The sequence below is a fragment of the Bradyrhizobium sp. LB13.1 genome, assembly GCF_054056815.1.
The window spans coordinates 796,808-854,478 of the sequence record NZ_JBSRYQ010000001.1; the positions used below are offsets into that span (position 1 = coordinate 796,808).

Genomic DNA, 57,671 nt, shown 5'->3' on the forward strand with positions numbered 1-57,671 from the left:
CGCTACGCTCGACGGCGTAGGTGTGTGGGCGACGCTCGATGGCTACGTCCATGACGCCGTGAAATCCGGCGCGCTGGTCAGCCTGCTCCAGGATTGGTGCGAACCGTTTCCCGGACCGTTTCTCTATTATCCAAGCCGGCGCCAAACGCCCGCCGGCGCTGCGCGCCTTCATCGATTTCACAGCAGACTGGCGCAAGCGCGAAACGCGCTGAGACACTGAACCCTCAGAGCATGCTCGGCAGCACGCGATCCGGCGGCTTGTGGGCGTCGAGGAAGGTGCGGATGTTGATGATCACCTTCTCGCCCATCTCGACGCGGCCTTCGATGGTGGCCGAACCCATATGCGGCAGCAGCGTCACCTTGCCGGCCTTGGCGAGCCGCACCAGCTTCGGGTTGACCGCGGGCTCGTGCTCGTAGACGTCGAGGCCCGCGCCGCCGATCTCGCCGCCTTCGATCAGCTTGATCAGCGTGTCCTCGTCGGTGACCCCGCCGCGCGCGGTGTTGACGATGTACGCGTCCTTGCGGATCAGCTTCAGCCGGCGCGCCGAGAGCAGATGGTAGGTCGCCGGCGTGTGCGGACAGTTCACCGAGATGATGTCCATCCGCGCCAGCATCTGGTCGAGGCTTTCCCAATAGGTCGCGCCCAGCTCTTCGGCGATCTTCGGCGCCACGGGCCGGCGGTTGTGATAGTGGATCTGCAAGCCGAAAGCGCGGGCGCGGCGCGCGACCGCCTGGCCGATGCGGCCCATGCCGATGATGCCGAGGCGCTTTCCCCCGATGCGATGACCGAGCATCCAGGTCGGCGACCAGCCGGGCCAGGGTTTTCCTTCCGTGAGGATCGAGGCGCCTTCGATCATCCGCCGCGGCACGGCGAGGATCAGCGCCATGGTCATGTCGGCGGTGTCTTCGGTCAGGACTTTTGGTGTGTTGGTGACGGTGATGCCGCGGGCGTGCGCGGCCTCGACGTCGATGTTGTCGACGCCGTTGCCGAAATTCGCGATCAGTTTCAGCTTGCAGTCGGGCTGATTGACGATGTCGGCAGAGATGTGATCGGTAACGGTCGGAACCAGCACGTCGGCGGTGCGCGCGGCTTCCGCGATCTGGTCGGCCGACATCGGCGCGTCGTCGAGATTGATCCGCGCGTCGAACAGTTCGCGCATCCGGGTCTCGATCGAGTCCGGAAGCTTGCGCGTCACCACGACGAGGGGCTTTTTCTTCACAGACATGTTCTGCCCTCATGAGGCGTCGCGGGCCACCTCTGTCACCAAAGGCCGGCCGTTGAGGCCTCATTAACCCGGTTGTTCGACACTGCCTTTGCCGTGTCGTCCCCGGCGTTTCCTTCAAGCTCTCCCGACATTTCCGGCCGGAAAATCGGGGCAAACTGGTTGTTCAGACGTCCGTCCTCTCTAGCAGAAGGCCGGGCCAAGACAAGAACCACGGGCAAAGGGCTCGGGAACACCCGCGTGGGGCGGGTCGGGGCTGGTGCGGCACGGTATTGGAATTGTGGGTGAGGGCCCGGCTCGGCCGGACCTTCGACAGGAGACGGGTTGATGGCGTTGGGGCGTTTTTGTTCGGTGATGGCGCTCGTTTGCACCTGGTTGAGCGCTTCGGTCAGCCCCGGGCATTCGGCGAAGGACAACACACCCCAGACAGCCTCGGGCCTCCCGGTGCCGCGCTACGTCAGCCTCAAATCGGATCACGTCAACGTCCGCGCCGGTCCCACCAAGGACAATGACGTCGCCTGGGTCTATACCCGCTCCGGCCTGCCGGTCGAAATCACCGCGGAGTTCGAGAACTGGCGCCGGGTGCGCGATTCCGAGGGTGCCGAGGGCTGGGTCTATCACTCGCTGCTGTCGGGCCGCCGCACCGCTGTCGTCACCATGAAGCACAAGGACGACCTCGCGCCGATCTACGATCGCGCCGATCCCGACAGTGCGGTTGCAGCCAAGCTTCAGGTTGGTGTCGTCACACAGGTCAAGAGGTGCAGCGCAAACTGGTGCCACGTCCTCGGCAACGGTTTTGACGGCTGGATCCAGCAGGAGCGCCTCTGGGGCGTCTACTCGGACGAGCAGGTGAACTGAGGCTTAGGGGCAATCCCTTGCCTCCAATCCCTTGCCTCGTGGCATCAACGGACTTTGCATCTGGCCCAAAAAACGTGGATGGCCGGGACAAGCCCGGCCACGACGACTAAATCAGCAGTTTAGGATTGATCTCAGCGCTTCTTGCGCAACCGCACGACCATATCGATGCGGGCGATCTCGTAACCCGCGGGCACCTCCGGCATCTTGGACAGCGCCAGATGCGGATCCTCGATGTCGACCAGCTCATGGCTGTTCTCGAGGTAGTAGTGATGGTGGGTCGTGACGTTGGTGTCGAAATAGGTCTTGGTGCCGTCGACGCTGACCTGACGGAGCAGACCGGCATCGGTGAGCTGGTTCAGCGTGTTGTAGACGGTCGCCAGCGAGACCGGCACCTTGGCCAGCGTCGCTTCCTCGTAAAGCATTTCAGCCGTGAGGTGGCGTGCACCCTTGCCGAACAGGAGCCAGCCCAGCGCCATGCGCTGGCGCGTCGGACGAAGCCCGGCGGATTGGAGCATTTCGTTGACGTCGTGCCACGGGCAGCCGGTCAAAGCCGGCTGGCGGCCGGACATAAGAGCCGCCGCATGGGCCTCTTCGTCGTGATGGGGCGCGTTATTTTCGCTCATTTCCAGCTTCGGGCACGCGTGAACACTATCTTCCTCAACATATATGGAGAGATAGATGCAGATGCAAGTTTCTCGCAACTAGAGTGGTTCTAATCAGCCAAGGAACCGGGCCGAGCCCCGGTCATTTTACCTTCATGAGAGCGCTTTGCCACCCGAAATGGCCTGTGTTAGAGAGCCCGCGGTTCCGCTTAACCGATTTTGGCGCAGCCCAGGCATTGAGGGCCGCTCGCAATCCATCCGGTCCTTCGTATTCTCGTTTGACGATGGCAACGGACGTTGCTTTTCGAGCAGGACTGGGCCCATTTTTGCCGGAAACGCCGCTCAATCGGGTTAGAACACAGAGGCTTCCGCATGCTGAACAGGCGCAACGGCTACGAATATGAAGATCTGCTGGCATGTGCCCGCGGCGAGATGTTCGGCCCGGGCAATGCCCAACTGCCGCTGCCCGCCGATGCTCATGTTCGACCGTATTACGGACATCAGCGAGACCGGCGGCGAATTCGGCAAGGGGGTGGTGCGTGCCGAGCTCGACGTGAAGCCCGATCTCTGGTTTTTCGGGTGCCACTTCAAGAACGATCCGGTGATGCCCGGCTGCCTCGGCCTCGACGCGCTGTGGCAACTGGTCGGCTTTTATCTGGGGTGGAGTGGTGGTGAAGGTCGCGGCCGCGCGCTCGGCCTGAACGAGCTGAAGTTCAGCGGCCAGGTGCTGCCGGACGCCCGCAAGGTTGTGTACAACATCGATATCAAGCGCGTGATGCGTTCAAAGCTGGTGCTGGGTATCGCCGACGGATGGCTTTCGGTCGATGACCAGATTATCTATCGCGCGAAGGATTTGAAGGTCGGCCTGTTCAAGCAGGGCACGAGCCTGGGCTGAGCGCATCACCACGAAGACAACGATTGAAGCGAGGCTGTCATGAGGCGGGTTGTGGTCACCGGGATGGGCATTGTCTCCTCCATCGGAAACAACACCCAGGAAGTGCTTGCAAGCCTTCACGAGGCGAAGTCGGGCATTTCGCGGGCTGAGAAATACGCGGAGCTCGGCTTCCGTTCGCAGGTGCAAGGTGCGCCGACGCTCGATCCTTCGACGGTGGTCGACCGCCGCGCCATGCGTTTCCTCGGTCAGGGCGCGGCGTGGAATCACGTCGCGATGGAGCAGGCGATCCAGGATTCCGGCCTGTCGCCTGACGAAGTGTCCAACATCCGCACTGGCATCATCATGGGCTCCGGCGGTCCGTCCGCTCGCACCATCGTCGAGGCCGCCGACACCACCCGCACCAAGGGGCCGAAGCGCGTCGGACCGTTTGCAGTACCGAAGGCGATGTCCTCCACCGCCTCCGCGACGCTTGCGACCTGGTTCAAGATCAAGGGCGTGAACTATTCGATCTCGTCGGCCTGCGCCACGTCGAACCATTGCGTCGGCAACGCCTATGAGACGATCCAGATCGGCAAGCAGGACGTCATCTTCGCCGGCGGCTGCGAGGAGCTGGACTGGTCGCTGTCGGTGCTGTTCGACGCCATGGGCGCGATGTCCTCGAAGTACAACGACACGCCCGCCACGGCCTCACGTCCCTACGACATCAACCGCGACGGCTTCGTGATTGCCGGCGGCGCCGGCGTGCTGGTGCTGGAAGAGCTCGAGCATGCCAAGGCGCGCGGCGCGCGCATCTACGGCGAGATCGTCGGCTACGGCGCGACGTCTGATGGCTACGACATGGTCGCACCGTCAGGTGAAGGCGCCGAGCGCTGCATGCGCATGGCGATGTCGACCGTGAAGACCAAGATCGACTATATCAATCCGCACGCGACCTCGACGCCGGCCGGCGATCCGCCGGAGATCGACGCGCTCCGCAGGGTGTTCGGAAGTGGCGAGAAGTGTCCGCCGATCTCGGCGACCAAGGCACTGACCGGCCACTCCTTGGGCGCAACCGGCGTACAGGAGGCGATCTAATTCGCTGCTGATGATGAACAACGGCTTCATTTGCGAGAGCGCGCACATTGTGGAGCTCGATCCCGCATTCGCCGACATGCCGATCGTGCGCAAGCGTATCGACAACGTCAAGATCGGTACGGTGCTGTCGAACTCCTTCGGCTTCGGCGGCACCAACGCCACGCTGGTGTTCAGCCGGCTGGATGCGTGAGGTCCTTGCGGACGCCCTGGTAATTTTCTCGTCATGGCCGGGCTTGTCCCGGCCATCCACGTCTTGGCCGCCGGCTTCGAAGGGCGTGGATGCCCGGGACGAGCCCGGGCATGACGAAAGTGGAAAGCGATCGAAACGATGCAGGAATTGATGAAAGGCAAGCGCGGTCTGATCATGGGCATTGCCAATGATCATTCGATCGCCTGGGGCATGGCGAAGACGCTGCATGCCCACGGCGCCGAGCTTGCCTTCACCTTCCAGGGCGAGGCCCTGGGCAAGCGTGTCAAGCCGCTGGCGGAGCAGCTTGGCGTCGACATGGTGCTGCCCTGCGACGTCGAGGACCTTGCCAGCGTCGACGCCACATTCACGGCCTTGCGCGAAAAGTGGGGCCGGCTGGATTTCGTGATCCACGCGATCGGATTCGCCGACAAGAACGAGCTCAAGGGCCGCTACGCCGATACCAGCCGCGAGAATTTTTCGCGCACCATGGTGATCTCCTGCTTCTCGTTTACGGAGATTGCAAAACGCGCCGCCGAGCTGATGACTGAGGGCGGCAGCATGATCACGCTGACCTTCGGGGCCTCGATGCGCGCGATGCCGAACTACAATGTGATGGGCGTGGCCAAGGCGGCGCTGGAAGCCTCGGTGCGCTATCTCGCCTCCGACTTCGGGCCGCGCGGCATCCGCGTCAACGCGATTTCCGCAGGCCCCATCCGCACGCTTGCCGGCTCGGGCATCGGCGAGGCGCGCGCGATGTTCGCCTTCATGCAAAAACATTCGCCGCTTCGCCGCGGCGTGACGCTCGACGAGCTCGGTGGCTCGGCGCTGTATCTGTTGTCGGATCTCTCCGGCGGCGTGACCGGCGAGATCCACTATGTCGATTCCGGCTACAACATCGTCCTGATGCCGAAGCCGGACGACCTTTCAATGCCTGATTAACCCGCCGCGATCGTCTCCGCGCGCTGGAACGCCGGCCGCGCCATGCGGCGCGCGAGACACGCGTCGAAGGCCGGGCGCGACGGCACTGTCTTGAACAGGCGCACCGCAAAGTTCAAGCCCGATCCGATCGTGATGTCGGCGGCCGAAAATTCATCGAGAATCCACGGCCCGTTGGCGAGCGCGGCTTCCAGCACGTCGAAGACCTGCGTCGCGCTGCCCGCAAGCTGCACCCAGAGCTCGCTGTCTATCCAGCGGGCCGCTGCCGCCGCCACCGATAATACTTCATCATGAACCCGTTCGACGGCTCGATCTCTTGCTTCTCGAACACAAAGCCTTCGCGTTCGTACCAGCGCCAGGCTTTTTCGTTTTCGGCGGACGCAGCGCAGATACATCTCGTCCGGCATTTGCGTGCGCGTGAAGGCGAGCAATTGGCGGCCGAGCGATTGGCCCTGATAGGCGGGCGCGACGAACAGCATGTCGAGATAGAGTTTTGGCAGATGCAGCGCCAGCATCGCGGCGATCGTGCCGTTGTCGTCGGCGGCGAACAGGCTCCAGCCACCCTCGATCTCGCGCCGGATGCGCGCACGCAGGTTCGCGAGCAGGAAGTTGCTCGTCTCGCCGAGTCCGGTCGAGACCCAGCTCTCCATCCAGACGCGGCCGATCTCGTCGTATTCGTCCGCGCGGGCCGGGCGGATGATGGGGTGGGACATCGGGGACTCAGGCCGGCTGGCTGCGCGCGGATGGCCGTGCGCGCACCTTGCCGGCCGACAGGCACACCACCTCGGAGATCTGAAGCAGTTGGCGCGCGAGCGGGCTGGTCTTGCGCCAGACCATGCCGATGGTGCGCGACGGCTGCGGGTCGCGGAAGCGCGTGAGCGAGACCGACGCCGATCGCGTCTCCACCGACACCGCCATCTCCGGGATCAAGGTGACGCCGATGCCGGCGCTGACCATCTGGACCAGCGTCGACAGCGAATTGGCATCCAGCATCTCGCGCGGCGGCGCCGATTGCATGTTGCAGAACGACAGCGCCTGATCGCGGAAGCAGTGCCCCTCTTCGAGCAGCAACAGCCGCATCTCGCGCATCATCTCCCGCGATGGTGCCGGCGTCCCCTCATCCGCTCCCGGCCGCACCAGCAGGAATTTCTCCGCGAACAGGGCGACCTCGGTGAGCGAGGGCTCGGACACCGGCAGCGCGACGATGGCGGTGTCGAGTCGGCCTTCCACCAGTTCCTGGATCAGCCGCGGCGTCATCGTCTCGCGCACGCGGATGTCGAGCTCCGGATGCATGCGCGTGAGATTCTTGGTGATCGTGGGCAGCAGATAAGGCGCGATCGTCGGGATCATGCCGATGCGCAGCCGTCCCGAGAACCGGTCCTGCGAGGCGCGGGCGAAATCGCCGAGTTCGTCGACTGAGCGCAAAATGTCGCGGACGCGCTGCGCGAGTTCCTCGCCAAACCGGGTCAGCGCCACCTGTCGCGCGCTGCGCTCCAGCAGCAGGCCGCCGAGCGCCTCCTCCATCTCCTTGATCTGCATCGACAAGGCCGGTTGCGAGATGGAACACGATTCAGCCGCGCGGCCGAAATGGCCGTGGCGCGCCAGCGCATCGAAATATCGGAGCTGCCGCATCGTCAAGTTGATCATCAGAAAATCTTATCGCAGTGATCATTAAAGTCAACTTCCCCTGATCGAACGCGAAGCTTAGAGTGGTTCTACGTGGTCAAGGGCGCGAGTTCGACGCCACCAGAGGAGGTATTCATGGACGACACTTCGAAGTGCCCGTTTTCGGGTGGAAAACGCGTGCCAACGAACCGCGATTGGTGGCCAACTCAGCTCAGCATCGAGATGCTGCACAAGAATTCCGGCCTGTCCGATCCGATGGGCAAGGAATTCGACTACGCCAAGGAATTCAAGACGCTCGACCTGAACGCGGTCATCAAGGATCTGACCGCTTTGATGACGGAATCGCAGGAATGGTGGCCCGCCGACTTCGGTCACTATGGCGGTCTCATGATCCGCATGGCCTGGCACAGCGCGGGCACCTACCGCACCACGGACGGCCGCGGTGGCGCCGGCGCCGGTCAGCAGCGTTTCGCGCCGCTCAACAGCTGGCCCGACAACGCCAACCTCGACAAGGCGCGCCGTCTGCTCTGGCCGATCAAGCAGAAATACGGCCGCAAGATTTCCTGGGCCGATTTGATGGTGCTGGCCGGCAACGTCGCGCTGGAATCGATGGGCTTCAAGACCTTCGGTTTCGCCGGTGGCCGCGCCGACGTGTGGGAGCCGGAGGAGCTCTATTGGGGTCCCGAAGGCACCTGGCTGGGCGATGAGCGCTACAGCGGCGAACGCCAGCTCGCCGAGCCGCTCGGCGCCGGTGCAGATGGGCCTCATCTACGTCAATCCGGAAGGCCCGAACGGCAAGCCGGATCCGATCGCCGCGGCCAAGGACATCCGCGAGACCTTCTTCCGCATGGCGATGAATGACGAGGAAACCGTCGCACTGATCGCCGGCGGCCATACCTTCGGCAAGACCCATGGTGCTGGCGATCCGTCTCTGGTGGGACCGGAGCCGGAAGCGGGCGCGCTCGAGGATCAGGGCCTCGGCTGGAAGAGCAAGCACGCTTCGGGCATCGGCGGTGATTCCATCACCAGCGGTCTCGAGGTGACATGGACGACGACGCCGACGAAGTGGAGCAACAACTTCTTCGAGAACCTGTTCAAGTACGAATGGGAGCTGACGAAGAGCCCGGCGGGTGCGCAGCAGTGGACGGCCAAGGGCGCGGAGGCGATCATTCCGGACGCTTTCGACAAGTCCAAGAAGCATCGGCCGACCATGCTGACCACCGATCTCTCGCTGCGTCTCGATCCCGCCTATGAGAAAATCTCGCGGCGCTTCCTGGAGAATCCCGATCAGTTCGCCGACGCCTTCGCCCGCGCCTGGTTCAAGCTCACCCATCGCGACATGGGTCCGGTCGTGCGCTATCTCGGCCCGCTGGTGCCGAAGGAGACGCTGATCTGGCAGGATCCGATCCCGGCCGTGAATCACGAGCTGGCCAGCGAGCAGGATATCGCCTCGCTGAAGACGAAGATCCTGGCCTCGGGTCTGTCGGTGCCGGAGCTGGTCTCGACGGCCTGGGCGTCGGCCTCGACGTTCCGCGGCTCGGACAAACGCGGCGGCGCCAACGGCGCACGCATCCGCCTCGCCCCGCAGAAGGACTGGGAGGTGAACGAGCCGGCTCAGCTCTCGAAGGTCCTGGGCAAGCTCGAAGCGATCCAGAAGGACTTCAATGCGTCATCCGGTGCGAAGAAGGTCTCGCTGGCGGACCTCATCGTGCTCGGCGGCACCGCCGCGGTCGAGAAGGCCGCGAAGGATGCCGGCGTCGGCATCAAGGTCGGCTTCACGCCGGGCCGCATGGATGCCTCGCAGGAGCAGACCGACGCTGCCTCCTTCGCTCCGCTGGAGCCGCGGGCCGATGGCTTCCGCAACTACACCGGCAAGCGGCAGCAGTTCATGATGCCCGAGGAGGCTCTGGTCGATCGTGCGCAGCTGCTCCGGCTTACCGGCCCGGAGATGACGGCGCTCGTCGGCGGTCTGCGCGTGCTCGGTGCCAATGCGAACGGTTCGAAGAACGGCGTCCTCACCTCGAAGGTGGGAACGCTGAGCAACGACTTCTTCGTCAACCTGCTCGACATGAGCACGCAGTGGACGCCGACCGGCACTGACGGCAGCTATGAGGCCCGCGATCGCAAGACCAACGCGGTGAAGTGGACAGGCACGCGCGTCGATCTGATCTTCGGCGCACACTCGCAGCTCCGCGCCTACGCCGAGGTCTATGCCACGTCGGACTCCAAGGAACAGTTCGTCAAGGACTTCGCCAAGGCCTGGACCAAGGTGATGAACCTCGACCGGTTCGACCTCGCGGCTTGAGGTGTTTGACCTCTCCCGCAAGCGGGAGAGGGGCGCATTTCGACCGGAGCAGGCACAACAGCACAAACAAAAAGGGCGGCCGAAAGGCCGCCCTTCATGTTTCTGATGCAGCGGAGCGATTACTCGCCGGCCGCTTCGCGCGGAGCCTTTTCGCCCTCGCCCTTGCCTTCGAGGTCTTCGCCGGTCTCCTGGTCGACCACCTTCATCGACAGGCGGGTCTTGCCGCGGTCGTCGAAGCCGAGCAGCTTGACCTTGACCTTATCGCCTTCCTTGACGACGTCGGAGGTCTTCTGCACGCGCGCCGAGGCGAGCTGGCTGATGTGGACGAGACCGTCCTTGGAACCAAAGAAGTTCACGAAGGCGCCGAACTCCATCACCTTGACGACGGTGCCATCATAGATCTGGCCGACTTCCGGATCGGACGCGATCGACTTGATCCACTTGATCGCGGCCTTCATCGCCTCGCCGTCGCTGGAGGCGACCTTCACGGTGCCGTCGTCCTCGATGTTGACCTTGGCGCCGGTCTTCTCGACGATCTCGCGGATCACCTTGCCGCCGGTACCGATCACTTCACGGATCTTGTCGGTGGCAATCTTGAAGGTCTCGATGCGCGGCGCATATTCGCCGAGCTCGGCACGGGCATTGGTAAGCGCCTTGGACATCTCGCCGAGGATGTGGATACGACCATCCTTGGCCTGACCGAGCGCGACCTTCATGATCTCTTCGGTGATGCCTTCGATCTTGATGTCCATCTGGAGCGAGGTGATGCCCTGCTCGGTGCCGGCGACCTTGAAGTCCATGTCGCCGAGATGGTCCTCGTCACCGAGGATGTCGGAGAGAACCGCGTAGCGCTTGTCTTCGAGGATCAGGCCCATCGCGATGCCCGCGGTCGGCCGCTTCAGCGGCACGCCTGCGTCCATCAGCGCGAGCGAGGCGCCGCAGACCGAAGCCATCGACGACGAGCCGTTGGATTCGGTGATCTCCGACACCACGCGCGTGGTGTAGGGGAACTCGTGGTGCGGCGGCAGCACGGGGTGGATCGCGCGCCAGGCAAGCTTGCCGTGGCCGATCTCGCGGCGCTTGGTGCCGCCGAGGCGACCGGTTTCACCGACCGAGTAGGGAGGGAAGTTGTAGTGCAGCAGGAACGTCTCTTTGTACGTTCCTGACAGTGCGTCGATGTACTGCTCGTCCTCGCCGGTGCCGAGCGTGGTCACGACCAGCGCTTGGGTCTCGCCGCGGGTGAACAGCGCCGAGCCGTGGGCGCGGGGCAGCACGCCGACTTCGGCGATGATGTTGCGCACGGTCTTGGAGTCCCGGCCGTCGATGCGCTTGCCGGTGTCGAGGATGTTCCAGCGAACGATCTTGGCTTCGAGCTTCTTGAACACGCCGCCGATGCGCAGCTTGTCGTATTTCGGCTCCTGCCCTTCGGGGAAGTAGTGGGCGATCACCTTTTCCTTGACCTTGCCGACCGCGGCGTAGCGATCCTGCTTGATCGGAATGGCGTAGGCGGCGCGCAATTCCTGCTCGACCATGCCGAGCATTTCCTTTTCGAGCGCCGAATTGTCGATCGCGGTGACCTCGCGCGGCTCCTTCGCGGCCTTCTCGGCGAGCTCGATGATCGCGTTGATCACCGGCTGGATGTGGCGGTGACCGAACATCACGGCGCCGAGCATGATGTCTTCGTTCAGTTCCTTGGCTTCCGATTCCACCATCAGCACGGCGTCGGCAGTGCCGGCGACGACAAGGTCGAGCTGGGTGTCGACCATCTCGTCGAGGGTCGGGTTGAGGATGAACTCGTCATTGGCGAAACCGACGCGCGCGGCGCCGATCGGGCCCTTGAACGGAGCGCCCGACAGGGTCAGCGCGGCCGACGATGCCACCAGCGCCACGATGTCGGGATCGTTCTCCATGTCGTGCGAGAGCACGGTGACGATCACCTGGGTCTCGTTGCGCCAGCCGTCGACGAACAGCGGACGGATCGGACGGTCGATCAGGCGGGAGACCAGCGTCTCCTTCTCGGTCGGACGGCCCTCGCGCTTGAAATAGCCGCCGGGAATGCGGCCGGCTGCGTAGGTCTTCTCCTGATAGTCGACGGTCAGCGGCAGGAAGTCGACACCTTCGCGCGGGGTCTTTGCCGCGACGACGGTGGCGAGCACCACGGTCTCGCCGTAGGTCGCGACGACGGCGCCGTCGGCCTGGCGGGCGATCTTGCCGGTTTCAAGCTTGAGAGGGCGTCCGCCCCAGTCGATCTCGACCGAATGCTTATTGAACATAGATGTCTTCTTTCATGGGTTCTCGAAAGAAGGACGGCTCGAAAAACAAAAACCATGCGCAAGATTGCGGGACGTTGATCGAAGCGGGCGATCAGCGTCCTGCGATCCTGCCATGGTTTTTGGATTTCGGATGGCGTCCATCCTTTCGGGTCATACGGGCGCCTTGCCCGTTGTGCCCAGCCGCCGGATTGCTGCTGGACTGTCAGTCGGCACGAACGCGAACACCAAACCTTGGGTCTTCGCCCATCATGCCCCGGATGCGAACCGTCAACGGCCCGTACCCGACGCGCACGCAGCCTCGATCAAAAACCTTTAAACAAGCGCTTTCGTTCGAAACCACGCGCGAAAACGCGCGCCGTTGGGCGCGCGCAAGAACTCTTAACGACGAATGTTGTGCTTCTCGAGCAGCGCCTTGTAGCGGGCCTCGTCCTTCTTCTTCACATAGTCGAGGAGCGAGCGGCGGGTCGACACCAGCTTCAAGAGGCCGCGACGCGAATGGTTGTCCTTCACGTGGGTCTTGAAATGGCTCGTGAGGTTGGCGATGCGTTCCGAAAGGATCGCGACCTGAACCTCTGGCGAGCCGGTATCGCCGGCTTTGTTGGCATTCGTCTTGATGACTTCCGCTTTGCGTTCTGCGGCAATCGACATCGTCAATTTCTCTCGTTGCGAACGGCGCTGGCAGTCAGGCCGGTCAGGTTGAACACACGCTTGGGGATGATTTCGCCATTGCCAACTTCGGCAAGCGCGAGAAGCCGGCCTGCCACCGTGACATAGACTGTGCCGCTCGAAGTGGGCGCATCCCGTCCGCGCAACAAAACGGCCTGGCCCCGATGGAGCCTTGCCGCATCAGCCCGAGTGACGGCCAGTGCCGGGATGTCGTCCAGCGCGGTCTCAACGGGCATAAGCGCGTCGGCGAGGCTCCCCTCGCCGGACGCGGCTCTATCGCACAAAGCCTCCAACTGATCCAGCGGAATCATGTCGTTCTCGCCAAATGGGCCGACCAGGGTCCGCCGCAGCGCGCAGATATGGCCGTAAGTGCCGAGAATCCGGCCCATATCGCGGGCCAGCGCGCGGACATAGGTGCCCTTGCCGCACTCGGCCTCGAACACGGCGTGGTCACTACCTGGTTGATTTACAAGGCTTAAACGGTGAATCTCGACTGGACGCGGGGCCAGTTCCACGATCTCGCCGTCGCGGGCGAGGTCGTAGGCACGCTCGCCCTTGATCTTGATCGCGGAATAGCGCGGCGGGATCTGCTCGATCACCCCTGTGAAACGGGGCAGCAGGGCCTCGATGGCCTCCCGGGTCGGGCGCTGGTCGGAGGTTGCGGTAGCCCGGCCCTCGATATCGTCGGTATCGCGCTCCTCGCCCCAGCACACGGTGAACTGGTAGCGCTTGCGGCCGTCCATGACGAAGGGGACGGTCTTGGTGGCCTCGCCGAGCGCGATCGGCAGGCCGCCGGAGGCGAGCGGATCCAGCGTGCCGGCATGACCGGCGCGTTTGGCGTTGAACAGGCGCTTGAGCACGGCAACGGCCTGCGTCGAGGTCATGCCGATCGGCTTGTCGAGCACGACCCAGCCGTGGACGTCGCGGCGGTCACGGCGCGGCTGGTTGCCTTTCTGCTTGTTGGCGCGCGGATCGTTGTTGACGCGGCGCGGCTCCTGATGCGGCTGGGAATTGCCGTCCACGTCCGCAAAATTATTTTTCTGCACGTCGCGCTGATCGGGCTCTTCGCCGCCGATCGTGCCGTGAGCCGGGTCCATCGTCATTGCTCTTCTTCCCGATCCGATTTCGGATCCTGTTCCAGGTCCTTCTGCACCGCAGGTGTTCGCAAAAGTTTCTCGATCCGTTCCGCTTCGTCGAATCGTTCATCGACGCGGAAGCGAAGGTCAGGTGCAAATTTCAGGTTAACGCGCCGCGCGACTTCGCCGCGCAGGAACTTCTTGTTGCGCTCGAGCGCAGCGATAATGACCTCGGTGTCGCGACCACCGAGCGGCATCACATAGACTGTTGCAAGCTTCAGGTCGGGCGACATCCGTACCTCCGGCACGGTGATGATGTGACCTTCGAGGTCTTCATCATGCACATTGCCTTGCGCCAAAATCTCGGCCACCGCATGGCGAACCTGCTCCCCGACACGCAACTGGCGCTGCGAGCCGCCGGGTGCGGAACTTTTTTTCTGATGATGGCTGGGCATGGTCGAAAATTACCTCGTCATGCGCGTGTATGGGACACGAGCATTGTCATTTGTTCTGTTGAAACGAATGCGGTGAGATGGCCGGAATAAATCCGGCCATCTCACTCCCGCAATTTCAGCTCAGAAAGATCCAGGCGCTTCGGTAAGATTTGGACTTACAGGGAGCGCTGGATCGTCTCCACGCGGTAACACTCGATCACGTCACCGGCGCGCATGTCGTGATAGTTCTCGAAGGCCATGCCGCATTCCTGACCGGACTGGACTTCCTTCACTTCGTCCTTGAAGCGCTTCAGCGTCGACAGCTTGCCTTCGTGCACGACGACGTTGTCGCGGATCAGGCGCACGTTGGCGCCGCGTTCCACGGTGCCGTCGGTAACGCGGCAGCCGGCGACCTTGCCGATCTTGGAGATGTTGAAGATCTCCAGGATCGCGGCATTGCCGAGCATGGTTTCGCGCAAGGTCGGCGCGAGCAGGGGCCGCTCATGGCCTTCTTCACGTCGTCCACGAGGTCGTAGATGATGTTGTAGTAGCGGATCTCGATGCCGTTGCGCTTGGCGGCCGCAGCGGCCTCCTTGTTCGCTCGAACCGAGAAGCCGATGATCGCGGCGTTAAAACCTTCCGCGAGCGTCACGTCCGATTCCGAGATGCCGCCGACACCGGCATGCAGGATACGCGCGGCGACTTCGTCGGTGCCCAGCTTCTCCAGCGAGCCGAGGATCGCTTCCAGCGAGCCCTGCACGTCGGCCTTGATGATCAGCGGGAATTCCTTGCGGCCCGCCGTCTTCAACTGCGACATCATCTGCTCGAGCGAGCCGCGCATGCCGGAGATCGAGGCAGCCGCGTTCTCGCGCTTCTGGTGCGCGCGGTAGCTCGTGACCTGACGGGCGCGGGCTTCGTTCTCGACCACGGCGAGACGATCGCCGGCTTCCGGCGGACCGTTGAAGCCGAGCACTTCGACCGGTACCGAGGGACCGGCTTCCTGAACCGTCTCACCCTGATCGGAGATCAGCGCACGGACGCGGCCCATCTCGGCGCCGGCGACGATGATGTCACCGACACGGAGCGTGCCGCGCTGGACCAGCACGGTCGCGACCGGACCACGGCCGCGATCGAGCTTGGCTTCGATCACGGTGCCTTCGGCCGGGCGCTCCGGATTGGTCTTCAGGTCGAGGATGTCGGCCTGGAGCGCAATCATCTCGAGCAGCTTGTCGAGATTGGTCTTGTTCTTCGCGGACACTTCGACGTCGACGACTTCGCCGCCGAAAGATTCCACCTGCACCTCGTGCTGCAGCAGCTCGGTGCGCACGCGCTCGGGCTTGGCGTCGGGCTTGTCGATCTTGTTGATGGCAACGATGATCGGTACCCGCGCCGCCTTGGCGTGGTTGATGGCTTCGATCGTCTGCGGCATCACGCCGTCATCGGCCGCAACCACCAGCACGACGATGTCGGTGACCTTGGCGCCGCGGGCGCGCATCGCGGTGAACGCGGCGTGGCCGGGCGTGTCGATGAAGGTGATCTTCTTGCCGCTCTCGGGCGACACCACCTGATAGGCGCCGATATGCTGGGTGATGCCGCCGGCTTCGCCGGAGACAACGTTGGCATGACGGAGCGCATCGAGCAGCGAGGTCTTGCCGTGGTCGACGTGGCCCATCACGGTCACCACCGGCGAGCGCGGCTCGGTATCGGTGGGATCGTCGATGGCGTCGAACAGGCCTTCTTCAACGTCGGACGCGGCAACGCGCTTGACGGTGTGACCGAGCTCTTCGGCGATCAGCTGCGCGGTGTCGGCGTCGATCACGTCGGTGATCTTGTGCATCGCGCCCTGCTTCATCAGCATGCGGATGACGTCGACCGCGCGCTCGGCCATGCGGTTGGCGAGCTCCTGGATCGTGATCGCTTCCGGAATGATCACCTCGCGGATGAGCTTTTCCTTCGGCTCGTTCGCGGCATGGCCCTTCAGGCGCTGGGTGCGGCGGCGGAACGAGGCGATCGAGCGCTCGCGCACATCGTCGGCATTGAAGGCGGTGACGACCGTCAGGCGGCCGCGCTCCTTCTGCGGGCCGGGCTTCTGGGTGGGCTTGGGGGCTACCACAGGCCGCGCAGCGCCGCCGGGACCGCGACGGATCTGGCGCGGACCCTCGTCCTCGTCCGGTCCGGCTGCGACAGCGGGGGCGCGACCCACCGGGCCTCCCGGCCGCGTGGTCGTCCCAGGCCGCGCGGTCGTTGTTCCCGGGCGTGCCGTGGTGCTCGTTCCGGGGCGCGCCGTGGGCGCTCCGGACCGCGGTGCAGTAGCGGCAGAGGTCGCGGTTGCAGGGCGCGCCGCAGATTGCGGCTGCTCGCCTTCGCCAAAACGCTTCTTGGCCTCGGTTTCGGCCTTCCGCTTGGCTTCCTCTTCGTGGCGGTGACGCTCGTCCTCGGCCTTGCGGCGGGCTTCAGCGGCCTCGCGGTCGGCGCGTTCGGCGGTTTCGCGGACAGCGCGGCGCTGAGCCTCTTCCTCGGCACTACGACGCTCTTCGACTTCGCGCACCTTGGCATCGGCCAGCGCGCTGGCGCGGGCGGAACGTTCGTCCTCGGTCAGCGTGCGCAGCACCACGCCGGAGCCGGTGTTGCGCGGCGGAGCCGCGCGTGCGGGAGCAGGCGCCGGCGCGGCCGGCGCGGGCTTCGCCACTTCGGCCACCTGCGGCTCGGGGGTGCCGTCGACACGGCGCTTGCCGCGCTTCTCGACCACGACCTGCTTGCTACGGCCATGGCTGAAGCTCTGGCGCACGGTGCCCGTTTCGACGCGCGGCTTGAGCGATAGCGTCTTGCTCGGAACGCTCAGCTTCTTGTCGCCAGGGGTCTTGGTATCAACCATTAAGCAGTCCTAATCCTGATCTTGTTGTCGTTGTGCGTTGCCGCACCGTGCTATCGGGTGGTCGTTGTCTCTCAGAAATCCTGGCCGGGCATTTCGGCAGTCTTGTCAACGTGCGCCAGCCGGTATCGGACCAGCATCTGGCTACGTGACAGGAATGACTTGCTCGCCGGGCCCGCGAGCAGGGCAGCATGTATCACATTTGACCGGGTAAGTGCCAAATCCAATTCTATTGATTTCAGCGCGGTGACGACGGGAATCTGCGGCTTGGAGCCGCGATTTCCGTCATTTTGACGCGCCAGCATGTCCAATTTGCGGATTCCGTCCGCGGCCCCGTCGCTGGCATGGATCAGGACCTCGGCCGTACCTCCCCGAAGCGCGCTTTCGACCTTGCCGAAGCCGGCCACAATCTGGCCCGCCTTGGCGGCAATCCCGAGGGCTTCGGTCACGCCCCGAACCAGAAGCGCCTCGATGTCGGCGGGAAGCGTCTGAGGGATGCGCAGCTGGCGCTTGAAGGCTTTGGTAAAGTGGTGACGCCGCACGGCTTCCGCAACCACCTCGCGCGAGGCGGTGACCCACATGCCGCGTCCGGGCAGCTTGCGCTTGAGATCGGGAACTATGTCCCCTTGGGGCGAGACGACGAAGCGGATCAGCTCGTCGATCGGCCGGACCTCGCGGCTGACCGCGCACATCCGCATGGTTGCGGACTTCTCAGTCCGCGGTCCATGGTCGAGTTCGGGGTCAGTATCGGCGAGCATCCGGGTGACATCCTCCTTCGCCCTAAGCCGGCTGATCTTCGGCCGCCTCGGCCTCCTCAGCCGGCTTGGCGAGATCGGCCTCGGTGATCCAGCCGGCCTTGACGCGGGCCTGCATGATCATCGCTTCGGCATCGTCACGGGAGATCTCGAGGCCGTCGAGCGCGCCCGGATATTTGGTCTGCTCGCCGCCTTCCTTGCGCTCGGTCCAGCCGACCAGATCGTCAGTGGCGCAGCCGGCGAGGTCGTCGACCGTCTTGATGTCGTTCTCGCCGAATTTCACCAGCATCTTCGAGGTGACGCCGGGCACGTCCTTGACGGCGTCCTCGACGCCGAGCTCCTTGCGCCTGGCCTCGATCTCGGCTTCCAGCTGTTCGAGATATTCACGAGCGCGGTTCTGGAGTTCCTGCGCGGTCTCCTCGTCGAAGCCCTCGATGCCGGCGAGCTCCTTGAGGTCCACCATCGCGAGTTCCTCGACCGAGGTGAAGCCTTCGGACGCCAGCAACTGACCGACCACTTCGTCGACATTGAGCGATTCCATGAAGACGCGGGTGGAATTCTCGAAGTCGGCCTGGCGGCGCTCCGATTCCTCCTGCTCGGTCAGGATGTCGATGTCCCAGCCGGTGAGCTGCGAGGCCAGACGCACGTTCTGGCCGCGGCGACCGATCGCCAGCGAGAGCTGGTTGTTGGTGTCGGGCACGACGACCTCGATGCGCTCGCGGTCTTCGTCGATGACGACCTTGGAGACTTCGGCCGGCGCCAGCGCGTTGACCACGAAGGTCGCGATGTCGGGCGACCATGGGATGATGTCGATCTTCTCGCCCTGCAATTCGTTCACCACCGCCTGCACGCGCGAACCGCGCATACCGACGCAGGCGCCGACCGGATCGACCGAGGAATCGCGGGAAATCACGCCGATTTTCGCGCGCGAGCCGGGATCTCGGGCAACCGCCTTGATCTCGACGATGCCGTCATAGATCTCGGGTACTTCCTGCGCGAACAGTTTTGCCATGAACTGCGGATGGGTGCGGGAGAGGAAAATCTGCGGGCCGCGGGTCTCGCGGCGGACGTCGAAGATGTAGGCGCGGACGCGGTCACCGTTGCGGAACACTTCGCGCGGCAGCATCTCGTCGCGGCGGATGATGGCCTCGCCGCGGCCGAGATCGACGATCACGCTGCCATATTCGACGCGCTTGACGACGCCGTTGACGATGTCGCCGATGCGGTCCTTGAATTCCTGATATTGCCGGTCGCGCTCGGCTTCGCGCACCTTCTGCACGATCACCTGCTTGGCCGACTGCGCGGCGATGCGGCCATATTCCAGCGGCGGCAGGGTGTCTGCGATGGTGTCGCCGACCTGGGCACCGGGATTGGCGCGCTGCGCATCCACCAGCGAGATCTGGTTGGAATGGTTTTCGACCGTCTCGACCACCAGCATGTGGCGCGACAGCCGCAGCTCGCCCTTCTTCGGGTCGATCTCGGCGTGAACATCAGTCTCGCTGCCGTAACGTGCCCGTGCCGCCTTGGCGATGGCGTCCTCCATCGCCGCGATCACGATGCCGCGGTCGATCGATTTCTCGCGTGCAACGGCGTCGGCGATCTGGAGCAATTCAAGTCGATTGGCGCTGACTGCCATGGCTAGTCTCCTTCGTCAGGATCGATCTCGCCCCGTCGCGCGCGTTCGGCGGCCAGGCGATGTTTCTTGGTATTGGTCGGGGCCGGCTTCTTTGTAGTGGTCGGCGCCGGCTTCTTTGTCGGCTTCGTGTTCTTGGTCGTTTTTTCGCTGATGCCGGCGTGCGGTGCAGCCGGCGGCTCCAGGCCCAGATTGCGGCGCATCTCGCGTGCCTGGGCCTTGCCGCGGCGCATGGATTCCGCGATCAGCTCGTCGGTCAGCACCAGCCGTGCCTCGGCGATATCCTCCATCGTCAGGAGAACGTCGGCAGCCTCATCCGCCTTGACGTCGTCGCGATGCAGATGCACGCGATCGCCTTCGACGGGACCGATCGTGCCGCGGAACCGCTTCCGCCCCTCATGGGCGACCGCCATCTCGATCTTCACCAGATGCCCGGCATAACGCTCGAAGTCGGAGCGGCGAACCAGCGGGCGGTCGATCCCCGGGGAAGAGATTTCCAGACGATAGGCGCGATCGACGAGGTCGGCGACGTCGAGCACGGGCGACAGCGCCCGCGAGATCGCCTCGCAATCCTCGATCTGCATCGAGCCGTCAGGCCGCTCGGCCATGACCTGCACGGTGCAGCCGGATTCCCCGGAAATGCGGATCCGCACCAGGCGGTAGCCCATGCCTTCGAGCACCGGCCCCGCGACCGCGGACACCCGTGCCGCCACACCCGGCTCGACCACGAGCCTCGGCTCGGCCAGCAGTTCGGCATCCGTGGAACCAGGGTTCGGCTCGGTCATGTCAGGGGTCAAGGCGCTCGATATGGTTAAGGCTTGGTTTAAGATTTCAAAGCCCGTTCGGAACTCTCCCGACAGATCGCCGGGCCGCACACCTTCCGCCAAGCCGCGTTCAGGTAATAAAAAAGAGCGGGTCCTTTCGGGCCCACTCTCATTACGCGGATCGTATGAGAAGATGAATTGGCGCTGATATAGCCCTTTCCGTCTTCCCGGACAAGGCCCATCGCAGGGCAGGCGAGGCTTTTTGCGACCGGGCTGCGGCCCCCCGCGCAACGCTTCCTTCATCTAGGAGGCCTAAATTCCCTGATTGTGGGGCGGCTTGGGCCAAGGGCGCGCCCGCGGCGTGCCCTAGCGGCGTGCCCTATACGAGTTGCGTTTTCATGACCGTTGCCACGTCTCTTATTCCCGGACTGGACGATATCGTCAAACGCGGCGACCCGCGGCGTCGCGGCGAGATCGCGCGCGCCATCTCCCAATTGTTCTTTCAGGATGCTGAGAATCTCCGTCCCGATGTAGTCGATCTCTTCGACAATCTGCTGATCGATCTCGTCCCGCACGCCGAACTCGCCTCGCGCGTCGATCTCGCCGAACGCTTCTCGCTGCTGACCAATGCGCCACGGCATCTGGTGAGCCAGCTCGCGCGCGAAAACGAGATCACGGTGGCGGGCCCGGTGTTGCGCCGTTCGCCCGTGCTCGACGAAGCCGCCCTCGTCGAGATCGCGCGGCTGAAGGGCCAGGGCCATCTGCTGGCGATGACCGAGCGCCCCACACTGTCGGCTGTCGTCACCGACGTGCTGGTCGAGCGCGGCGATCGCGATGTGGTGCGCCGCGCCGCGGGCAATGCCGGCGCGGTGTTCTCGCCCGGCAGCTATTCCGAGCTGATCAAGCGTGCCGCGCAGGACGGCGTGCTGACGCTCAAGATCGGCCAGCGCAGCGATCTTTCAGGCGAGAACCTGAAACAGCTTCTCGACGGCACGCTCGACGTCATCCGCCGCCGCCTCTCGAGCGTGGTCAATCCCGTGCGTCAGGTCGAGATCAAGCGCGCCATGGCGGCGATCGAGGAGGCCACGCTGCCGCCGGGCCCGCGTCGCGATTTCTCGGGGGCACAGCGCACGGTGCTGGCCTTGCATCGCGAGGGCCATCTTGGCGAGAGCGCGCTGCTTGGCTTCGCCAAGGCTCACAAATATGAGGAGTCGATCGCCTCGCTTTCGGCGCTGTCCGGCGTTCGCCTCTCGATCCTCGAGCGCTTGGTCGCGGGTGATCGGTACGATCCAATTCTGGTGCTGGGACGCGTGCTGAATCTCGGCTGGCCGACTGTGCGCGCGCTCATCCTGCTGTGGTACGGACCGCACCGCACGCCGGCGGATGCCGACCTCGAGGCGGCGCGCGCGAATTTCACGCGCTTGATGCCGACGACCGCCGAGCGCGTCGTCAATTTCTGGCGCAATCGGCAGACGATCTAAACTCGCCTGAATCGCAGATACGCCGCCTTGCGGCCTTCGCGCGTCGCCTTTCGGCCATAGCGCGTCATCGTGTAGCCGTCCCACGGCAGGCGAAAATCATCGGCGCGCTCCGCGAGCCAGACAAAGTCCTGCGAGCGCGCCAGATGCGACAGCGTCCAGGCGCAGTAATCGTCGATGTCGCAGACAAAACGGAATTCGCCGCCGGCCTTCAGCACGCGCGCCATCGCCGCGATGGTCCGGTCCTGGACGAAGCGCCGCTTCCAGTGCCGCCGTTTCGGCCAGGGATCGGGATGGATCAGGTCGATCCGCGACAGCGAAGCCTTCGGCAGCCAGGCCAGGAGCTCGGCGGCATCGCCTGCGAACAGACGGATGTTGCCGATGCTGGCTGCCTCGATCTGCGCGAGGATCTTCGCCATGCCGTTGACATAGGGCTCGCAGCCGATGAAGCCGGTTGTGACGAAGTTTTGCGCTTCCGCCGCAAGATGCTCGCCGCCGCCGAAGCCGATCTCGAGCCGCACGTCGTCGGCCGCGGGGGTGAATATCTCGCGGGCATCCGCCGGTGCTTCACTGTCGATGGCGAGCGCAAGACGCGGCAGCAGATGACCGATCAGCTCGGCCTGGTGCTGCCTGAGCTTGTGGCCCTTGCGGCGTCCGAAGAACGCACGCTCGCTGTCATCGCGATCGGGATCTGATTTGCGTTCGCTCATCGCAGCGTCTGGTACAGGCGATGGAGCAGCCGCGCGCGCGGTTCGAGTGATGAGACATAGAGCTGCTCATAATGGGTGTGCGCGCCCCTGCCGTCGACGCCGAGCCCGTCGAGCGTCGCGGTGTGGGCGGCGGTGAAATTGCCGTCCGAGCCGCCGCCGGTGTGAGCGTCGACCAGCTCGAAGCCGATCTCCGTGGCGACAGTCTTCGCATGTTCGTACAGCAATGCGCCTGCATTGCTCTTCTCGTAAGGCGGACGATTGAGCCCGCCCGTGACCTTGACGGTGACGCCATCCGTCTTCGATGTCAGGGCGAGGATCTTGCCGACGAATTCGTCCGCGTCCTTGAAGCTCAGCACGCGCAGATCGATTTCGGCATGGGCTTCTTCCGGCGTCACGTTGGGCCGCGTGCCGCCGCGCACCACGCCGACATTGACGGTGACGCCGCGCGCCAGATCGTTCATCGCTTCCAGCGCCAGGATGACGTTGGCAAGCTCGCGGATCGCGCTGCGGCCGTCCTGGGGCCGCGTGCCGGCATGTGCGGGCACACCCTTGATAAAGACTTCGAATCGCCCGACGCCCTTGCGGCCGGTGACGATCTTGCCGCCGTCGCGCGCCGGCTCCGTCACCAGCACGTATTTGGCCTTGCGCCCTTCCCTCTCGATCAGTGCACGAGAGGTGGGGCTGCCGATCTCCTCGTCGGAAGTGAACATGTGGGTGATGCCGAGCGGCGAGCGATCGGCCGTGGCGCAAAGCGCGCGAAAGGCCTGATGGGCAATGTAGGCGCCGCCCTTCATGTCGTAGATGCCGGGACCGAACGCGCTGTCGCCTTCGACCTTGAACGGCAGGCGCTCGATGAACCCCATGGGGTGAACGGTATCGAGGTGGCTCAGCACCAGGATGCCCGGCCGGTTCTGGCCCCAGGTCGAGCGCGCCACGAGATGATCACCGCAGCCATCGACGCCCGCGACGCGCTCGAGCGTAACAGGCAGATCGCGGTATTGCTCCGCGACCATGGAGATCAGCTTGTTGACCTGTTCAGGCGCTTCCGTTGGCGTCTCGACCTCCACCCAGCGGCGGATGCCATCGAGAATAGTTTGGGAATCGAACCAATTGGAGCTGGTCATGGGCGCATCTGTGCCTTTGAATCACATCATCGGGAAGGACGCACATCAAAGCGCGGCCGCAAATGACGACATAGGCCAGATTTGACGCAGTCTCAAATCCGATTGAGACGGCGCGTCAGCGCTTGTCAGCGCTTGTCAGGGCCTTCGCGGGCCGCGATCTGCTCGACGAGATCGACGATCGAGCGGCGCATTTTCGAATCGGTGATTCGCGTGAACGCCTTGGTCAAAGCGAGTCCTTCGGAAGTCGCGAGGAAGTCCGAGACGTAAGACGGCGATGCGCCTTCGCTGAAGCCATCCGGACCCGGCACGCCGCTCGGACCGCCCTCGAACAGGAACGACACCGGCACCTGGAGAATCTCGGCAATTTGCTGGATGCGGCTCGCGCCGACCCGGTTGGTGCCCTTCTCGTATTTCTGGACCTGCTGGAAAGTCAGCCCCAAAGCTTCACCGAGCTTTTCCTGGCTCATGCCCAACATGATGCGGCGCATCCGCACGCGACTGCCGACATATTTGTCAACAGGGTTGGGCGCTTTCGACATTTCCTCAGCCCTCCAAACATCACCTTCGGCGCAATCAGGAATGCCTCAGGTGTCAGCACCGTCAAAATCAAACCCTGTTATTGAGAAACATTGCGGAGAAATTTAGCAATGCCCACTGTCCTTTTGCAGATGGTGCAGAATGAGGAGGCCGCGTGCAGTCTGTCAACCGTGGGACTACGGTTGTCAAAAGTTTCCGGCCGCGACGGCGTGATCAAGGGTGCCGTTTGGCAACACGTCGGCGGACCGCCAGAAATATGGCCAGCGCGACGAGCATGGCCGCGGGCACATCGCCCACCCGCGCATAGACCGTCGGCGGGATCGCGGCGGGCAGGTTTGCGTCCAATATGCCCTCGATTCCGAGACCGAGACTGGCGACGGTGCGTCCCACCGGATCGACTACCGCGGAGACGCCGGTATTCGCGGAGCGGACCAGCGGCAATCCGAGCTCGATCGCGCGCATCCGCGCCTGCTCCAGGTGTTGATAGGGGCCGGTCGAGATACCGAACCAGCCGTCATTGGTGAGATTCACGATCCAGCCCGGACGCTCATTGCGTCCAGCCACCTCGCCGGGAAAGATTGCTTCGTAGCAGATCAGCGGCAGCGCGGGCGGCGCGCCGGGGACCGGCAGCGCATGGCGCACGGTGCCTGGAATGAAGCCGCCGCGCACACGCGTGAGTTGCTCAAAGCCGAGCTTCTCCATCAGGCCTTGGTACGGAAGAAATTCGCCAAACGGCACCAGATGCAGCTTGTCGTACACCGCGAGCACGCTGGCGTCGTGGTCGATCACGTAGATCGAATTATAGGCGCGGGTGATCGGCGTGCCTCGCGGCAGGTCGGGCGCGCGGACCGAGCCCGTGATCAGTACCGTGCCCCTGGGCAGAAGCTCGGCAATTTGCGCCATCGCATCGGCTTCGCGGGTCAGGAAGAACGGAAACGCAGATTCCGGCCAGATCAGGATGGTGGCATCGCGTACGCCGGTCGATTGCGGTCCGGAGGCGCGGTCCGACAAGGCCAGATATTTCTTCATCACCTCCGCCTTGGCGGCGTAGTTGAATTTCGCGTCTTGCTGGAGATCCGGCTGCATCAGGCGGAGCTTGATGCCCGCGACCATCGTGGTCGGATACAGCGACAAGCGAATCGCGCCGAAGATGCTCATGACAAGCAGGAGCGCCACGGCCGCGGCCGGCACGCGCCACGCCAGCCGGCGATCGGGCGTGCGGTCGATCAGCGTTGCAGGGCTCGCGAAGATCGCAACCGCCAGGAACGTCATGCCCCACAGGCCGATCAGCGAGGCCGTTTGTGCCAGCGGCAGCGGCTCGGACAGCGCGTAGCCGAACGCGTTCCAGGGAAAGCCGGTCAGCGCGTGACCGCGTAGCCATTCGGTGATGGTGAGGCTTGCCGCAAGCGCAAGCACGCGCGTGGCGTTCTTGGTCCAGAGCAGGCGGGCGAGCGCAAAGCCCATCGCCGTGAAGATGGAAAGATAGGCCGGCAGGCCCAGCACGGCGAACGGCGTCAGCCAGGCGAACACATCGGCGTCGACGAAGAAGGCGTAGCCGATCCAATAAAGGCCGGGGACGAAATAGCCCAGTCCGAACCAATAGCCGGTCAGCGCCGCGGCGGGGACGCCGCCATATCGTCCGGCGCCGGCACCGTCGATCAGCCAGACCAGCACCGGGAACGTGATGAACAGCACCGGGAAGGCGTTGAACGGCGCCAGCGCCAGCACCGAGAGCGCCCCGGCCGCCATCGCGACGAGCGCGCGCTTCCATCCCCAGGTGAGGATAATGGCAAGCGCGATCTGGCGAAGTCGCTGGAACGGGCTCACTGCGGACCGGTCCCGTCGCTTGGCGGCGGGGTGGGCGTGTCGCTGGCCGTCGGCTGGCTGCCATCCGGCGCAGTCTCGCGGCGCCGGCTCTCGCGCTGGGTCCGCGGCGCGGGACGCTCCTTCCGCGTCGAAATCCGCAATCGCTTGACGCGGCGCGGGTCGGCGTCGAGCACCTCGATCTCGTAATGGCCGGGGCCCGAGATCACCTCGCCGCGCACCGGCAGGCGCCCGACGAAGCTGACGAGATAGCCGCCCAGCGTCTCCACTTCCTCGCCGGCCTCCCCGGTGACGAAGTCCTGGCCGATCACGGTGCGGACGTCGTCGAGGCTGGCGCGGGCATCGGCGATGAAGGCGTTGTCGGGCAGCCGCACGATCGAGGGCGGTTCGTCGCTGTCATGCTCGTCGTCGATCTCGCCGACGATCTGCTCGACGATGTCCTCGAGCGAGACCAGCCCGTCGCTACCGCCATATTCGTCGACCACCAGCGCCAGATGGATGCGGGTGGCCTGCATCTGCGCGAGCAGATCGATCGCCCGCATCGACGGCGGGACGTAGAGCAGCTTGCGGATGATGCGCGCTTCTTCGAGCGGCAGCGCGAGATCGACCGTACGCAGATCGAGCCCGGCCGGCAGCGGTTTCTTGCGCTTGGTTTTGGTGACCCCCGACACGCGCGCGCGCGCGGTCATGAAGGCGAGCAAATCGCGGATGTGGACGATGCCGACGGGATCGTCGAGCGTCTCGTTGTAGACCACGAGGCGCGAATGGCCGGCGCTCTCGAAGCGGTCCATCAACTCGCCGAGCGGGATGTCGCGCTTCACCGCGATGATGTCGGCGCGATGCACCATGACGTCGGCGATGCGGCGCTCGTGCAGGCCGAGGATGTTGCGCAGCATGGTGCGCTCGACGGTCGAGAAGCCGGTGTCGTCGGGCGTCGTGGCGTCGAGCACGACCTGAAGATCGTCGCGCACCGAACCCGCCTTCCAGCCGAACAAGGTCCGGATGGCGCGCAGCAGCCAGCCCTCTGCGCTCGGGCGCATCACCTCGCCTGATGTCACCACGGCCGGCAAATTGGCCGTGTTGCGCGGATTGTCGTGAATTGGGTCGGAATCCGGCATCTCAATGCGTCCCCGGGCGGTCTGCGTAGGGGTCGGGAATGCCGAGATGAGCCAGGATCTCCCGCTCCAGCGCTTCCATTTCTTCCGCGTCGTCTTCGTTTTCGTGGTCGTAGCCGACCAGGTGCAGGAAACCATGCACGGCGAGATGGCTTAAATGATGATCGAACGGTTTCTGTTCCTCGTCCGCCTCATGCCGCATAGTCTCGTAGGCGATTGCGATGTCGCCGAGCATGCGCGGCGCATCGCCCGGTTTCCATTCGCCTTCCGGCTGAAGCGCGGGAAACGACAGCACGTTGGTCGGCTTGTCGATGCCGCGCCAGTTGCTGTTCAGCGTGCGGATGCCGACATCATCGGTCAGCATCACCGCCACTTCCGCCTCCGCAACGTCTTCGTCGACATTCTCGGCGGCGGCCGCCACGGCGCGCTGGATCACGGCTTCGGAGTCGGGCTCGCTCTGCCAGCAATCGGCGACGACGAGGACCTCGGTATTGGGAAGGTTGGGGTGTGACATTGTCTTTGTTCGGAACGAAGGGGCGCCGTGTCTGTGCCCGCTATGGTCCGGCTGTTGTCCCGTCAGGATTTGTTGCCGGCGGCCGGCCGCTGCGGCAAGCCTTCGTAGGCAGAAACGATCCGCGCCACGAGCTCGTGGCGGATCACGTCCTCGGCCTTGAAATGAACTTGCGCAATGCCTTCGACGCCGCTCAGCAAGCGCGTCGCCTCGGCGAGGCCCGAGGTCTGGCCATTCGGCAGATCGATCTGCGAGGGATCGCCCGTTACGATCATGCGGCTGTTCTCGCCGAGACGCGTCAAAAACATCTTCATCTGCATCGACGTGGTGTTCTGCGCCTCGTCCAGGATGATGGCCGCGTTGGTCAGCGTGCGGCCGCGCATGAAGGCGAGCGGCGCGATCTCGATTTCGCCGGTCTGCAGCGCGCGCTCGACGATGCGCGCATCCATGAGGTCGTAGAGCGCATCGTAGATCGGGCGCAGATAAGGATCGACCTTCTCGCGGAGATCGCCGGGCAAGAAGCCGAGCCGCTCGCCGGCTTCCACCGCCGGGCGTGACAGGATGATCTTGTCGACCTCCTTGCGCTCGAACAGTTGCGCGGCATGCGCGACCGCGAGCCAGGTCTTGCCGGTGCCGGCGGGGCCGATGCCGAACACCAGCTCGTGGCGCTTCAGCGCGCGGATGTAGGAATCCTGTGCCGCCGTGCGCGCGCGCACCGGGCGCTTGCGCAAATTGATGCTGTCGAAGGTGGATTTGGCCGACTTGGCGTCGAACTCGAACAGCGAACCCTGTGCGATCACGGCGCGGATCGCGCCCTCGACCTCGCCCTGGTCGAGATCCTGTCCCTTCACGGCCTGTGCGTAGAGCGTCTCCAGCACGCGGCGCGCGGCATCGCAGCCGTCGCGTGAGCCGCCGATGGTGATGTGGTTACCCTTGGAATCGACGACGACGCCGAGCCGCCGCTCGATCTGCGCCAGATGCTGGCCGTAGGGGCCGACCAGCGCGGATGCGGCGCGATTGTCGTCGAAGTCGATGACGACCTGGGTCTCGGGTGGAACCTGCATGTCGCGGTCAAATTTGCGGCTGGGAGCGATAGAAGAAGACGAATCCGATGCGCTTTTGGGCAAGGGTTCAGGCTCCACTGGCTTGCGATAAAGCGAGCTCGCGCGCGTTGCGCGGCGTCACGAGCTCGCCGAGAAAGCTGTAGCGTTCGAGACTGTCGATCCGGACCGGCAGGATTTGTCCGATGATGTCGGGCGAGGCCATCACGTGCGCGGGCTGGAGGAACGCGGTGCGGCCGACGATCTGGCCATCCTTGCGGGCCGGGCGTTCGAACAGCACGTCGACCGTTGAGCCAATCGCAGCCTTGTTGAAGGCCGATTGCTGGCTGTCGATCAGTTCCTGGAGCCGCTCCAATCGCTGGTCCATCTCGGCTGGGGACACCGTCTCCTGCATGTCCGCGGCCGGCGTTCCCGGCCGGGCGGAGTATTTGAACGAATACGCCGCAGCGTAGCCGATTTGCGCGACAAGCGCGAGTGTCGCGAGAAAATCTTGCTCGCTCTCGCCGGGGAAGCCGACGATAAAATCCGATGAAAAAGCAATGTCTTGGCGCGCGGACCGGAAACGGTCGACAACACGCCGATAATCATCGGCGGTATGTTTCCGGTTCATGGGCCGCCAAAATCCGGTCCGAGCCCGACTGGACCGGCAGGTGCACGAACGGCATCAGCTCGCCGAGATCGCGATGGGCTGCAATCAAACTGTCATCGACATCGCGGGGATGGCTGGTCGAATAGCGCAGCCGCGCGACGCCCGGCAGCGCCGCGAGGTGCTCCAGCAGTCTGCCGAGCGGCCAGCTTTTTCCGTCCGGCCCCTCGCCATGATAGGCGTTGACGTTCTGGCCGATCAGCGTGAGCTCGCGCACGCCGTTGTCGGCGAGCCGCTTCACGTCGTCGACGATCTTTGCCACCGGCCGCGAGACTTCCGAACCTCGCGTGTACGGCACGACGCAGAAGGTGCAGAACTTGTCGCAGCCTTCCTGGACCGTGACGAAGGCGGAAATGCCGCGGGCGCGGATCGCGTCGGGCTTGGGCTGGGCGAGGAGGCCGAACTTGTCCGCGGCCGGAAATTCGGTCTCGATCGCACGGCCTTCATTGCCGGCGCGCTTCAACAGCTGCGGCAAATGATGATAGCTCTGCGGGCCGACCACGACGTCGACCGCGGGTGCACGGCGCACGATCTCCTCGCCCTCGGCCTGCGCCACGCAGCCCGCGACCGCGATCTGCATGGTGCGGCCCGCGCGCGCAGCCTCGTCCTTGGCGATGCGCAGCCGGCCGAGCTCCGAGTAGACCTTCTCCGAGGCCTTCTCGCGGATATGGCAGGTGTTGAGGATGACGAGGTCGGCGTCATCAGCGCTGGCCGTCTCCACGAATCCTTCCGGGGCCAGCGTGTCCACCATGCGCTGGGCATCGTAGACGTTCATCTGGCAGCCATATGATTTGATGTGCAGCTTGCGCGGCGGCGTCATGGAACCCGGAGTTGAGGTGGAGGACAGCCCTCAAATATAGGCTGGAGCGGCGAAAATCCAGCGAATGGGCCCATCAAAGGCATTTCGGGACGCCGCAAGCCAAGCAAGCCCCGAATCTCCACCTAAAACCTCCGGATTCCCGGTTCACGCGCTGGACGCGTCCCTCGGACTGACGCCAGATGGCCGAAATCAACCCGCCAAGGCGTCCGCTGCGACCCGCCGGACCAGCTCCGGCAGCTGATGCATGTCGGCAAAGAGCAGGTCGGCGCCGGCCCGATGCAATGTTTCTGCATGGCCCTCGCGGCAATGGCTCCCGCCGTGAAAGCCGAACACCGTCATCCCGGCCGCCCGCGCGCCGGTAATTCCGGCCAGGCTGTCCTCGATCACGACGCAGCGCTCGGGCGGCACGCCCATCTCGTTCGCTGCGAACAGGAACAGGTCCGGTGCCGGCTTGCCGTTCTTCACCTGGGAAGCCGAGAAGATATTTGGCGCGAGGCGCTCGTAGAGGCCCGTGCTTCCCAGGCTCACGCGCATGCGCTGATGCGAGCCGCTCGAGGCGACGCAGACGCGCTGGTTGATGACGTCAAGCACGTCGCGAATGCCGCGGATCGCCTCAAGGTCGGCTTCGAACGCGCGGAACAGCTCGTCCTGCAGGTCGCCGTGATAGGCTTCGGGCAGCTTGCGGCCGAGCTCGGTCTCGATCTCGAGATTGGCTTGCCGCGTCGAGCGGCCGAGAAAGCGCTCGAATACCTGATCCGAGGTAATTGGATAACCGTGCCTGGACAGCACATCCGCATGCGCGCGACAGGAGATCACCTCGCTGTCCACGAGCACGCCGTCGCAATCGAAGATGACGAGATCGATCGGCACTTAACTTGTGGGTTTGTCGTCGTCGAGCGGTACGCAATAGAGTTCGAGCCGATGATCGACCAGCTTGTAACCGAGCTTGCGGGCGATCTCCGCCTGGAGCTTCTCGATTTCCTCGGAGGTGAACTCGATCACCTTGCCGTCGCGCAGGTTGATGAGGTGGTCGTGATGGCTGTCGCGCATCTGCTCGTAACGCGCGCGGCCTTCGCGGAAATCATGGCGCTCGATGATGCCCGCATCCTCGAACAATTTGACGGTGCGATACACGGTCGAGATCGAGATCTTGTCGTCGACCGCGACACAGCGACGGTATAATTCCTCGACGTCGGGATGATCGACCGCCTCCGCGAGCACGCGGGCGATGACACGGCGCTGCTCGGTCATGCGCATGCCCGTTGCGGCACAGCGCGCCTCGATGCCGGACGCCTTTGATTCGGAAGAAGGTTTCAGTACGGTCATAGATTTGTCTGCCTAGCGGGGCGCTTTCTGCCACCAATGTTACGACAAGTCACGTCGCATCAGAAGTGCGTTCAATTGTTCCCCGTTCGGCTGCTTATAGTAGCGTTCGCGGCGTCCGACCACCATGAATCCGGTTCGGTCATAGAGCCGCCGCGCCGGCTGGTTATTTTCCTCGACCTCGAGAAATATCGTGCGCACGCCACGTCCGGCCAGGTGGCCGAGATGGGTCATCAGCAGTGTGCGGGAGAGGCCGCGGCCGCGATGGGCCTGGTCGACCGCGATCGAGAGGATTTCCGCTTCGTCCGCGCCGATCCGCGACACCGCAAAGCCGATCGTGTTGCGGCCGAGGCGCAACCGGTGCACCAGCGTGTTGCGCTCACTGAGCATGCTCTCGAACTCGCCTTCGCCCCAGCCGCGCGCGAAGGAGGCGCCGTGAAGCTGCGCGAGCCGTGCGACGTCGCGCGCGACAGCCGGCTCGACAACGGCCGTGCCGCCGCGCCACCATTCCGACAACCATCTCATCATGAGCTTGCAGCTTGTGCTGCAAGCGGCAGGTGTGCGGCCGGCTTTGCATCGGGCGCGCGCAGATAGAACGGCCGCGCCGGATTTGTCTCGGGATCGGCCGCGGCGCCAAGCCACGCGACCCAGCCGATGTCAGGCGCGGGCTGCGCGTCGACCGCGACCGGCTGCGGGATATCTTTCGGCCAGCGCTCCGCGAGGATCTTTGCGGCATTGCCGACCAGATGCGGTGCGCCGAATTGCGAGGCGGCGATCACCTCGTCGACGGACGCGACGCCCGGCCGTACCAGCTGGCTGCCATCGCCAGCCACGATCTGGAAGTAGACGTGATCGTGCCGGGCATCGATCGCCGAGATCACCGGCGCCGTTCCGCTCTGGCCGACCACGGTGGCGGCATAGGCCGACAAGGTAGTCAGGCCTACGGCGGGACGCTTCGCCGCAAGCGCGAGGCCGCGGGCCGCCGAGATGCCGACGCGTAGCCCGGTGAAACTTCCGGGGCCCATGGTGACCGCGATGCGATCGAGCGAGGTGAAGGCGAGATTGGCTGATAGCATCACGCGCGCGATCATCGGCATCAGCGCTTCGGCGTGGCCGCGCTTCATCAGAAGCTGCTCCTGCGCAAGGAGCTGGCCGGCGTCGGTGTCGAGCACGGCGGCCGCGCACGCTTCCAGCGCGGTATCGATGGCAAGGATCAGCATCAGGCGATCATAGCATTGGCAATCGCATGATGCCCGATGTTCTTGCCGTCATGGCCGGCTTGTCCCGGCCATCCACGCCTTTGCGCTCCAAGAACGTGAATGCCGCGTGCCCGGTCAGACCTCGCAGGGTGGGCAAAGGCGCACTTGCGCCGTGCCCGCCATCGCGCCTACATCGGCCGGACTTCGACCACGTCGGGCACGAAATGCTTGAGCAGGTTCTGGATGCCGTGCTGGAGCGTCGCGGTCGATGACGGGCAGCCGGCGCAGGAGCCCTTCATGTTGAGATAGACGATACCGTCCTTGAAGCCGCGGAAAGTGATGTCGCCGCCGTCATTGGCGACCGCCGGCCGCACGCGGGTCTCGATCAGATCCTTGATCACGTCGACCGTCTCGGCATCGGCCTCGTCGAAGAATTCGTCCTCGCCATCGATATCGACTTTGCTTGCGGCCGCACCGTCGGCGAGCAGCGGCGCGCCGGACATGTAGTGCTCCATGATGGCGCCGAGGATCGCGGGCTTGAGCTGCTGCCATTCACCGTTCGCCTTGGTCACGGTGATGAAGTCCGATCCATAGAACACACCGGTGATGCCGGGCACGTCGAACAGCTTTTCGGCGAGCGGCGAGCGTGCGGCGGATTCGCGGTTCGCAAATTCCATCGGACCGCCGTCGACCACGACGCGGCCGGGAATGAACTTCAGCGTGGCGGGATTGGGGGTGGCTTCGGTTTGAATGAACATGGTTTTCTCCAGACGTCGCCGGTTCAAGGCCGGCGCGTGCTCTATCCACTAGCAGATGGCGACGGCGAACGCACGGTCAAGGGGTGAGCTGGCCGTTTACCTGTCATATCAGCGGGTTAGGGCGCCCGCTTCTCCCTCCCAAGGCAAGCGATGCGAGGTGAAGAGCAGCAGCCTACGACAGCGAATCCACGCTTTGGTCGCTCAGCGCGCCCGAGATGACCGTCACCGGCACCGGGAACGTGCCCAGCGCATGCGCGAGCAGCGCGACCAACGGCCCCGGTCCCTCCGCGCCCGGGTTCGCGGCGAGCACCAGCATGGCGATGTCGGGGTCCTCGTCGAGCACCGCCATCAGCTGCTCCATCGCGGCGCCTTCGCGGATCACCCGTTCCGGCGTGATTGCGGCGATGCCGTTGGCACGGCCGGCGGCACGGTCGAGGGCGGCTTCCGCTGCCTCATGCGCTTCGGCGCGCATGATATCGGCGACCCCCAGCCATTCCTGGCTCTGCTGGTCGGGCTCGATGATGCGCAGCATCACCACGCCGCCGCCGGCGCGGATCGCCCAGCGGCTGGCATAATAAACCGCACGATCCCACTCGGCGGTGTCGTCGACGATGACGAGGCATTTGGGCTTGTGACCCGGCTCGAAGCAAAGTCGCTTGCTGGTCATGCATGTCCCGGAATGTGCACAGTCGACATGCTGCCACACTCCGTCCCGCTTGGGGAGAGGAGAAGCGGCCGGCGCTGGGCGTCGGCCGCGTTCCGCGAACTTATTATCAACGCCGGCGGATGAAGCCGACGATGTCCTTCGAGAGCTTCATGGTCTCATCGGCGATCGCGCGCGCCCGGTCCGCGCCGTCGTTCAGGATCGCATCGATATGGCCGGGGTCGGCGACGAGGCGCTTCATCTCGCCGGCGATCGGCGCGAGTTTCGTGACGCACAAATCCACCAGCGCGTTCTTGAAGCTGGAGAACTGGCCGCCGCCGAAATCCCTGAGCACCTCGGCCTTGGAACGGCCGGAGAGGGCGGCGAAGATACCGACGAGATTGTCGGCCTCGGGGCGCGCTTCCAGTCCCTTCTCCTCGGTCGGCAGCGGCTCCGGGTCGGTCTTGGCCTTGCGCACCTTCTGCGCGATGGTGTCGGCGTCGTCGGTCAAATTGATGCGCGAATTATCGGACGCGTCCGATTTCGACATCTTCTTGGTGCCGTCGCGCAAGCTCATCACGCGCGTCGCCGGGCCCGTGATCAAGGGTTCCGGCAGCGGGAAGAACAGGCCGTCATTGGCGCCCTGGCTGCGGATCGAGTCGGCGAAGTCGTTGTTGAATTTTTGCGCGATGTCCCGCGACAGCTCAAGATGCTGCTTCTGGTTCCTCGCCGACCGGAACATGGGTGGCGCGGTAGAGCAGAATGTCGGCCGCCATCAGCACGGGATAGTCGAACAGCCCGACGGACGCATTCTCGCGATCCTTACCGGCTTTTTCCTTGAACTGGGTCATGCGGCCCAGCCAGCCCATGCGCGCGACGCAGTTGAAGATCCAGGCGAGCTCGGCATGGCCCGAGACCTGGCTCTGGTTGAACACGATGTGCTTGCTCGGATCGATACCGCTGGCGATGAACGCCGCGGTCACCTCGCGGGTGTTGCGCGCGAGCTCGACCGGTCCACCCCAGACGTCCACGCCCTGCGTGATCGCGTGCATGTCGACGACGCAATAGATGCAGTTGTGGGTTTCCTGCATCTTCACGAAGTTGACGATCGCGCCGAGATAATTGCCGAGGTGCAGATTGCCCGTCGGCTGGACGCCCGAAAAAACCCGTTCAACGAATGGCATGGTTAGTCTTCCTGGCAAGCCTTCCTGAAGGTCATTGGCCGTCGTTTCCAACAGCGGCGGAGCGTCGTCAAGTGTAATTCGAGAGCCTACGCGCCAGGAGCCTGCGCGTCAGGAGCATGGCGCGTCAGGAGCCTTGGGGGCAGGCTTCCTCAGGGCGTTAACCGCCTCGCGCCAGGAAGCGACGCCGAGGACTTGCAGGAGCATGCCATAGACGGTGATCCCCGCCGCGATCTGCAGGCCCAGCACAATGAAGCGGATCAGGCGATGGGCTTCGGCAGGCACAAGACCCACAGTCAGCCAGAGCAGGGCGCCCATGGCGGCTGCGGCGAGCACGGTCCGGGGCAGCCGCTTGCGAGCGGCGGCATCGACCGAGAAGCCGAATTCGCCCGTGCCTTTCCGGAGCAGGGAGATCGCGCTGCTCCAGGCGCCGGCCGCAATGCTCGCGGCGATTCCCGTCGCACCGGAGAAGTGCCCGAGCACGACGGCAAGCGCGATCGCGACCACAAAGCCTTTGGCCGTTGCCAGCAGCGGCGTCGTCCGTGTCGCCGCGGGCATAGAACGCCGGCGACAGCGCCTTGATCAGCACGTGCGCCGGCAGGCCTAGCGCCAGCCACATCAGTGCGCGCGCCGTGGCCGCGCTGTCCTCCGCACCGAAGGCGCCGTGTTCGAACAGCATCCGCACGATCGGCTTGGCCAGCACGATCAGGCCCAGCGTGGCCGGCAGCGCCAGCCCGGTCGCGAGTTCGAGCGCGCGCGATTCCGCGTGCGCGACCGCATCACGGTCGCCGCTGCTCACTGCGCGCGTCAGCTCCGGCACCAGCACCGTGCCCATGGCGACCCCGACAATACCGAGCGGCAGCTCGATCAGGCGGTTGGCGAAATAGAGCCAGGAGACCGCGGCGGGCGTGGCCGAAGCGATGATCGCGCCGGCAACCATCAGCCATTGCGGCCCCGAGCCTGCGATCATGCCGGGAATGGCCTTGGCGAAGAAGCCACGCATTTCCTGATCGAAGCTCGCACGCAGCGGTGTCGCCAGGCGTGCACTTCGCTGCGACAGCAGCATCAGGAGTTGTAGCAGGCCGGCGATGCCGACGATGGCCGCCAGCATCCGTGCGGCGAAGGTCGCGTCGGCGTGCCACAGCAGGAGTGCGGCGATCGCGGCGATCAGCGCAATGTTGAACAGCAGCGGCGAGAACGCGGTGAGGGCAAACCGCCCCTGCGCGTTGAGCAGACCCATCAGCACCGTGACGGGTCCCGCGAAGGCGAGATAAGGCAGCATCAGCCGCGCGTTCTGGACGGCGAGATCGAGCGTCGCGCTGCCGACGAAGCCCGGCGCGATGATCATGATGATCAGCGGCATGAGAACCGCGATCGCGATCGATATCGCGATCAGTCCCGCGCTGACCGTTCCGAGTACGCGTCCCGCAAACGCCGCCGCAGCGGCCTCGCCATCGCGGTCACGAACGCGCAGCCATGCCGGGATCAGCGCCGCATTCAGGGCCCCCTCGCTGAGCAGGCGCCGCACCACGTTGACGAGCTGGAACGCCGCCAGAAACGCGTCCGCCACCGCGCCGGTGCCGAGCAGCGCCGCGATCAGGGAATCGCGGGCGAAGCCGAGCAGTCGCGAGGCCAGCGTTCCCGTCGAGACAGTCAGGATGGAGCGGATCATCGGAGTTGTTATAATACCGTTGCTTGCTCGCGCGGGCCCGGTCGTGATAGGCCGCGAGCCAGATTTCAGACCGACAGGAAGCGGATTTCCGCAGGTATCGCAATCCGCCAAACAGGATCAAGGTGAATGGCTGACGTGAAATATGACGTTCTCGGCATCGGCAACGCGCTGTTCGACGTGCTGGTCAAGACCGATGAAGCCTTTTTAGGCAAGCACGGCATGACCAAGGGCAGCATGTCCCTGATCGACGAGGCGCGGGCCGCCGCCATCTACAACGACATGGGCCCGGCGACGGAAGTTTCGGGCGGCTCGGCCGCCAACACCATCGTCGGCATCGGCAGTCTGGGGGCGCGCGCGGCCTATGTCGGCAAGGTCAAGGACGACCAGATCGGTAAGCTCTACGTCCACGACATCCGCGCTGCCGGCGTCGCCTTCAACACGCCCGCCGCGAAGGACGGTCCCGCCACCGGCTGCTCCTACATCCTGGTCACGGGCGACGGCGAGCGCACCATGAACACCTATCTCGGCGCGGCGCAGGATTTGTCGCCGGCCGACATCGACCCGGCCGAGATCGCCAGCGCCGGCATCGTCTATCTCGAGGGCTATCTCTGGGATCCGCCGGGGGCCAAGGAGGCCTTCGTCAAGGCGGCCAAGATTGCGCACGAGGCCGGCCGCAAGGTCGCGCTCACGCTGTCGGACTCCTTCTGCGTCAGTCGCTATCGCGACGAATTTCTGGGCCTGATGCGCAACGGCACCGCCGACATCGTCTTTGCCAACGAGTCTGAGCTGCACTCGCTCTACGAAACGTCCGACTTCGACACCGCGCTCAAGCAATTGCGCAACGACGTCAAGCTTGGCGTGGTCACGCGCAGCGACAAAGGCTGCGTGGTGGTGACGCCAACCGAGGCCGTCGCAGCGCCGGCGTCTCCGATCGCGCAACTCGTGGACACCACCGGCGCCGGCGACCTGTTCGCCGCCGGCTTCCTGTATGGCCTCTCGCGCGATCTCTCGCACAAGCAGTGCGGCGCGCTCGGCGCGCTCGCGGCCGCCGAAGTGATCCAGCACATCGGCGCGCGGCCGCAGGTGTCGCTGAAGGAGCTCGCCGGGCAGCGCGGGCTGACGGCGTAGCGCGGACGCTTTGCCCGTCATTGCGAGTGAAGCAATCCAGATTGTCCCCGAAGAAAGATTCTGGATTGCTTCGCTACGCTTGCAATGACGACAGGGAAATCACGCAGTCCTCGCAGCCTTCAATCCCAGCCGCTTTTCCACGTCGTCGCGCATCAGGAATTTCTGGATCTTTCCGGTCACCGTCATCGGAAACTCGTCCACGTATCGCGGAATCTTGTTGTGGGCGATCTGCCCGTCGCAGAAAGCGCGCACCTCTTCCATCGTCAAATTCTCGCCGGGCCTGACGCGGATCCAGGCGCAGAGCTCCTCGCCGTAGCGGGCATCCGCAACGCCAAAGATCTGCACGTCCTGAATCTTGGGATGACGATAGAGAAACTCCTCGATCTCGCGTGGATAGAGATTCTCGCCGCCGCGGATCACCAGGTCCTTGATGCGGCCCACGATGTTGCAATAGCCGGCGTCATCGATGACGGCGATGTCGCCGGTGTGCATCCAGCCGTTGGCGTCGAGCACATCCGCGGTCTTCTCCGTCTCCTCCCAGTAGCCCAGCATCACGCTGTAGCCGCGGGTGCAGAGCTCGCCCCGTTCGCCGCGCTTGACGATCTTGCCGTCGAGATCGACGACCTTGACCTCGACATGCGGATGGATTCGCCCGACCGTCGAGACCCGGCGATCGAGCGGATCGTCGACGGCGCTCTGGAAGCTGACCGGGCTCGTCTCGGTCATGCCATAGGCGATTGTGACCTCGCCCATGTTCATCTCGCTATTGACGCGCTTCATCACCTCGATCGGGCAGGGTGCACCGGCCATGATGCCGGTGCGCAGCGATGTCAGATTGAAATTTGAGAATTCGCCGTGATCGAGTTCGGTGATGAACATCGTCGGCACACCGTATAGCGCGGTACATTTTTCCTGCTCGATCGTGCGCAGCGTCGCGAGCGGATCAAACCCTTCGCCGGGATAGACCATCGTTGCGCCGAGCGTGACGGAGGCGAGGTTGCCCATCACCATGCCGAAGCAATGATAGAGCGGCACCGGAATGCAGATGCGGTCCGCTTCGGTCAGGCGCATGGCGCGGCCGACGAAATAGCCGTTGTTGAGAATGTTGTGATGGGTCAGCGTCACACCCTTGGGCGATCCCGTGGTGCCGCTGGTGAACTGGATGTTGACGGGATCGTCGAACTGCAGGGAGGCACCAAGCGCGGCGAGCTGCTCCCGATGCACGGCCCCGCCCATGCCGGCGACCTCGTCGAACGGGATCGCGCCCGGGCAGGCGGGGCCGCCGATCTGGATCACGATGCGCAGGATCGGCAGCCGCGCCGCCTGCAATTGCCCGGGCTTGGCGCTCGCAAGCTCTGGCAACAGCGTGTTGAGCATGTCCATGTAGTTGCTGGTCTTGAACGCCGTCGCGGTGACGATGGCGCTACATCCGACCTTGTGAAGCGCGAATTCCAGCTCGCTCAGCCGGTAGGCCGGATTGATCGTCACCAGGATGAGACCGGCCTTGGCGGCGGCGAACTGCGTCAGCGTCCATTCCGGCCGGTTCAGCGACCAGATACCGATCCGTGCGCCGCGCTCGAGGCCAAGCGCGAGAAAACCGGCGGCGAGCGCGTCGACCCGCGCGGCAAACTCCTTCCATGTCCATCTCACGCCGTGACTGGGCGAGACCAGCGCCTCGCGATCGCTCCAGCGCTGCACTGCCTGATCGAGGCTGCGCCCGATGGTGTCGCCGAGCAGCGGCGTGTCGGAGATGCCGCAAACGTAACTGTCGGCTTTGTCTGCCAAAATCAAAATAGTGTCCTCCAGCCAGGTGCGTGGATGGCCGGGACAACAAGCCCGGCCATGACGCGTCGTGAGAGCTAAGGCGGGGTCTTACGCCGCCTTCTGCCCACTGCCGGCATCGAGCCCGGCATAGACGCCGCGCTCGAAGCCAGCAAAAGCCTCCAGGCATTTTCCGTCGGCAAATGGCAGCAACTGCATCAGGATCACGCCGGTGACGTCGCGCGCCGGGTCGATCCAGTAATAGGTGTTGGCGAGGCCCGCCCAGGCGAGGCTGCCCGCGCTGCGCCCCTCAGCGGTCTTGTCGGTGTTGATCATGAAGCTGAGGCCCCACTTCTTCACCTGCTCCGGATAGAGATCGACGTCGTTGGTGTACATCGGCGCCGCCGTGGTCATCTTGCCCATGGCGAGATCGCCGATGTGGTTCTGCCCCATCGTCGCGATAGTCTCGGCTTTCAGCACCTGATTGCCGTTGCCGCGGCCCTTGTTCAAGATCATCTGGGTGAACTTGATGTAGTCGGCCGCGGTCGAATAGAGGCCGCCGCCACCCATGTGGAATTCCGGCTCCTGCTCGAGCTCGAATGGGATCGCGGCGAGCTGGCCGTCCTCGCCGCGCGCATGCATCCCGACCAGGCGCTTGCGCATGTCGTCGGTGATCTTGAAGGCGGTATCGCTCATGCCGAGCGGTGCGAACAGATTGTCGCGCAGATAAGCATCGAGCCGCTTGCCGCTGACGGCTTCCACCGCCTTGCCGACGAAATCGATGTTGGTGCCGTATTCCCAGCGCGTGCCGGGATCGGTCATGATCGGCGTCTTCAACGCAGCGTTCTGGCAGCTGGTGATGGCTGGGATGCCGGTCTTGTCCAGATAGACCGCGAGATCGCCGTTCCACATGTTGTAGCAGAAGCCGGCGGTGTGGGTCATGAGCTGGCGCAGCGTGATCGGCCCCTTGGCCGGCCGCAGCTTGGCTTCGCCCTTGGCATCGAAACCTTCGAGCACCTGCGGCTTGGCGAGATCGGGCAGCACCTCGCCGATCGGCGCGTCCAGCGACAGCTTGCCTTGCTCGACCAGTTGCATCGCGCCCGCTGATGTCACCGCCTTCGTCATCGATGCGATCCAGAACACGCTGTCGGCGGTCATCGCATCCGGCTTGGAGAGATCGCGTTTGCCGAACGCGCCCTGATAAAGCACGTCGGTACCGCTGGCGGCGATGGCGACGACGCCGGGAATCTCCTTGGCCTCGCTCTTCTGGCGCAGAATCTCGTCGATCTGGGCTTTGCTTTGCATCCGCATTTCCTCCGGTTTGATTATTGTTGGAAGCGATCGATTGTCCTCCCGCGTGCTCCGCGCGGCAAGCACATCCATGGATCTGCGCCGGTCGCGATGTCGTGACTTGACGGTCCACGTTCCGCGCAGGACGACAGGGTGCTCGCAGGACGACAAGGCGGCTGAACTGCAACACTTCCGTCACAATCTGCGGTGGATCGCCGCAACCAGCCGTGACCGTGGATGCGCACGGGCAAAATGTTTTGAGCGTTTGAAGCACTTGAACCATTTTGTGCGTTGCGGCGTTCAACTCTCGGCCCGATCTGCGGACCACGTTAAGATTTGATGCAAATTTGGCGGCCGTCCACCGGCCGCGAGGGGACCTCAGATGATTTCGACCTGGAGCGAATGGAAGCGCTATCCCCGTCCCGGACGGGGCGACAATCTCGAAGCGCCGATCGCACCCGGCATTTACGAAGTCCGCACCGCGGGCACCGGTGCGCTCTATTCGTTCGGCGCGGTCGACAATCTGGCGCAGGCGCTTGCGCTGCTGCCGGTCGGCTCGAAATCCTGGTTCGGCCGCCGCGATACCTCCGACGCCCCCGCTCTCGAATACCGGACGTGCGCGACTTCCTCGAAGGCCGACGCCAGGGCCGCCGCCGAACGCATGATCGGACGGCGCGAGACCTATATGAGCGGCGCGGCGTAAATCCCCCTGCTCCGAGCCCAGCTCCCAGCAGATGTGCGTTGCGGGACGGTGCATTGCGCGCCGCCTGTCCCTATATTGCGGGCGAACCTGAAAAAGCCCCTGGGAGTAACGCCATGACCCCGACCGCCGCCGCACGCGCTCAGCACGCCGCGTCCAATCTGCGCGACCGGTTGAAGGACCCGTCGCTGCTGAAGGAGGCCTGCTACATCGACGGCGCCTGGGTCGGCTCGCCGGTCTTCGCCGTCAACAACCCCGCGACCGGCGTCGAGCTCGCAAAGGTTCCGCAGCTTTCGGCGGATGATGCCACCAAGGCGGTCGAAGCCGCGGAGCGCGCGTTTCCGGCCTGGGCCAAGCACACCGCCAAGCAACGCTCCAATATTTTGCGCAAATGGTTCGAGCTGATTATCGCCAATCGCGAGGACCTCGCGCTGATCCTCACCTCCGAGCAGGGCAAGCCGCTCAGTGAAGCCCTCGGCGAGGTCGACATCGGCGGCGCTTATGTCGAGTTCTTCGCCGAGGAAGCCCGCCGCGTCTATGGCGAGACCATTCCGACACAGCGGCCGGATGCGCGGTTGCTCGCGATCAAGCAGCCGATCGGCGTCTGCGGCGCGATCACGCCGTGGAATTTCCCGAACTCGATGATCACGCGCAAGGTTTCGCCGGCGCTTGCGGCCGGCTGCACCGTGGTGCTGAAGCCCGCCAATGAAACGCCGCTGTCGGCGTTGGCGCTTGCCGTGCTCGCCGAGAAAGCCGGCGTGCCCAAGGGCGTGTTCAACATCGTCACCGGCGATGCAGCGCCGATCGGCAAGGTGCTGTGCGAGCATCCGGCCGTGCGCTTCGTCGGCTTCACCGGATCGACCGCGGTCGGCAAGATTCTGTACCAGCAGGCCTCCGTCGGCGTGAAGCGGCTCGGCCTCGAGCTCGGCGGCAACGCCCCGTTCGTGGTGTTCGACGACGCCGATATCGATGCGGCTGTCGAAGGCGCGATCGTCTCGAAATACCGCAACATGGGCCAGACCTGCGTCTGCGCCAACCGCCTCTACGCCCAGGACAAGATCTACGACGAGTTCGTGCAGAAGCTGTCGAAGAAGGTCGCGGCGATGAAGATCGGTGATGGTACCGAGAGCGGCGTTACGCAGGGCCCGCTGATCAATTTGAAAGCGGTCGACAAGGTCGAGCGCCACATCGCCGACGCCGTGAAGCGCGGCGCCAAAATCGTCACCGGCGGGAAGCGCAGCGAGCTCGGACGCTCGTTCTTCGAGCCGACGGTGCTCTCCGACGTCAAGCCGGACTCGCTGGTGGCACAGGAGGAAACTTTCGGCCCGCTCGCGCCGGTGATCCGCTTCAAGGAAGAGGCCGATGTGATTGCGATGTGCAACGCCTCGCCGTTTGGCTTGGCTTCGTACTTCTACTCCCGCGATCTCGGCCGCGTCTGGCGCGTCGCCGAAGCGCTGGAGTCGGGCATGGTTGGCGTCAACACCGGTCTGATCACCACCGAAGTCGCACCCTTCGGCGGCGTCAAGGAAAGCGGCTTGGGGCGCGAAGGCTCGCATCACGGCATGGAAGAATATGTCGAGATCAAATACGTGATGATGGCGGGGGTGTAAGGCCGCCGTTATCCCTCCACGTCATTGCGAGCGAAGCGAAGCAATCCAGAATCTTTCCACGGAGACAGTCTGGATTGCTTCGTCGCCAGAGCTCCTCGCAATGACGAAGCTGCAGGCCAATCAACGCCTCAGCACCGCGATCGTCCGGTTCGCGAACGTCAGCCGCTCGGCCATGACCGACACGAAATAGGTCAGCAGCTTGTGGCTGAGCGCGGGGTCCTCGTCTTTGATCGCGTCGAACTGGTGCGTATTCAGCACGTAGAGCACGCTGTCGACCTCGGCCTGGATGGTGGCGCTGCGCGGTGTCTGTGACACCAGCCCCATCTCCCCGATCGTGGTGTAACGACCGAGGCTGCGCACGCGCGTGGTGCGATCGTCCTCGGCCGGAATCATGATGCCGACGCGGCCGTCGAGGATGAAATGCATGGAATCGGCGGGGGCGCCAGCCTGCACGATGACCTCGCCGGCTTCGACCTCAATGCGCTGGCAACGGCGGATCAGCTCGTCGGCGCTGTCCTCGCTGCCGAGCATTCGCGTGAACCAGTCGCGCAGGCTGGCTTCTTCCTGCGCCAGCTCCTGATGCTGCGAGATGAGCTCGTTCTCGCACCACTCCAGCGCGTGATCGAGCTCGGGGATGATGGTGACGCCCTCGCCGACGAAGTCGCTGGAGCGCAGCACCTTCTCGGCCGCAGCCGACAGATGCACCAGGATCAGCTCGACGCCGAGTTCGCCAGCGCTGCGCTTGATCTGGGCAAAGCTATAGGCGGCCGATGAATCGACGCCGGTGACGAGCTTGAAGTCAAACAGCAGATAGCGGCATTCGGGGCGTTCCTGAAGCAGCTGCTTGACGTGCTGGTAGAGCCGGTTGGCGGAGCCGAAGAACAGATAGCTCTGGAGATTGAGGCCCCGGATCTTGCCGCCATGGGCCAGCAGCACCTCCTGGTCGTCGCTCGAGCGGTCGAGCGAGGAGCGATACTCCGAGCCGTCGAAACTGTATTTGATCGACTCGACCCGCGCGGCGCTGAACGCAAACGTCGCGCAGCCGATGATAACACCGATCAGGATGCCCGGCACGAAACCCCAGGCCACGATGATCGCGATGATGGCGATCAGCGACAGATATTCGAGCTTTGAAAGCCGCTTGCGCGACTCGATGATCCATTTGTGCAGCTGGTCCGCGCCGAGATAGAGCAACAGGCCGCCGAGCACGAATTTGGGGATGAAGCCAAGCAGCTCGGGCGCCACAGCGAGCATCAGCAGCGACAGCGCCGCGACGGTGAGGCCTGACAGGCGCCCGCGGCCGCCGCTGCTGAAGTTAAGCATTGAGCGGCTGGTCGAGCTGCAGCCGGGATAGCCGCCCAGCATGCTGGTCAGGATATTGGCGGCGCCGGTGACGTTCAGCTCACACTCCAGATTGGCTTCGCGATGCGTGGCCACCTCGATGCCGGTGGTGTTGAACAGCGTGCTCGAGGCCGTGACGAAGATGACGGCGACGACATTGCCAAGCAGGTCCGGTATGGCAAACCAGGGATAGCGGGCGAGATCGTCGATATGCCAGGGCAGCATGAAGACCGCTTGCGGCGGAGGCTGAAAGGTCCAACCCAACGTGCGGGCGTCATCGACGGAAACGCCGGTGATCCAGAACGCCAGATGCGCGGTGAGCACGCCGCCGACCAGAATGATCGGCAAGCCGAACGGGCTGCGCGAGCGGTGCCAGGTGAGATACAGCACCAGCGCCATCGCGCAGGCGGCACCGAGCTCCAGCAAGATGGTGCGGTCGGCGAAGTGCGACAGTGTCGCGAATTGCAGCGGGTGGTCGGTGATCACCCGGACCGCACCCATGACGATGAGAAGGCCGGTAGCGCCGAGAAAGCCGCCGACCCACCGGATAAGGCACGTAGCGGATGGCGCGGCCAAGCCGGGTCAGGCCCAGTCCACACAGCACCAATCCTGTCAGCATCGTCGACAGGCCGAGGGTGATCAGGACCGCCGAGAGCAGCGGCTCCGACAGGTTCGCCGTCTCGATGCGCTCGACCACCGAGGCGGCCAGGATACCCGTCACCGCGGCGGTCGAGCTGTCAGGAGCTGCAATCGCGAAGGGCAGGGAGCTGCCGAGCCCGATGACGGCCGCAAGCACCGCGGAGCTGACGAAAGTCGCCGTGATGCCGTAGGACAGATAGGGCGACAACGGCCCCGCGAAGATCAGCAGCGCGTAGGACAGGCCGAACGTGACGGTCAGGACGCTGGCGGCGCTCCCGCCCAATATATCATTCAGCGCGCGCTTGAGGGCCGGTTCTAATCGCGGAGCCGGACGGAGGGTAATTGCTGGATCGGTCACGCCGTGGCGCTCGCCCCTGAAAAAATCTCGTCTGAGACGTAGACGACTACAGGCTTAGCGCAACAGGATTCTTGAAAGTATGAAGTACCGGACAGTTTCGCGGCGAGGTTGTTTGCTCAATCTCCGCAAATTATCTCCGCAAATTCGGTGTCGTCCGGGTCCTGGATCGGCGCTCACTTCGTTCGCTGGTCCAGGACGACGATAACGCCTGCGCTAAATCTTCAGCTCCGTCCCCGTCACCCGCCGATACGCTTCCAGATACCGCTTGCTGGTCGCCTCCACCACGCTCGCCGGCAGTGGCGGCGGCGGGGCGTCGCCGTTCCAGCGGCCGGCGCGGCGTTCGATGTCGAGATAGTCGCGCAGCGGCTGCTTGTCGAAGCTCGCCTGCGGCTGGCCGGGCTTGTAGGCGTCGACCGCCCAAAAGCGCGAGGAGTCCGGCGTCATGACTTCGTCGATCAGGATGATGCGGCCGTCCTTGTCGCGGCCGAACTCGAACTTGGTGTCGGCGATGATGATGCCCTGCTCGCGGGCGAGCTCCTCGCCGAGCGTGTAGATCGCGCGCGTCATGCTCTCGAGCGTGTAGGCCGTCTCGTCGCCCACGACCTCACGCATCTTCGCGATGGTGATATTCTCGTCGTGGCCGGTCTCGGCCTTGGTCGCGGGGCTGAAGATCGCTGGCTCCAGCTTTTCGCTCTCGACCAGGCCTGCTTTCAGCTTCTCGCCGGCCAGCGTGCCGGAGCCGGCATATTCCTTCCAGGCCGATCCCGAGAGATAGCCGCGGATCACGCATTCGATCGGAAACACGGTGGTGCGGCGGCAGAGCATCGCGCGGCCGAGAATCTCGGCGCGATGCGGCTTCAACGCCGGAATGGCTGCAATGATCTCGTCGGTGTCGGCGCTGATCATGTGATGCGGCACCACGCCTTCGAGCTCGTTGAACCAGAACGCGCTCACTTGCGTCAGCACCGCGCCCTTCATCGGGATGGTCTCATCCATCACGACGTCGAAGGCGCTGATGCGGTCGGTGGTGACGAGCAGCAGGCGATCGTCGTCGATGGCGTAGATATCGCGCACCTTGCCGCGTCCGATCTTGGGGAGGGGCAAGTCGCTGGAGAGCATGGGGGGCATCGGCAGAACTTTCGAAGCAAGGCCTTGCGACAGGAAATCCGGCCGCGCTTGATAGCGCGACCGGAAACCGGATTAGCCTATTCCGGCAGCGGAATGAACTCATGTTCCTGAGGAACCCCCGCGAAGCGGCCGGTTTTCCAGTCCTGCTTGGCCTGCTCGATCCGCTCCTTGCTGGAGGAGACGAAATTCCACCAGATGTGGCGCGGGCCCTCCAGCGCATCTCCGCCGAGAAACATCATCCGCGTGGCCTTGAGCGCCTTCACCGTGATGCGGTCGCCGGGCCGGAAGATCAGCAGTCGCGGCCCCTCATAGCGCTCGTTCGCGATCTCGATCTCGCCGTCGACCACGTAGATCGCGCGCTCTTCGTGATCGGGGTCGAGCGGTACGATCGCGCCCGCGACCGCCGTGACCTCGGTGTAGAACCAGGGCGATACCATCGTAACAGGCGAGGTGGTGCCGAAGGCTGAGCCCGCGATCACCTTCGCGGTGAAGTCGCGCTCGGAAATCATCGGCAGATCGCCGGCCCCATAATGCTGGAACGACGGCGCGATCTCTTCGGAGCCCGCCGGCAGCGCGATCCAGCTTTGCAGGCCCAGCATCTTCTGCCCCGACGCGCGCTGCACATCCGGCGTGCGCTCGGAATGCGCAATGCCGCGGCCGGCCGTCATCAAATTCATCGCGCCGGGCTGGATTTCCTGGATGTTGCCCTCACTGTCGCGATGCATGATCGAGCCGTCAAAGAGATAGGTGACGGTGGCGAGCCCGATATGCGGATGTGGCCGCACGTCCATGCCCTTGCCCGAGACAAATTGCACCGGCCCGAAATGATCGAAGAAGATGAAGGGCCCGACCATTTGCCGCTTGCCATGCGGCAACGCGCGCCGCACCGCGAATCCGTCGCCGAGGTCGCGGGTGCGCGGCACGATAACGAGATCGAGCGCGTCGCAGGACATGGGATCTCCAAGCACGGGATCGTTCGAGGGTTGCCAGCTCATGGTGGACTCCTTTTGGCTTTTTCGAGCTAAATCGTAGCAGGATTTCGTGCGGCCGTCGCCCCAAAGCCCGGCCACATACTCCGCCGTCGTCGTCCGCGAAGGCGGACGATCCAGTACGCCGAGGCCTATCGATTCAAAACTGCCTTGGATTACTGGACGCCCGGTCAAGCCGGACCATGACAGCGGTGGGCGCGCTAGCCCTGGCCTGAGGATGGTCCTTGAAAAAAGGAGCCCAAAGAACGATGTTCGGCTGATTTCAATCGCGACTGATCGCATCGCCCGATGACACTTGCCGCAACCGAGCTCGCCTTTCGCGCCGCCAGCGTCGCGCTGCTGCTGGTGCTGGCGGCGTCACTGCTGCAGGACTTCCGCAATGTGTTGGCTGCCCGCCTCGGCGCGGCCTTCGCATTGGGCGCGGCCGCGCATGCCGTGAGCTATTCGTTGGATGTCACGTCGCGGATCCAGCTCTGGTATGCACCGCTGATCGCATTGTCGACCGGCACCATGGTGGTGTTCTGGCTGTTCACACGTTCCCTGTTCGACGACGAGTTTCACCTCCGCTGGTGGCACGGATCGGTCTGGGCGCTGGTGGCGGCCTTCAGCTTCGCGGGCTGCGTCTGGATTGCACCCAGCGGCCATGTGCGGTTCTCCGTGACGGTGGTCAATCTGATCGTGCTCGGCTTCATTGCGCTTGCGATCGGGCAGACGATCGCCTCCTGGCCGGCTGACCTGGTCGAGCGCCGCCGCAGCGTTCGCGTCTTCATCGTCTGCGCAACCGCGCTCTATGGCGGGCTGAACGCGGTGCTCCAGATCGCCGTCGCCGGGCACCACGTCGGCGATGTCGCCGAAACCATCAATGCCGGCGGGCTCACCTGCACCGTCGCGGCGATCGTCTATGCCATTATGCGCGTTGACGGGGCGGATCTGTTTCCGGCCGTTGCGGAGCCCGCACCGGCAGTTGTTTTCATTCAGCCTGCGGCCGATGACGCCGCCGATCAAAAGCTCATCGACGCCTTGATGCGGCTGATGGCGGACGAGCGAATCTATCGTCAGGAAAACATCACCATCGGCGTGCTGGCGGGCCGGCTGAAAATTCCGGAATACCGGCTGCGCCGGCTGATCAACCAGCGGCTCGGCTATCGCAATTTCAATGTGTTTCTGAACAATCACCGGATCGAGGAGGCCAAGGCCGCGCTCGCCGATCGCACCCAGGCCGAGGTTCCCGTCATCACCATCGCGATGGATGCCGGCTTCCAGTCGCTGGGGCCGTTCAATCGGGCCTTCAAGGCGGTGACCGGTGTGACGCCGACGGAATATCGGCGGCTAAAGGTGAAAGCCGTCTAGACTATTAGCTCACTGAAATCACATAAGAATTTCAAACTCGGCTAGCCCCGGTCAGTTTCGACGAGGCCGTATTTCAAATCCGGCGAGCACCTTCGCCCGCATCCGGCTCCTTCTCCGCCACCCGCCCCGAAGCCGGAGAAAGCCCGTGACCCGCCGCCGCAAGATCATCCTCGCTGCCACCGCCATCGCCCTTGCCGGCCTCGCCCTCGGCGCGGCGCGGGCCCGCGACGTGCCGAAGGTTGCCACCGGCTTCATCGCCGACACGCTCTGCTCGGAGACGTTCGTCTCCGGCCTCGATCCCATGCGCGACCTCGCCGAGACCACCGACGCGATACCAGGCGCGGGTCTGTTGACCTGGGCGATGGATGTTCAGGTCGATCGCGCGCGTAGGGATGTCACCGTGAGCCTGTTCGGCATCGGCCGCAGCCATGCCGTCTATCGCGAGGGGCTCGGCTGCACGCTCGAGCACGGCCAGGGGATCGCCGACGTCGCGCTGCCGTCGAATGACAAGCAGCCCGCCTTGCTGCCCGAAATCGCAGGTCCGGGACTCGTGCCGCCGCAAAGCGAGGGGCTGTCAGCCGCGCTCGACCGCGCTTTTGCCGAACCCGCGCAACCGCCTTATCGCCGCACCCGCGCGATCGTCGTCATGAAGGCCGGGCGCATCGTTGCCGAGCGCTATGCTGATGGTGTCGGGCCGGAGACGCAGCTGCTCGGCTTCTCCATGACGAAGTCGGTGATGTCAGCGCTGACGGGCATCCTCGTGCGCGAGGGCAAGTTGAAGCTCGACGGGCCCGCGCCAATCGCCGCCTGGCAAAATCCGGATGATCCGCGCCATGTCATCACCGTCGATCAGTTGCTGCGTCACACCGCCGGCATTGCGCTCGGTAGTTCGTTGCAGACCTCGCTCGGCTCCGCGCTCGAGCCGGTCAATGCCATGAAATACGCAGAGGACGATATGGCCAGCTTTGCCGAGCACGCGCCGCTTGCGACTGCACCGGGCACGGCGTGGAATTACCATGACGGCAACTTCCTCATTCTCGCGCATCTGATCCGCAACGCCGCCGGCGGCAAGCCCGCGGATGCGCTTGCCTTCGCGCGCCGCGAATTGTTTGCGCCGCTCGGCATGAACAACGTCACGCTCCAGCTCGACGGAGCCGGCACGATCGAGGGCTCCGGCGAGATGCTGGCATCCGCGCGCGACTGGGCGCGCTTCGGCCAGCTCTATCTCAACGACGGCGTCGCCGGCGGCAAGCGCATCCTCCCCGAGGGTTGGGTGAATTATTCCGCGGCGGCCACGCCGAATGCCTGGGTCGGCATCGGTGCCGGCTTCTGGACCAACCGGGGCGACAGCTTTGGCGGAAAGTTTCGCGCCATACACGGCTGGCCGCGCGATGCCTTCTTCGCCAAGGGCACGATCGGGCAGTACACGATCATTATTCCCTCGGAACGACTCGTGATCGTCCGGCTCGGCCGCTCGCCGAACGCACCGCCGGAAGCGGACGGTGTGTTCGATCTGGTACGCGACGTAGTGGCAACGATGCGCGACAAGGGAAAGGCGGCGTGGACGAATTGAGGTGCCCTCTTACGCGCCTCTTATCCTCCCCCTGGAGGAGAGAAGAGGGCCTACTACCTCCCCAGCTCCGTCGCCTTCGCCACGCGGTCGAACCGCTCCAGCGTCATGATCGCGTCCGCGAATTTCTCCGCGCGCGCGTTCAGCACCGGGCGTGCCAGGGTCAAAAACTTCTGCTGCATCGCCTGCGCGTCGGGGAAGGAGGTCGGCTCTCCCGAGGGATCGGCGTAGAGCCGCTCATGCACGCCGTCGTCCGTCGTGATACTCACGCGCGCGCCAAAGGGGTGAGTGCGGCCGATTTCGAGCCGGTCGTCCTGCACCACGTCGAACTTGTCGGCGAGCGCGTCGATGGCGGCATCGCCAAGGCGAGTGTAGTCGTCCCAGCCAAACGAGCCCTGGTCGAGCGCGAGCGCGCCGGTGAAGAACATCGAGAATTGGCCGCCGACGATCGAGGTGGGATGGCGCTTGGTCGCGGCGTCGCCGGTCAGCGTGATGCCGTTGCGGTGCAGGCCGATCTCCACGCGCTTGACCTGATCGGGCGTCAGATTGTGCTCGCGCCGCATCGCGATCAGCGCGTCGATCGCAGCATGGGTGTAGCGGCAGCTCGGATAAGGTTTTACGCCGATCTTCATCGTCTCATAGGTCTTGCCGAGCTCGGCGACCGCCTTGTCGGGATGCGCATCATCGGTGTAGCCGGCAAGCAGGCCATGCTTGCCCTCGACCGATTCCGTCGCGCCGACGAAATCGTTGCGCGCCAGCGTCGCGGCAATCACGCCGTTCATCGCGGCGGCGCCGACCTGATAGCGCTTGTTCCAGGCGCCATTGACCAGAAATTGCAGCGAGCCCGCGGCCTGGCTGCCGGCGACGCCGAAAGCGGCGATGAGCTGTTGCTCGGAGAGGCCGAACAGCTTGCCGGCGGCCGCTGCTGCGCCATAGGTGCCGGCGGTGGCGGTGGGGTGAAAGCCGCGCGCATAATGCGAGGTCGGGTCGAGCGCGTTGCCGAGCCGGCAGCAGACTTCATAGCCCGCAACGATCGCGGTCAGCACGTCGCGCCCGGAGGCGCCGACCATCTCGCCGATGGCGAAGGCGGCCGGAACCACCGGCGCGCTCGGATGCAGCGAGGAATCGGCGTGGGTGTCGTCGAAGTCGAGGGAATGGCCGAGTGCGCCGTTGAGCAGCGCCGCGACCGCCGGCGTCCAGGTCTTGCTGTCGCCGAACACGGTGGAGCCGCCCTTGGTGTCGAGCGCCAGCGCCTCCAGCATCTTCAGGATCGAAGGGGTCGATTCCGCTTCGCTGCGGGCCCGGATCGCGCTGCCGAGGAAGTCCAGCGTCAGCACTTTTGCCCGATCCAGCACTTTCGCCGGAATATCCCCGTATTTCAGGCTGGCGACATAGGCGGCGAGCGTTGCGGTTTCGTGGGCCATCGTGTTTCCTCGTTTTGGCGCGCAAGTTAAGCGGGCTGATTTGGCCTTTCAAGCGGCCTCGGGACCGCGGGCATCAGCTATGCTTTTGGCGGCTTTACGAGGGTTGGACCGGGATACTCGACGATGGCATTCGCAGGAGAGCTGTTCGACCGGGTCTGGTCGCGCAAGACGCAATTGGGGCTGGCGGTCCGGGTCACGGTGGCGGCCACCGGCGCCTACGCGCTCGCCACCGCGCTGCATCTCTTGTTGCCGCTCTGGGCCGTCCTCACTTCCATCATCGTGACCCAGATGAGCGTCGGGCGCTCGCTGAAGGCGACACGCGACTACATGCTCGGCACCATCGGCGGCGCGATTTATGGCGGCGCTATCGCGATCCTGATCCCCTATTCCGGCGAACTGGGCCTGCTGGGTCTTCTGGTGCTGGCCGTGGCGCCGCTTGCCTTTGTCGCATCGATCTATCCGAATCTAAGCTCTGCAACGGTGACCGCCGTGATCGTGCTCGTGCTTCCGTCGATGCATCATGCCGATCCCATGGCCTCGGCGATTGATCGCGTCAGCGAAGTTTCGGTCGGCGCGGTGACGGGGCTGCTCGTCTCGTTCCTGGTGCTGCCATCGCGCGCGGTGCGGCAAATTCGCGCCAGCGCGGCGAAGCTGCTCGAATTGATCGCAGAAGCCTTCAGCGAATTGCTCGCGGGCCTGACGCGCGGCCGGGACAATGACGCGCTGCATCGGATTCAAGACGGTATCGGCGCCGCAATGGTCGGCATGAATACCATTGGCGCCGAAGCTGAGCGCGAGCGCTCTGCGCGATTGTCGAGCGGGCCGGACACCGGCCCGTTGTTGCGCACGATCTTGCGGCTGCGCCATGACGTCGTGATGATCGGCCGCTCGACCGTGGTGCCGTTGCCGGTCGAGGTGCAGACACGGCTTGCCGTGCCGCTGACGGAAGTCTCGACCGTGATCGCACGCTTCCTGCGTTCGGCCGCTGCGGCCTTGCGCGAAGGCGGCGGCGCCCCGCCGATCCATCCCGTGCACGTCGCGCTTCAGCATTATGCCGAAGCGGTCGCCGCTGTGCGCCAGGACGGCCTGATCCGGGGCCAGCCGAGCGACACCGCGGAGCGCTTCTTCGCGCTGGGCTTTTCGCTCGAGCAGATGCACCAGAATCTCTGCGATCTCGACCGCGTCGTCGGCGAATGGTCGGAGGCGGCGGCCGACAAGCCCGCGCGGGCGGCGGAGTGAGCTGAAGCCGAATGGCGTTAAGTTGAAGCGGTCGGGCCGCAGGCTCGCTGCAACCTCTCCCGTTTGCGGGGGAGGGAGCCCACCTCCATGGAGGACGTCATCCGGCCGGCTCTGCAATGCGCCTCATCATGCCGCGGACCACGAGCTTGTGGAAAGGCATGATGAGGGCGAGGTAGGTCCGCCCCAGCAGGTTATGCGTCCGCACCAGCGTGGTCGAGGTCACCTGCCGCCTCGCGTCATCGCCGGCCACATCGACCACGAGGCGGAAGTCGAGATGGTAATCATTGAAGCCGGCGACGAGCTGCTCGGGGGTCTCGCTGACCACCGGAAACAGGCCGATCAGACCGTGCGGTGCCGGCGCGCCTTCGCCCGATGTCTTCAGTCCGAACGGCGCGACTATGATGTTGCGCAAGTGCAGCATCGCATCGATCCAGCCCGGCCCGTGCAGCACCATACGGGTACAGGCCTCGCGGGCATTCACGGCCGTCGCGCCGATCTCGAGGCGAAACGCATCGATGAATTGCGCACCGGCCAGGACGGCATCGGCGTCGACCTCAGGGGTGACTTCGCGGACGGTCCCGATCATTCCGCCAATTTGCGCGTCAACATCCGAAAGCGCAAGGTCAGAAGCCCGGCATAGACGAACGATCCGATCGACAGTCCGATCCAGACACCGACCGCGCCGAAATCGGCGTGGAAGGCGAGCCACCAGGCGATCGGAAAGCCGACGCACCAATATCCGATCGCGGCGAATACCAGCGTCATCCTGGTGTCATTGATGCCGCGCAGCGCGCCGCCCATGATGGTCTGGATGGCATCGGCGATGAAGAAGGTCGCGCCGACCAGGAGCAGCGTCGCGGTCAGCTCGACGGTCGCCATGCTCGCCTCGCCGCGCCCGAAGAACAGCCGTCCGAGCTGATAGCGGCCGAGGATGATCACGACGGTCAGGGCCGAGACGAACGCGATCCCGATCACCGCTGCGACGATACCTGCGCGCTTCACCGCGAGCGGCTCACCGCGGCCGAAGGCGTGGCCGACCCTCACCGTGGCCGCCATGCCGATGCCGAGCGGGACCATGAACAGCACGGCGGTGACCTGGAGCGCGATCTGATGCGCCGCGAGCGCGGTCGTCGAGATCAACCCCATCAGCAGGGCCGCCGACGAGAACAGGCCATATTCCAGCAGCAGCGAGAACGAGATCGGGGCGCCGATCGCGATGAGCCGGCGCATCAGGGGCCAGTCGATCCGCCAGAGATGAGCGAGCAGACGATAGTCCGCGAACGGCTTGCGCAGCCCCGCAATGGCGAGCGTAGCGACGAAAGTGCCGAGATTGACCAGCGTGGTCGCAAGCCCCGCGCCGAACAGGCCGAGCTCCGGCAGGCCGAACAGGCCATGGATCAGGCAATAGACCAGCCCGGCATTGATGGGGATGGCCGCGAGCGTGATCCATAGCGGCGCCTGCGGCCGGTTCACCGCGCTCATCATGCTGCGCAGCGCGATGAAGCCCAGCGCCGGCGCGATGCCCCAGGCCAGCCCGTTCAGATAGTGCTGCGCGAGCGCGGCCGAGTGCGGCGCCTGTCCGAGCGCGACCAGGATGTGCTCGCCATAGAGCGGCGAGGCCATCATCGGCAGCGAGATCATCAACGCGACCCACAGACCGACGCGCAGGGAGCGGCGGATGCGCCTGACATCGCCGGCACCAAAAGCCTGCGCGACCAGCGGCGACACCGCTGCCATCAATCCGAGCCCGAAGGTGAAGCTGACGAAATAGACCGTATGCGCCAGCGCGGCCGCGGCGACGGCGCTCTCGCCGAGCCGCCCGATCAGCGCGAGATCGGTGGTGATCATCGCGATCTGCCCGAGCTGTGTCAGCATCATCGGCACGGCCAGCCGCAGCGTCTCGACGAACTCGTCGGCGAGAGGATTCGGCGGCACGCCGGCGTGCGGCTGCGAACGAGGCTGGACAGTGTCGAGCATGGCTATCCAATAGCATCGCAGGGCGACGAAAACATGGCCTCACTCTCGTGTCCCGGACGCGCGGAGCACGAGCCGGGACCCAGATCACGAGCGCTGTCTTTGCGGTATGGGCCCCGGCTCAGCAGCGCATCACTCGCGTGCTGCGCTGCGTCCGGGGCACGAGACCATCTCAATCCAGAAGTGGAAGCCGCCTCAGTCCTTCCGCTCCGGCACGCGCTTGATCTTCGCGCCGAGCGCATTCAGCCGTTCGTCGATGCGCTCGTAGCCGCGCTCGATCTGGTCGGCGTTGTCGATCGTGGAGGTGCCCTCGGCGCAGACCGCCGCCAGCAGCATGGCCATGCCGGCGCGGATGTCGGGTGAGGTCATCGTCGCGCCGTGCAGCCGGCTGGGTCCTGCGATGATGGCGCGGTGCGGGTCGCACAATACGATGCGCGCGCCCATCGCGATCAGCTTGTCGACGAAGAACATCCGCGATTCGAACATCTTCTCGAACATCAGGATCACGCCCTCGCATTGCGTGGCGGTGACGATCGCGATCGACATCAGATCGGCCGGGAAAGCCGGCCAGGGCTGGTCCTCCAGCTTCGGCACGTGGCCGCCAAAATCGTCCTGGATCTTCAGCGTCTGGTTCGAGGGCACGATGAGATCGTCGCCTTCAATGCGGCAGACGATGCCGAGCCGTTCGAAGCCCATGCGGATCGAGCGCAGATGCTCGACGCCGGCGCGCACGATGCGAAGCGGTGAGCGCGTCACGGCGGCGAGGCCTATCAGCGAGCCGACCTCGATATGGTCCGGCTGGATCCGGTAAGTCGCACCGCCCAGCGTCGCCGGACCGTGCACGATCATGGTGTTGGTGCCGATGGCCTTCGATCTTCGCGCCGAGCGCGACCAGGAAGTTGGCGAGGTCCTGCACATGCGGCTCGGACGCGGCGTTGCGCAAATAGGTGACGCCGTCGGCGGCGACCGCCGCGACCAGCGCATTCTCGGTCGCGGTGACGCTGGGCTCGTCCAAAAACACGTCCGCGCCGGCCAGCCTTGCCGCGCGGAATTCGAGCCGGTCGGTTGCGGTGACTTTGGCCCCCAACTGCTCCAGCGCCAGCACATGTGTGTCGAGCCGGCGGCGGCCGATGACGTCGCCGCCGGGCGGCGGCAGCATGACTTCGCCGCAGCGGGCGAGCAGCGGGCCCGCGAGCAGGATCGAGGCGCGGATGCGGACGCACAAGTCGGGATCGAGATCGGCGGCGCGGATGCTCTTGGCGTGAATATGAAGCGTATTGCGGGCCGTCCATTCCGCGGCAGCGCCGACCGAGCGGATCAGCTCGACCAGCGTCTCGGTGTCGCGAATCCGCGGCACGTTTTCCAGCGTCACCGGATGCTCGGTGAGCAGGGCTGCCGCGATGATCGGCAGGGCCGCATTCTTGTTGCCGGACGGCTCGATCGAGCCCGAGAGCCGCTGACCGCCCTCGACGATGTACTGGATGGGCGCCACGAAGGTCTCACTGTTGTTGGGTGGGGCGGGTGATTTTCGAGGCGGAAACTACAGAGAATTGAGCGGGGGAGCAATTCGGGCTCGATGGCTATCACGAAGGAGGTGCGCTCCCTCTCCCGCTTGCGGGGGAGGGCTAGGGAGGGGGTGCGTCCGCGGTGGGATTGTCGAAATCTACGGAGAATATCCCCGCGAGGAGAAAGCCCTCACCCGCCGCGCTCGGGACGATGCTTCGCATCGCCCGTCGCGCGCCGACCTCTCCCGCAAGCGGGAGAGGTGCAGCGAGGTCGGGGCTAGATATCGATCGTCGCGCTCAGCGAATGTTCCTGGATGAAGTCGCGGCGCGGCTCGACCACGTCGCCCATCAGCTTGGTGAAGATGTCGTCGGCCTCGTCGACCTCCTTGACCTTCACCTGGAGCAGCGAGCGTGCGTCGATGTTGAGCGTCGTCTCCCAGAGCTGTTCCGGGTTCATCTCGCCCAGACCTTTGTAGCGCTGCAGCGTGACGCCCTTGCGGCCGGCGTCGGTGACGGCTTCGAACAGATCGACCGGGCCGTAGACCATGTGCTCGACGTCCTTGCGCCGCAGCTTGCCGGGGCGGACATAAACGTCCTGGAGCTTCACCGTGTACTCGTCCAGCTTGCGCGCCTCGACCGAGCCGAGGAAGGCGTCGTCAATGACGGCGGCTTCCTTGACGCCGCGCACCGTGCGCTCGAACTGGAAGCCATGGCCTTCCACGTATTGACCGACCCAGCCGCGTTCGACCTCGTCGGCGAGAGTGTCGAGGCGGGCGGCGATGTATTGCGCGGCCGCGGCGGCTTTCTCCGGATCGCCGTAGATCGCCTTGTTGAGCACGCCGGTGATGGCGGCCTGCTCGATCACCTTGCGATTGTAGCGG

40 protein-coding genes and 11 pseudogenes (2 of these 51 running past the window's edge) are annotated in these 57,671 nt (G+C 64.6%); 13 read left to right on the top strand and 38 right to left on the bottom strand.

What is annotated here, in order from left to right; all coding sequences use genetic code 11:
• Positions 1 to 212: pseudogene (locus ACVWYI_RS03760) on the top strand (LysR family transcriptional regulator); it begins 696 nt to the left of the window's first position.
• A 12-nt stretch (positions 213 to 224) separates the two neighbouring features.
• On the opposite strand, the gene ACVWYI_RS03765 reads toward ACVWYI_RS03760, so the two are convergent.
• Positions 225 to 1,226 (bottom strand): 2-hydroxyacid dehydrogenase, encoded by a 1,002-nt coding sequence (locus ACVWYI_RS03765; RefSeq protein ID WP_247352833.1) that lies wholly within the window; start codon positions 1,224 to 1,226, stop codon positions 225 to 227.
• Positions 1,227 to 1,550: 324 nt separating this feature from the next.
• On the opposite strand from ACVWYI_RS03765, the gene ACVWYI_RS03770 reads away from it, so the two are divergent.
• Entirely contained in the window at positions 1,551 to 2,081 is a 531-nt protein-coding gene (locus ACVWYI_RS03770; protein ID WP_247352834.1) for an SH3 domain-containing protein, read from the top strand.
• 131 nt (positions 2,082 to 2,212) lie between these two features.
• Here the strand turns inward: ACVWYI_RS03770 and irrA are convergent, their stop codons facing one another.
• On the bottom strand, positions 2,213 to 2,704 hold the full coding sequence (gene irrA, locus ACVWYI_RS03775; protein ID WP_276001300.1) for an iron response transcriptional regulator IrrA: 492 nt from the start codon (positions 2,702 to 2,704) through the stop codon (positions 2,213 to 2,215).
• Between the two features lie 351 nt (positions 2,705 to 3,055).
• On the opposite strand from irrA, the pseudogene fabA reads away from it, so the two are divergent.
• From fabA to fabI, 3 genes and pseudogenes are all read left to right on the top strand, one after another.
• A pseudogene (gene fabA / locus ACVWYI_RS03780) lies at positions 3,056 to 3,578 on the top strand (bifunctional 3-hydroxydecanoyl-ACP dehydratase/trans-2-decenoyl-ACP isomerase).
• Positions 3,579 to 3,617: 39 nt separating this feature from the next.
• Positions 3,618 to 4,842, top strand: a pseudogene (gene fabB, locus ACVWYI_RS03785) (beta-ketoacyl-ACP synthase I).
• A gap of 138 nt (positions 4,843 to 4,980) precedes the next feature.
• Positions 4,981 to 5,781: an enoyl-ACP reductase FabI gene (gene fabI / locus ACVWYI_RS03790; RefSeq protein WP_456661274.1), complete on the top strand. Its 801-nt coding sequence runs from the start codon at positions 4,981 to 4,983 to the stop codon at positions 5,779 to 5,781.
• Here the strand turns inward: fabI and ACVWYI_RS03795 are convergent.
• Together ACVWYI_RS03795 and ACVWYI_RS03800 are read right to left on the bottom strand one after the other, a co-directional pair.
• Positions 5,778 to 6,491 carry a GNAT family N-acetyltransferase gene (locus ACVWYI_RS03795; protein ID WP_456661275.1) on the bottom strand — a complete coding sequence of 238 codons (714 nt, stop codon included), beginning with the start codon at positions 6,489 to 6,491 and terminating at the stop codon, positions 5,778 to 5,780. The two genes, fabI and ACVWYI_RS03795, sit on opposite strands and share 4 nt — an antisense overlap.
• Before the next feature lie 7 nt (positions 6,492 to 6,498).
• Complete coding sequence (locus ACVWYI_RS03800) at positions 6,499 to 7,425, bottom strand: hydrogen peroxide-inducible genes activator (protein WP_247352842.1); 927 nt, start codon at positions 7,423 to 7,425, stop codon at positions 6,499 to 6,501.
• 114 nt (positions 7,426 to 7,539) lie between these two features.
• On the opposite strand from ACVWYI_RS03800, the pseudogene katG reads away from it, so the two are divergent.
• Positions 7,540 to 9,709, top strand: a pseudogene (katG, locus tag ACVWYI_RS03805) (catalase/peroxidase HPI).
• A gap of 119 nt (positions 9,710 to 9,828) precedes the next feature.
• On the opposite strand, the gene pnp reads toward katG, so the two are convergent.
• From pnp to rimP, 8 genes and pseudogenes are all read right to left on the bottom strand, one after another.
• Entirely contained in the window at positions 9,829 to 11,982 is a 2,154-nt protein-coding gene (gene pnp, locus ACVWYI_RS03810) for a polyribonucleotide nucleotidyltransferase (protein WP_456661276.1), read from the bottom strand.
• Positions 11,983 to 12,360: 378 nt separating this feature from the next.
• On the bottom strand, positions 12,361 to 12,630 hold the full coding sequence (rpsO, locus tag ACVWYI_RS03815; protein WP_092027405.1) for a 30S ribosomal protein S15: 270 nt from the start codon (positions 12,628 to 12,630) through the stop codon (positions 12,361 to 12,363).
• A gap of 2 nt (positions 12,631 to 12,632) precedes the next feature.
• Positions 12,633 to 13,751: a tRNA pseudouridine(55) synthase TruB gene (gene truB / locus ACVWYI_RS03820; RefSeq protein ID WP_456661277.1), complete on the bottom strand. Its 1,119-nt coding sequence runs from the start codon at positions 13,749 to 13,751 to the stop codon at positions 12,633 to 12,635.
• Positions 13,748 to 14,179, bottom strand: a complete 432-nt coding sequence (rbfA, locus tag ACVWYI_RS03825) for a 30S ribosome-binding factor RbfA (RefSeq protein ID WP_247352848.1) — start codon at positions 14,177 to 14,179, stop codon at positions 13,748 to 13,750. The genes truB and rbfA overlap by 4 nt, the downstream gene beginning before the upstream one ends.
• A gap of 155 nt (positions 14,180 to 14,334) precedes the next feature.
• Positions 14,335 to 17,033, bottom strand: a pseudogene (infB, locus tag ACVWYI_RS03830) (translation initiation factor IF-2).
• 71 nt (positions 17,034 to 17,104) lie between these two features.
• Positions 17,105 to 17,788 carry an RNA-binding protein gene (locus tag ACVWYI_RS03835; protein ID WP_456661278.1) on the bottom strand — a complete coding sequence of 228 codons (684 nt, stop codon included), beginning with the start codon at positions 17,786 to 17,788 and terminating at the stop codon, positions 17,105 to 17,107.
• Between the two features lie 22 nt (positions 17,789 to 17,810).
• Complete coding sequence (gene nusA, locus ACVWYI_RS03840; protein ID WP_247444563.1) at positions 17,811 to 19,421, bottom strand: transcription termination factor NusA; 1,611 nt, start codon at positions 19,419 to 19,421, stop codon at positions 17,811 to 17,813.
• A 2-nt stretch (positions 19,422 to 19,423) separates the two neighbouring features.
• Positions 19,424 to 20,203, bottom strand: coding sequence for a ribosome maturation factor RimP (gene rimP, locus ACVWYI_RS03845; protein WP_456664478.1), 780 nt, complete (start codon positions 20,201 to 20,203; stop codon positions 19,424 to 19,426).
• A gap of 377 nt (positions 20,204 to 20,580) precedes the next feature.
• On the opposite strand from rimP, the gene ACVWYI_RS03850 reads away from it, so the two are divergent.
• Positions 20,581 to 21,663 carry a DUF2336 domain-containing protein gene (locus ACVWYI_RS03850; RefSeq protein WP_456661279.1) on the top strand — a complete coding sequence of 361 codons (1,083 nt, stop codon included), beginning with the start codon at positions 20,581 to 20,583 and terminating at the stop codon, positions 21,661 to 21,663.
• Here ACVWYI_RS03850 and ACVWYI_RS03855 read toward each other — a convergent pair.
• The 16 genes and pseudogenes from ACVWYI_RS03855 to murJ all read right to left on the bottom strand — a co-directional run bounded on the left by ACVWYI_RS03855 (position 21,660) and on the right by murJ (position 36,784).
• On the bottom strand, positions 21,660 to 22,370 hold the full coding sequence (locus tag ACVWYI_RS03855) for a tRNA (guanine(46)-N(7))-methyltransferase TrmB (RefSeq protein WP_456661280.1): 711 nt from the start codon (positions 22,368 to 22,370) through the stop codon (positions 21,660 to 21,662). The two genes, ACVWYI_RS03850 and ACVWYI_RS03855, sit on opposite strands and share 4 nt — an antisense overlap.
• The gene (locus tag ACVWYI_RS03860) at positions 22,367 to 23,494 is read right to left on the bottom strand and encodes a M20 family metallopeptidase (RefSeq protein ID WP_456661281.1); all 1,128 of its coding nucleotides are present in this window, start codon (positions 23,492 to 23,494) and stop codon (positions 22,367 to 22,369) included. The genes ACVWYI_RS03855 and ACVWYI_RS03860 overlap by 4 nt, the downstream gene beginning before the upstream one ends.
• A gap of 125 nt (positions 23,495 to 23,619) precedes the next feature.
• Positions 23,620 to 24,033 carry a helix-turn-helix domain-containing protein gene (locus ACVWYI_RS03865; protein WP_007603895.1) on the bottom strand — a complete coding sequence of 138 codons (414 nt, stop codon included), beginning with the start codon at positions 24,031 to 24,033 and terminating at the stop codon, positions 23,620 to 23,622.
• Positions 24,034 to 24,244: 211 nt separating this feature from the next.
• The gene (gene lnt, locus ACVWYI_RS03870; protein WP_456661282.1) at positions 24,245 to 25,858 is read right to left on the bottom strand and encodes an apolipoprotein N-acyltransferase; all 1,614 of its coding nucleotides are present in this window, start codon (positions 25,856 to 25,858) and stop codon (positions 24,245 to 24,247) included.
• Complete coding sequence (locus ACVWYI_RS03875; RefSeq protein WP_456647703.1) at positions 25,855 to 26,973, bottom strand: hemolysin family protein; 1,119 nt, start codon at positions 26,971 to 26,973, stop codon at positions 25,855 to 25,857. Before ACVWYI_RS03875 ends, lnt begins: the two co-directional genes overlap by 4 nt.
• Before the next feature lies 1 nt (position 26,974).
• Positions 26,975 to 27,484 (bottom strand): rRNA maturation RNase YbeY, encoded by a 510-nt coding sequence (ybeY, locus tag ACVWYI_RS03880; RefSeq protein ID WP_247352862.1) that lies wholly within the window; start codon positions 27,482 to 27,484, stop codon positions 26,975 to 26,977.
• A gap of 62 nt (positions 27,485 to 27,546) precedes the next feature.
• Positions 27,547 to 28,608 carry a PhoH family protein gene (locus tag ACVWYI_RS03885; protein WP_247352864.1) on the bottom strand — a complete coding sequence of 354 codons (1,062 nt, stop codon included), beginning with the start codon at positions 28,606 to 28,608 and terminating at the stop codon, positions 27,547 to 27,549.
• Positions 28,609 to 28,612: 4 nt separating this feature from the next.
• Positions 28,613 to 30,008 (bottom strand): annotated as a pseudogene (gene miaB / locus ACVWYI_RS03890) (tRNA (N6-isopentenyl adenosine(37)-C2)-methylthiotransferase MiaB).
• 189 nt (positions 30,009 to 30,197) lie between these two features.
• Positions 30,198 to 30,878 (bottom strand): HAD family hydrolase, encoded by a 681-nt coding sequence (locus ACVWYI_RS03895; RefSeq protein WP_456661283.1) that lies wholly within the window; start codon positions 30,876 to 30,878, stop codon positions 30,198 to 30,200.
• Positions 30,879 to 31,334 carry a Fur family transcriptional regulator gene (locus ACVWYI_RS03900; RefSeq protein ID WP_354105970.1) on the bottom strand — a complete coding sequence of 152 codons (456 nt, stop codon included), beginning with the start codon at positions 31,332 to 31,334 and terminating at the stop codon, positions 30,879 to 30,881.
• 39 nt (positions 31,335 to 31,373) lie between these two features.
• Positions 31,374 to 31,859: a ribosomal protein S18-alanine N-acetyltransferase gene (gene rimI, locus ACVWYI_RS03905; protein WP_456661284.1), complete on the bottom strand. Its 486-nt coding sequence runs from the start codon at positions 31,857 to 31,859 to the stop codon at positions 31,374 to 31,376.
• The gene (gene tsaB / locus ACVWYI_RS03910) at positions 31,856 to 32,551 is read right to left on the bottom strand and encodes a tRNA (adenosine(37)-N6)-threonylcarbamoyltransferase complex dimerization subunit type 1 TsaB (protein ID WP_247352873.1); all 696 of its coding nucleotides are present in this window, start codon (positions 32,549 to 32,551) and stop codon (positions 31,856 to 31,858) included. The genes rimI and tsaB overlap by 4 nt, the downstream gene beginning before the upstream one ends.
• Before the next feature lie 167 nt (positions 32,552 to 32,718).
• The gene (locus tag ACVWYI_RS03915; RefSeq protein ID WP_456661285.1) at positions 32,719 to 33,288 is read right to left on the bottom strand and encodes a NifU family protein; all 570 of its coding nucleotides are present in this window, start codon (positions 33,286 to 33,288) and stop codon (positions 32,719 to 32,721) included.
• Positions 33,289 to 33,460: 172 nt separating this feature from the next.
• The gene (locus ACVWYI_RS03920; RefSeq protein ID WP_456661286.1) at positions 33,461 to 33,955 is read right to left on the bottom strand and encodes a universal stress protein; all 495 of its coding nucleotides are present in this window, start codon (positions 33,953 to 33,955) and stop codon (positions 33,461 to 33,463) included.
• Positions 33,956 to 34,061: 106 nt separating this feature from the next.
• A pseudogene (trpS, locus tag ACVWYI_RS03925) lies at positions 34,062 to 35,115 on the bottom strand (tryptophan--tRNA ligase).
• Between the two features lie 108 nt (positions 35,116 to 35,223).
• Positions 35,224 to 36,784, bottom strand: a pseudogene (gene murJ / locus ACVWYI_RS03930) (murein biosynthesis integral membrane protein MurJ).
• A gap of 126 nt (positions 36,785 to 36,910) precedes the next feature.
• Between murJ and ACVWYI_RS03935 the strand changes: the two are divergent.
• Complete coding sequence (locus tag ACVWYI_RS03935) at positions 36,911 to 37,912, top strand: adenosine kinase (protein ID WP_247352882.1); 1,002 nt, start codon at positions 36,911 to 36,913, stop codon at positions 37,910 to 37,912.
• A gap of 99 nt (positions 37,913 to 38,011) precedes the next feature.
• Here ACVWYI_RS03935 and ACVWYI_RS03940 read toward each other — a convergent pair whose 3' ends face one another.
• Entirely contained in the window at positions 38,012 to 39,697 is a 1,686-nt protein-coding gene (locus ACVWYI_RS03940; RefSeq protein WP_456661287.1) for an AMP-binding protein, read from the bottom strand.
• A gap of 87 nt (positions 39,698 to 39,784) precedes the next feature.
• On the bottom strand, positions 39,785 to 40,978 hold the full coding sequence (locus ACVWYI_RS03945) for a serine hydrolase domain-containing protein (RefSeq protein WP_247444576.1): 1,194 nt from the start codon (positions 40,976 to 40,978) through the stop codon (positions 39,785 to 39,787).
• A 367-nt stretch (positions 40,979 to 41,345) separates the two neighbouring features.
• Between ACVWYI_RS03945 and ACVWYI_RS03950 the strand changes: the two genes are divergently transcribed.
• Positions 41,346 to 41,666: a hypothetical protein gene (locus tag ACVWYI_RS03950; RefSeq protein ID WP_247351513.1), complete on the top strand. Its 321-nt coding sequence runs from the start codon at positions 41,346 to 41,348 to the stop codon at positions 41,664 to 41,666.
• A 113-nt stretch (positions 41,667 to 41,779) separates the two neighbouring features.
• Positions 41,780 to 43,273 (top strand): NAD-dependent succinate-semialdehyde dehydrogenase, encoded by a 1,494-nt coding sequence (locus ACVWYI_RS03955; RefSeq protein WP_247444577.1) that lies wholly within the window; start codon positions 41,780 to 41,782, stop codon positions 43,271 to 43,273.
• Between the two features lie 120 nt (positions 43,274 to 43,393).
• Here ACVWYI_RS03955 and ACVWYI_RS03960 read toward each other — a convergent pair.
• From ACVWYI_RS03960 to ACVWYI_RS03970, 3 genes and pseudogenes are all read right to left on the bottom strand, one after another.
• Positions 43,394 to 45,611: pseudogene (locus ACVWYI_RS03960) on the bottom strand (SulP family inorganic anion transporter).
• Positions 45,612 to 45,824: 213 nt separating this feature from the next.
• A complete protein-coding gene (locus tag ACVWYI_RS03965; protein WP_456661288.1) occupies positions 45,825 to 46,739 on the bottom strand; it encodes a phosphoribosylaminoimidazolesuccinocarboxamide synthase in 915 nt (304 codons plus the stop codon).
• Between the two features lie 77 nt (positions 46,740 to 46,816).
• Positions 46,817 to 47,734 carry a pirin family protein gene (locus tag ACVWYI_RS03970; RefSeq protein WP_354105980.1) on the bottom strand — a complete coding sequence of 306 codons (918 nt, stop codon included), beginning with the start codon at positions 47,732 to 47,734 and terminating at the stop codon, positions 46,817 to 46,819.
• Between the two features lie 282 nt (positions 47,735 to 48,016).
• On the opposite strand from ACVWYI_RS03970, the gene ACVWYI_RS03975 reads away from it, so the two are divergent.
• Together ACVWYI_RS03975 and ACVWYI_RS03980 are read left to right on the top strand one after the other, a co-directional pair.
• Positions 48,017 to 49,078 carry a helix-turn-helix domain-containing protein gene (locus ACVWYI_RS03975; RefSeq protein ID WP_456661289.1) on the top strand — a complete coding sequence of 354 codons (1,062 nt, stop codon included), beginning with the start codon at positions 48,017 to 48,019 and terminating at the stop codon, positions 49,076 to 49,078.
• A 145-nt stretch (positions 49,079 to 49,223) separates the two neighbouring features.
• Complete coding sequence (locus ACVWYI_RS03980) at positions 49,224 to 50,651, top strand: serine hydrolase domain-containing protein (RefSeq protein WP_456661290.1); 1,428 nt, start codon at positions 49,224 to 49,226, stop codon at positions 50,649 to 50,651.
• 53 nt (positions 50,652 to 50,704) lie between these two features.
• On the opposite strand, the gene ACVWYI_RS03985 is transcribed toward ACVWYI_RS03980, so the two are convergent.
• A complete protein-coding gene (locus ACVWYI_RS03985; protein ID WP_456661291.1) occupies positions 50,705 to 52,072 on the bottom strand; it encodes an MmgE/PrpD family protein in 1,368 nt (455 codons plus the stop codon).
• A 123-nt stretch (positions 52,073 to 52,195) separates the two neighbouring features.
• Here ACVWYI_RS03985 and ACVWYI_RS03990 point away from each other — a divergent pair, with 123 nt between their 5' ends.
• Positions 52,196 to 53,311, top strand: a complete 1,116-nt coding sequence (locus ACVWYI_RS03990) for an FUSC family protein (RefSeq protein ID WP_456661292.1) — start codon at positions 52,196 to 52,198, stop codon at positions 53,309 to 53,311.
• Between the two features lie 97 nt (positions 53,312 to 53,408).
• Here ACVWYI_RS03990 and ACVWYI_RS03995 read toward each other — a convergent pair whose 3' ends face one another.
• The 4 genes and pseudogenes from ACVWYI_RS03995 to gyrB form a co-directional block, all read right to left on the bottom strand.
• Positions 53,409 to 53,897, bottom strand: coding sequence for a DUF2867 domain-containing protein (locus ACVWYI_RS03995; protein WP_456661293.1), 489 nt, complete (start codon positions 53,895 to 53,897; stop codon positions 53,409 to 53,411).
• Positions 53,894 to 55,288, bottom strand: coding sequence for an MATE family efflux transporter (locus ACVWYI_RS04000; RefSeq protein ID WP_456661294.1), 1,395 nt, complete (start codon positions 55,286 to 55,288; stop codon positions 53,894 to 53,896). Before ACVWYI_RS04000 ends, ACVWYI_RS03995 begins: the two co-directional genes overlap by 4 nt.
• 192 nt (positions 55,289 to 55,480) lie before the next feature.
• Positions 55,481 to 56,777 (bottom strand): annotated as a pseudogene (gene murA / locus ACVWYI_RS04005) (UDP-N-acetylglucosamine 1-carboxyvinyltransferase).
• Positions 56,778 to 57,067: 290 nt separating this feature from the next.
• Positions 57,068 to 57,671 (bottom strand): annotated as a pseudogene (gene gyrB / locus ACVWYI_RS04010) (DNA topoisomerase (ATP-hydrolyzing) subunit B) (it continues 1,833 nt past the right edge of the window).

Excerpts from the sequence above, each read along its gene's own strand:
- ACVWYI_RS03765 (WP_247352833.1), bottom strand. The coding sequence starts at position 1,226 with ATGTCTGTGAAGAAAAAGCCCCTCGTCGTGGTGACGCGCAAGCTTCCG.
- ACVWYI_RS03770 (WP_247352834.1), top strand. The coding sequence starts at position 1,551 with ATGGCGTTGGGGCGTTTTTGTTCGGTGATGGCGCTCGTTTGCACCTGG.
- irrA (WP_276001300.1), bottom strand. The coding sequence starts at position 2,704 with ATGAGCGAAAATAACGCGCCCCATCACGACGAAGAGGCCCATGCGGCG.
- fabI (WP_456661274.1), top strand. The coding sequence starts at position 4,981 with ATGCAGGAATTGATGAAAGGCAAGCGCGGTCTGATCATGGGCATTGCC.
- ACVWYI_RS03795 (WP_456661275.1), bottom strand. The coding sequence starts at position 6,491 with ATGTCCCACCCCATCATCCGCCCGGCCCGCGCGGACGAATACGACGAG.
- ACVWYI_RS03800 (WP_247352842.1), bottom strand. The coding sequence starts at position 7,425 with ATGATCAACTTGACGATGCGGCAGCTCCGATATTTCGATGCGCTGGCG.
- pnp (WP_456661276.1), bottom strand. The coding sequence starts at position 11,982 with ATGTTCAATAAGCATTCGGTCGAGATCGACTGGGGCGGACGCCCTCTC.
- rpsO (WP_092027405.1), bottom strand. The coding sequence starts at position 12,630 with ATGTCGATTGCCGCAGAACGCAAAGCGGAAGTCATCAAGACGAATGCC.
- truB (WP_456661277.1), bottom strand. The coding sequence starts at position 13,751 with ATGACGATGGACCCGGCTCACGGCACGATCGGCGGCGAAGAGCCCGAT.
- rbfA (WP_247352848.1), bottom strand. The coding sequence starts at position 14,179 with ATGCCCAGCCATCATCAGAAAAAAAGTTCCGCACCCGGCGGCTCGCAG.
- ACVWYI_RS03835 (WP_456661278.1), bottom strand. The coding sequence starts at position 17,788 with ATGCTCGCCGATACTGACCCCGAACTCGACCATGGACCGCGGACTGAG.
- nusA (WP_247444563.1), bottom strand. The coding sequence starts at position 19,421 with ATGGCAGTCAGCGCCAATCGACTTGAATTGCTCCAGATCGCCGACGCC.
- rimP (WP_456664478.1), bottom strand. The coding sequence starts at position 20,203 with ATGACCGAGCCGAACCCTGGTTCCACGGATGCCGAACTGCTGGCCGAG.
- ACVWYI_RS03850 (WP_456661279.1), top strand. The coding sequence starts at position 20,581 with ATGACCGTTGCCACGTCTCTTATTCCCGGACTGGACGATATCGTCAAA.
- ACVWYI_RS03855 (WP_456661280.1), bottom strand. The coding sequence starts at position 22,370 with ATGAGCGAACGCAAATCAGATCCCGATCGCGATGACAGCGAGCGTGCG.
- ACVWYI_RS03860 (WP_456661281.1), bottom strand. The coding sequence starts at position 23,494 with ATGACCAGCTCCAATTGGTTCGATTCCCAAACTATTCTCGATGGCATC.
- ACVWYI_RS03865 (WP_007603895.1), bottom strand. The coding sequence starts at position 24,033 with ATGTCGAAAGCGCCCAACCCTGTTGACAAATATGTCGGCAGTCGCGTG.
- ACVWYI_RS03875 (WP_456647703.1), bottom strand. The coding sequence starts at position 26,973 with ATGCCGGATTCCGACCCAATTCACGACAATCCGCGCAACACGGCCAAT.
- ybeY (WP_247352862.1), bottom strand. The coding sequence starts at position 27,484 with ATGTCACACCCCAACCTTCCCAATACCGAGGTCCTCGTCGTCGCCGAT.
- ACVWYI_RS03900 (WP_354105970.1), bottom strand. The coding sequence starts at position 31,334 with ATGACCGTACTGAAACCTTCTTCCGAATCAAAGGCGTCCGGCATCGAG.
- rimI (WP_456661284.1), bottom strand. The coding sequence starts at position 31,859 with ATGATGAGATGGTTGTCGGAATGGTGGCGCGGCGGCACGGCCGTTGTC.
- tsaB (WP_247352873.1), bottom strand. The coding sequence starts at position 32,551 with ATGCTGATCCTTGCCATCGATACCGCGCTGGAAGCGTGCGCGGCCGCC.
- ACVWYI_RS03915 (WP_456661285.1), bottom strand. The coding sequence starts at position 33,288 with ATGTTCATTCAAACCGAAGCCACCCCCAATCCCGCCACGCTGAAGTTC.
- ACVWYI_RS03920 (WP_456661286.1), bottom strand. The coding sequence starts at position 33,955 with ATGACCAGCAAGCGACTTTGCTTCGAGCCGGGTCACAAGCCCAAATGC.
- ACVWYI_RS03935 (WP_247352882.1), top strand. The coding sequence starts at position 36,911 with ATGGCTGACGTGAAATATGACGTTCTCGGCATCGGCAACGCGCTGTTC.
- ACVWYI_RS03945 (WP_247444576.1), bottom strand. The coding sequence starts at position 40,978 with ATGCAAAGCAAAGCCCAGATCGACGAGATTCTGCGCCAGAAGAGCGAG.
- ACVWYI_RS03950 (WP_247351513.1), top strand. The coding sequence starts at position 41,346 with ATGATTTCGACCTGGAGCGAATGGAAGCGCTATCCCCGTCCCGGACGG.
- ACVWYI_RS03955 (WP_247444577.1), top strand. The coding sequence starts at position 41,780 with ATGACCCCGACCGCCGCCGCACGCGCTCAGCACGCCGCGTCCAATCTG.
- ACVWYI_RS03965 (WP_456661288.1), bottom strand. The coding sequence starts at position 46,739 with ATGCCCCCCATGCTCTCCAGCGACTTGCCCCTCCCCAAGATCGGACGC.
- ACVWYI_RS03970 (WP_354105980.1), bottom strand. The coding sequence starts at position 47,734 with ATGAGCTGGCAACCCTCGAACGATCCCGTGCTTGGAGATCCCATGTCC.
- ACVWYI_RS03975 (WP_456661289.1), top strand. The coding sequence starts at position 48,017 with ATGACACTTGCCGCAACCGAGCTCGCCTTTCGCGCCGCCAGCGTCGCG.
- ACVWYI_RS03985 (WP_456661291.1), bottom strand. The coding sequence starts at position 52,072 with ATGGCCCACGAAACCGCAACGCTCGCCGCCTATGTCGCCAGCCTGAAA.
- ACVWYI_RS03990 (WP_456661292.1), top strand. The coding sequence starts at position 52,196 with ATGGCATTCGCAGGAGAGCTGTTCGACCGGGTCTGGTCGCGCAAGACG.
- ACVWYI_RS03995 (WP_456661293.1), bottom strand. The coding sequence starts at position 53,897 with ATGATCGGGACCGTCCGCGAAGTCACCCCTGAGGTCGACGCCGATGCC.
- ACVWYI_RS04000 (WP_456661294.1), bottom strand. The coding sequence starts at position 55,288 with ATGCTCGACACTGTCCAGCCTCGTTCGCAGCCGCACGCCGGCGTGCCG.